At 62.9% G+C, this 57,671-nt stretch carries 49 protein-coding genes (1 of these 49 running past the window's edge); 33 read left to right on the top strand and 16 right to left on the bottom strand.

The window, feature by feature from the left end:
* The 3 genes in view from ACIQCS_RS00245 to ACIQCS_RS00235 are tightly spaced (each overlapping or abutting the next) and all read right to left on the bottom strand, a layout consistent with a single transcriptional unit that may run on beyond the window.
* Positions 1 to 320, bottom strand: the 5' portion of a protein-coding gene (locus ACIQCS_RS00245) for a cytochrome P450 (RefSeq protein WP_345850336.1). The gene continues 916 nt to the left of window position 1, outside the view; the window shows 320 of its 1,236 coding nt (coding positions 1-320); the start codon lies at positions 318 to 320; its stop codon lies off the left edge, out of view.
* Positions 317 to 1,903, bottom strand: a complete 1,587-nt coding sequence (locus tag ACIQCS_RS00240; RefSeq protein WP_345850335.1) for a hypothetical protein — start codon at positions 1,901 to 1,903, stop codon at positions 317 to 319. Before ACIQCS_RS00240 ends, ACIQCS_RS00245 begins: the two co-directional genes overlap by 4 nt.
* Complete coding sequence (locus tag ACIQCS_RS00235; protein ID WP_345850334.1) at positions 1,885 to 3,519, bottom strand: hypothetical protein; 1,635 nt, start codon at positions 3,517 to 3,519, stop codon at positions 1,885 to 1,887. The genes ACIQCS_RS00240 and ACIQCS_RS00235 overlap by 19 nt, the downstream gene beginning before the upstream one ends.
* Before the next feature lie 184 nt (positions 3,520 to 3,703).
* Here ACIQCS_RS00235 and ACIQCS_RS00230 point away from each other — a divergent pair, with 184 nt between their 5' ends.
* On the top strand, positions 3,704 to 5,314 hold the full coding sequence (locus tag ACIQCS_RS00230) for a family 43 glycosylhydrolase (protein ID WP_345850331.1): 1,611 nt from the start codon (positions 3,704 to 3,706) through the stop codon (positions 5,312 to 5,314).
* A gap of 31 nt (positions 5,315 to 5,345) precedes the next feature.
* Here the strand turns inward: ACIQCS_RS00230 and ACIQCS_RS00225 are convergent, their stop codons facing one another.
* Positions 5,346 to 6,002 (bottom strand): TRIC cation channel family protein, encoded by a 657-nt coding sequence (locus ACIQCS_RS00225; protein ID WP_345850330.1) that lies wholly within the window; start codon positions 6,000 to 6,002, stop codon positions 5,346 to 5,348.
* A 250-nt stretch (positions 6,003 to 6,252) separates the two neighbouring features.
* Here ACIQCS_RS00225 and ACIQCS_RS00220 point away from each other — a divergent pair, with 250 nt between their 5' ends.
* Entirely contained in the window at positions 6,253 to 7,776 is a 1,524-nt protein-coding gene (locus ACIQCS_RS00220; RefSeq protein ID WP_345850329.1) for a tryptophan halogenase family protein, read from the top strand.
* 45 nt (positions 7,777 to 7,821) lie between these two features.
* On the opposite strand, the gene ACIQCS_RS00215 is transcribed toward ACIQCS_RS00220, so the two are convergent.
* Positions 7,822 to 9,030: a hypothetical protein gene (locus tag ACIQCS_RS00215; protein WP_345850328.1), complete on the bottom strand. Its 1,209-nt coding sequence runs from the start codon at positions 9,028 to 9,030 to the stop codon at positions 7,822 to 7,824.
* 58 nt (positions 9,031 to 9,088) lie between these two features.
* Positions 9,089 to 10,456 (bottom strand): cation:proton antiporter, encoded by a 1,368-nt coding sequence (locus ACIQCS_RS00210; RefSeq protein ID WP_345850327.1) that lies wholly within the window; start codon positions 10,454 to 10,456, stop codon positions 9,089 to 9,091.
* Between the two features lie 208 nt (positions 10,457 to 10,664).
* Here ACIQCS_RS00210 and ACIQCS_RS00205 point away from each other — a divergent pair, with 208 nt between their 5' ends.
* Both ACIQCS_RS00205 and ACIQCS_RS00200 read left to right on the top strand, forming a co-directional pair.
* Positions 10,665 to 10,889 carry a type II toxin-antitoxin system Phd/YefM family antitoxin gene (locus tag ACIQCS_RS00205; protein WP_345850326.1) on the top strand — a complete coding sequence of 75 codons (225 nt, stop codon included), beginning with the start codon at positions 10,665 to 10,667 and terminating at the stop codon, positions 10,887 to 10,889.
* A complete protein-coding gene (locus tag ACIQCS_RS00200; protein WP_345850325.1) occupies positions 10,889 to 11,386 on the top strand; it encodes a PIN domain-containing protein in 498 nt (165 codons plus the stop codon). The genes ACIQCS_RS00205 and ACIQCS_RS00200 overlap by 1 nt, the downstream gene beginning before the upstream one ends.
* Positions 11,387 to 11,488: 102 nt before the next feature.
* Here ACIQCS_RS00200 and ACIQCS_RS00195 read toward each other — a convergent pair whose 3' ends face one another.
* A complete protein-coding gene (locus ACIQCS_RS00195) occupies positions 11,489 to 11,881 on the bottom strand; it encodes a response regulator (RefSeq protein ID WP_345850324.1) in 393 nt (130 codons plus the stop codon).
* Positions 11,882 to 12,177: 296 nt separating this feature from the next.
* On the opposite strand from ACIQCS_RS00195, the gene ACIQCS_RS00190 reads away from it, so the two are divergent.
* The 3 genes from ACIQCS_RS00190 to ACIQCS_RS00180 all read left to right on the top strand — a co-directional run bounded on the left by ACIQCS_RS00190 (position 12,178) and on the right by ACIQCS_RS00180 (position 15,536).
* Positions 12,178 to 13,353, top strand: coding sequence for an acetyl-CoA C-acetyltransferase (locus tag ACIQCS_RS00190; RefSeq protein ID WP_345850323.1), 1,176 nt, complete (start codon positions 12,178 to 12,180; stop codon positions 13,351 to 13,353).
* A gap of 19 nt (positions 13,354 to 13,372) precedes the next feature.
* Positions 13,373 to 14,155 carry an SDR family NAD(P)-dependent oxidoreductase gene (locus tag ACIQCS_RS00185; RefSeq protein WP_345850321.1) on the top strand — a complete coding sequence of 261 codons (783 nt, stop codon included), beginning with the start codon at positions 13,373 to 13,375 and terminating at the stop codon, positions 14,153 to 14,155.
* A 337-nt stretch (positions 14,156 to 14,492) separates the two neighbouring features.
* Positions 14,493 to 15,536 (top strand): CaiB/BaiF CoA-transferase family protein, encoded by a 1,044-nt coding sequence (locus tag ACIQCS_RS00180; RefSeq protein ID WP_345850319.1) that lies wholly within the window; start codon positions 14,493 to 14,495, stop codon positions 15,534 to 15,536.
* On the opposite strand, the gene ACIQCS_RS00175 is transcribed toward ACIQCS_RS00180, so the two are convergent.
* A complete protein-coding gene (locus ACIQCS_RS00175; protein WP_345852061.1) occupies positions 15,500 to 15,754 on the bottom strand; it encodes a hypothetical protein in 255 nt (84 codons plus the stop codon). The genes ACIQCS_RS00180 and ACIQCS_RS00175 overlap by 37 nt on opposite strands.
* Positions 15,755 to 15,829: 75 nt before the next feature.
* Between ACIQCS_RS00175 and msrB the strand changes: the two genes are divergently transcribed.
* Together msrB and ACIQCS_RS00165 are read left to right on the top strand one after the other, a co-directional pair.
* Positions 15,830 to 16,273 (top strand): peptide-methionine (R)-S-oxide reductase MsrB, encoded by a 444-nt coding sequence (gene msrB, locus ACIQCS_RS00170; protein WP_345850317.1) that lies wholly within the window; start codon positions 15,830 to 15,832, stop codon positions 16,271 to 16,273.
* Between the two features lie 134 nt (positions 16,274 to 16,407).
* Positions 16,408 to 16,809 (top strand): tryptophan 7-halogenase, encoded by a 402-nt coding sequence (locus tag ACIQCS_RS00165; RefSeq protein WP_345850316.1) that lies wholly within the window; start codon positions 16,408 to 16,410, stop codon positions 16,807 to 16,809.
* A 152-nt stretch (positions 16,810 to 16,961) separates the two neighbouring features.
* Here ACIQCS_RS00165 and ACIQCS_RS00160 read toward each other — a convergent pair whose 3' ends face one another.
* Together ACIQCS_RS00160 and ACIQCS_RS00155 are read right to left on the bottom strand one after the other, a co-directional pair.
* Positions 16,962 to 17,978: an LLM class flavin-dependent oxidoreductase gene (locus tag ACIQCS_RS00160; protein ID WP_345850314.1), complete on the bottom strand. Its 1,017-nt coding sequence runs from the start codon at positions 17,976 to 17,978 to the stop codon at positions 16,962 to 16,964.
* A 280-nt stretch (positions 17,979 to 18,258) separates the two neighbouring features.
* Entirely contained in the window at positions 18,259 to 19,194 is a 936-nt protein-coding gene (locus tag ACIQCS_RS00155) for a LysR substrate-binding domain-containing protein (protein ID WP_345850313.1), read from the bottom strand.
* 105 nt (positions 19,195 to 19,299) lie between these two features.
* Here ACIQCS_RS00155 and ACIQCS_RS00150 point away from each other — a divergent pair, with 105 nt between their 5' ends.
* The 22 genes from ACIQCS_RS00150 to ACIQCS_RS00045 all read left to right on the top strand — a co-directional run bounded on the left by ACIQCS_RS00150 (position 19,300) and on the right by ACIQCS_RS00045 (position 47,813).
* The gene (locus tag ACIQCS_RS00150; protein WP_345850312.1) at positions 19,300 to 19,494 is read left to right on the top strand and encodes a hypothetical protein; all 195 of its coding nucleotides are present in this window, start codon (positions 19,300 to 19,302) and stop codon (positions 19,492 to 19,494) included.
* Positions 19,495 to 19,990: 496 nt separating this feature from the next.
* The gene (locus ACIQCS_RS00145) at positions 19,991 to 20,638 is read left to right on the top strand and encodes a DUF4433 domain-containing protein (RefSeq protein ID WP_345850311.1); all 648 of its coding nucleotides are present in this window, start codon (positions 19,991 to 19,993) and stop codon (positions 20,636 to 20,638) included.
* Complete coding sequence (locus tag ACIQCS_RS00140) at positions 20,635 to 21,714, top strand: macro domain-containing protein (protein WP_086130938.1); 1,080 nt, start codon at positions 20,635 to 20,637, stop codon at positions 21,712 to 21,714. The genes ACIQCS_RS00145 and ACIQCS_RS00140 overlap by 4 nt, the downstream gene beginning before the upstream one ends.
* Before the next feature lie 25 nt (positions 21,715 to 21,739).
* Entirely contained in the window at positions 21,740 to 24,772 is a 3,033-nt protein-coding gene (locus ACIQCS_RS00135; protein ID WP_345850310.1) for an N-6 DNA methylase, read from the top strand.
* 32 nt (positions 24,773 to 24,804) lie between these two features.
* Positions 24,805 to 25,512 (top strand): hypothetical protein, encoded by a 708-nt coding sequence (locus ACIQCS_RS00130; protein WP_345850309.1) that lies wholly within the window; start codon positions 24,805 to 24,807, stop codon positions 25,510 to 25,512.
* 157 nt (positions 25,513 to 25,669) lie between these two features.
* Positions 25,670 to 26,077 carry a hypothetical protein gene (locus ACIQCS_RS00125; RefSeq protein ID WP_156032045.1) on the top strand — a complete coding sequence of 136 codons (408 nt, stop codon included), beginning with the start codon at positions 25,670 to 25,672 and terminating at the stop codon, positions 26,075 to 26,077.
* A gap of 776 nt (positions 26,078 to 26,853) precedes the next feature.
* Complete coding sequence (locus ACIQCS_RS00120) at positions 26,854 to 29,862, top strand: BPTD_3080 family restriction endonuclease (protein WP_401529744.1); 3,009 nt, start codon at positions 26,854 to 26,856, stop codon at positions 29,860 to 29,862.
* A 157-nt stretch (positions 29,863 to 30,019) separates the two neighbouring features.
* Entirely contained in the window at positions 30,020 to 30,817 is a 798-nt protein-coding gene (locus ACIQCS_RS00115; RefSeq protein ID WP_345850306.1) for an NYN domain-containing protein, read from the top strand.
* Positions 30,817 to 33,615: a site-specific DNA-methyltransferase gene (locus ACIQCS_RS00110; protein WP_345850305.1), complete on the top strand. Its 2,799-nt coding sequence runs from the start codon at positions 30,817 to 30,819 to the stop codon at positions 33,613 to 33,615. Before ACIQCS_RS00115 ends, ACIQCS_RS00110 begins: the two co-directional genes overlap by 1 nt.
* Positions 33,616 to 34,161: a GIY-YIG nuclease family protein gene (locus tag ACIQCS_RS00105; RefSeq protein ID WP_144034424.1), complete on the top strand. Its 546-nt coding sequence runs from the start codon at positions 33,616 to 33,618 to the stop codon at positions 34,159 to 34,161.
* Positions 34,158 to 36,191, top strand: coding sequence for a 3'-5' exonuclease (locus tag ACIQCS_RS00100; RefSeq protein WP_345850301.1), 2,034 nt, complete (start codon positions 34,158 to 34,160; stop codon positions 36,189 to 36,191). Before ACIQCS_RS00105 ends, ACIQCS_RS00100 begins: the two co-directional genes overlap by 4 nt.
* Before the next feature lie 75 nt (positions 36,192 to 36,266).
* Positions 36,267 to 36,992, top strand: coding sequence for a hypothetical protein (locus ACIQCS_RS00095; protein ID WP_345850300.1), 726 nt, complete (start codon positions 36,267 to 36,269; stop codon positions 36,990 to 36,992).
* A gap of 2 nt (positions 36,993 to 36,994) precedes the next feature.
* The gene (locus ACIQCS_RS00090) at positions 36,995 to 37,480 is read left to right on the top strand and encodes a metallophosphoesterase family protein (RefSeq protein ID WP_345850299.1); all 486 of its coding nucleotides are present in this window, start codon (positions 36,995 to 36,997) and stop codon (positions 37,478 to 37,480) included.
* Entirely contained in the window at positions 37,480 to 40,392 is a 2,913-nt protein-coding gene (locus tag ACIQCS_RS00085) for an AAA family ATPase (protein WP_345850298.1), read from the top strand. Before ACIQCS_RS00090 ends, ACIQCS_RS00085 begins: the two co-directional genes overlap by 1 nt.
* Positions 40,389 to 41,663: a 5-methylcytosine restriction system specificity protein McrC gene (locus tag ACIQCS_RS00080; protein WP_345850297.1), complete on the top strand. Its 1,275-nt coding sequence runs from the start codon at positions 40,389 to 40,391 to the stop codon at positions 41,661 to 41,663. Before ACIQCS_RS00085 ends, ACIQCS_RS00080 begins: the two co-directional genes overlap by 4 nt.
* A gap of 442 nt (positions 41,664 to 42,105) precedes the next feature.
* Positions 42,106 to 42,945: a hypothetical protein gene (locus tag ACIQCS_RS00075; RefSeq protein ID WP_345850295.1), complete on the top strand. Its 840-nt coding sequence runs from the start codon at positions 42,106 to 42,108 to the stop codon at positions 42,943 to 42,945.
* Between the two features lie 531 nt (positions 42,946 to 43,476).
* Positions 43,477 to 43,785: a hypothetical protein gene (locus ACIQCS_RS00070; RefSeq protein WP_345850294.1), complete on the top strand. Its 309-nt coding sequence runs from the start codon at positions 43,477 to 43,479 to the stop codon at positions 43,783 to 43,785.
* A gap of 77 nt (positions 43,786 to 43,862) precedes the next feature.
* Positions 43,863 to 44,303: a hypothetical protein gene (locus ACIQCS_RS00065; protein ID WP_345850293.1), complete on the top strand. Its 441-nt coding sequence runs from the start codon at positions 43,863 to 43,865 to the stop codon at positions 44,301 to 44,303.
* A 115-nt stretch (positions 44,304 to 44,418) separates the two neighbouring features.
* Positions 44,419 to 44,568: a helix-turn-helix domain-containing protein gene (locus ACIQCS_RS00060; protein ID WP_345850292.1), complete on the top strand. Its 150-nt coding sequence runs from the start codon at positions 44,419 to 44,421 to the stop codon at positions 44,566 to 44,568.
* A 26-nt stretch (positions 44,569 to 44,594) separates the two neighbouring features.
* On the top strand, positions 44,595 to 45,773 hold the full coding sequence (locus tag ACIQCS_RS00055) for an integrase arm-type DNA-binding domain-containing protein (RefSeq protein ID WP_345850291.1): 1,179 nt from the start codon (positions 44,595 to 44,597) through the stop codon (positions 45,771 to 45,773).
* A gap of 367 nt (positions 45,774 to 46,140) precedes the next feature.
* Positions 46,141 to 46,530: a plasmid mobilization relaxosome protein MobC gene (mobC, locus tag ACIQCS_RS00050; protein WP_345850289.1), complete on the top strand. Its 390-nt coding sequence runs from the start codon at positions 46,141 to 46,143 to the stop codon at positions 46,528 to 46,530.
* The gene (locus ACIQCS_RS00045; RefSeq protein WP_345850287.1) at positions 46,527 to 47,813 is read left to right on the top strand and encodes a relaxase/mobilization nuclease domain-containing protein; all 1,287 of its coding nucleotides are present in this window, start codon (positions 46,527 to 46,529) and stop codon (positions 47,811 to 47,813) included. The genes mobC and ACIQCS_RS00045 overlap by 4 nt, the downstream gene beginning before the upstream one ends.
* Positions 47,814 to 47,820: 7 nt before the next feature.
* Here ACIQCS_RS00045 and ACIQCS_RS00040 read toward each other — a convergent pair whose 3' ends face one another.
* The 5 genes from ACIQCS_RS00040 to ACIQCS_RS00020 form a co-directional block, all read right to left on the bottom strand.
* Positions 47,821 to 48,480 (bottom strand): DNA methyltransferase, encoded by a 660-nt coding sequence (locus ACIQCS_RS00040; RefSeq protein WP_345850286.1) that lies wholly within the window; start codon positions 48,478 to 48,480, stop codon positions 47,821 to 47,823.
* 448 nt (positions 48,481 to 48,928) lie between these two features.
* A protein-coding gene (locus ACIQCS_RS00035) for an IS630 family transposase (RefSeq protein ID WP_345850285.1) occupies positions 48,929 to 49,875 on the bottom strand; the annotation gives its coding sequence in 2 pieces (ribosomal slippage) (positions 48,929 to 49,539 and positions 49,539 to 49,875; 948 coding nt in all).
* Positions 49,876 to 49,915: 40 nt separating this feature from the next.
* Complete coding sequence (locus ACIQCS_RS00030; RefSeq protein ID WP_345850283.1) at positions 49,916 to 51,136, bottom strand: reverse transcriptase domain-containing protein; 1,221 nt, start codon at positions 51,134 to 51,136, stop codon at positions 49,916 to 49,918.
* Positions 51,137 to 51,822: 686 nt separating this feature from the next.
* Entirely contained in the window at positions 51,823 to 52,581 is a 759-nt protein-coding gene (locus tag ACIQCS_RS00025) for a hypothetical protein (RefSeq protein ID WP_345850282.1), read from the bottom strand.
* Positions 52,582 to 53,015: 434 nt separating this feature from the next.
* On the bottom strand, positions 53,016 to 53,588 hold the full coding sequence (locus ACIQCS_RS00020; RefSeq protein WP_345850280.1) for a hypothetical protein: 573 nt from the start codon (positions 53,586 to 53,588) through the stop codon (positions 53,016 to 53,018).
* Between the two features lie 102 nt (positions 53,589 to 53,690).
* Between ACIQCS_RS00020 and ACIQCS_RS00015 the strand changes: the two genes are divergently transcribed.
* Positions 53,691 to 54,485 carry a hypothetical protein gene (locus tag ACIQCS_RS00015; RefSeq protein ID WP_401529736.1) on the top strand — a complete coding sequence of 265 codons (795 nt, stop codon included), beginning with the start codon at positions 53,691 to 53,693 and terminating at the stop codon, positions 54,483 to 54,485.
* Between the two features lie 2 nt (positions 54,486 to 54,487).
* Positions 54,488 to 56,200, top strand: coding sequence for a type IV secretory system conjugative DNA transfer family protein (locus ACIQCS_RS00010; protein ID WP_345850276.1), 1,713 nt, complete (start codon positions 54,488 to 54,490; stop codon positions 56,198 to 56,200).
* Positions 56,201 to 56,233: 33 nt separating this feature from the next.
* Here the strand turns inward: ACIQCS_RS00010 and ACIQCS_RS00005 are convergent, their stop codons facing one another.
* A complete protein-coding gene (locus tag ACIQCS_RS00005; protein WP_345850274.1) occupies positions 56,234 to 57,049 on the bottom strand; it encodes a hypothetical protein in 816 nt (271 codons plus the stop codon).
* Positions 57,050 to 57,671: the final 622 nt, after the last annotated feature.

Here is a 57,671-nt window from a genome sequence, read left to right as displayed (position 1 = left end):
GGGCGCACCACGGTGCGCATCGCATCGGTGTCGCGGTGATAAAGCGGCGTGTCGGCCATGCCGAGGAAGAAGGGCTCGCCGCCCATGATCACGTCGAGCTTGGGCGCATAGGGCACGCCGAACACGGGATCGCTGGCGAACACCTCGCGCACATCGTCATGGCGCGAGGTCAGCACCATGCCGCCGAGCTTCGCCACCGGCTTCCAGCGCCGCAGAAAAGCGAAGGCATAGGGCATGAGCGCGAACACTCGCCCCTCGATCCAGCGCGCGATCCCTTTCTTGCCGGGGCGCAGCACCGCGCGCGAAGCCAGCGCGTTCACAGCGCGCCCAGATAATCGAGCGCCGGCATGCTCGGCAGGAAGAAATATTCCCCGCCCGCCATCTGCACGAAAGTCTCGACGTCGATGATCCGCCGCAGCGGGTCCTCGGGGATCGTCATCGTGCCCTTGGGGCCGATCAGCGGATCGGTCTCGTCATAGAGCGTCGCGAAGTTCGGGTTGAGTACCCAGGTCTGCTGCACGAACTCGAACTGGCGGGTGATGTCGGTGTTGAGGCAGATGAACAACAGCCCGCGATCGACATCGTCGGGCGTCGGCGGCACGCTGATCGTCCTGCCATATTTACGGCCCCGGCGAAGGATGCGGTGATTGTTCGCCGCGTCGAGCAGGGTCTGCTTGTCCGCCTCGGTCGGCGCCAGGCCGTCACGGGGATTGGCGCGGCGGACATGGCTGCCCAGCGGGCATCCCATCCCATGGGGATCGCGGTCCCAGAAGCCGAAGTCATTGTCCGCCACCGGGATCGTCCCGCCCAGCGGACAGAGCAGATTGCCGTGCGTGTCACGCCCCACCACCCGCTCGGCGAGCCAGGTGGTGGTGACGTGCGCCGCCCCCTCGGGATCGCGCTCGCGGATGTGCCGGGCGGCGGCGCGCATCGATTCCCAAAAGGCGTAGACGTCCTGCTTGAGCTCGCGCACCACCATATAGCTGCCGTTGCGCCCCAGGTCGCGAAAGCCCACGCCCTTGGGATGCGGCGGCAGCCCGGCGGTGTCGCCGATCCCGTCCGCGACCACCGGCCCCTGCGCGATCTCGTTATGCCCGTTGCGATGGCCCATCAGCACTTCGCCCAGCGGCACGCCATTCCAGTAATCCTTCGGCACATCGCTGCCGTCCCGATAGACGACCGTGCCCGCCTCGAACGGGATCGGCTGCGAGATGCCGTCCGCGAAGCCGAAATGCTCGCGCGCGATGCCCTGGGGATCAAGCCGCAGGTCGAGCGGCAGATGATGGACCACCCGCACCTCGAAGGGCTCGAGCGTCTTGCTTACCCGTTCGCACCAGTCCTCGGCCGCCTCGTCATGCTCGCAATAGAGCAGCAGCAGCGCATGGACGGTCAGCGGCGTCTTCACCCGCTGCTCCGGATCTTCCTGCCGGTCGTCAAAGGCGCGCGCCTCGTCGTCCACCGCGGCGCCGTCGAGCGGCGTGTTGCCGCTCCACCTGGGCCCGCCCGGGATCACCGTGCCCTGCCAGGCATCGCCGCGCCGATCGCCCAGCCGCCGCAGGCGGTCCTCCTGGAACATGCCTTCCTTGAAGGGGCGATCGAACGAGGCGAGCGCATTGGCGTTCAGCCCCATCTTCTGGAGCCCCGACCAGGTGAAGCCCATCGCCGCTGCGCGCGGATCTGGCCTTTCGGCGTCGCTCACCTGCGCCACCTTGCGCAGCGCTTCCAGCCAGGCGCCGCCGCCCTTCTTCTTCATGCCCTTCCAGCCGAACTCGAGGAACAGCGCCCGGCCGGTGGGCAACGCGGCGAAGCCACTCACCACCAGCCCCTGGGTCTGCGCATTGTCCGGCGCGGCGAGATGCCAGCTCGGGGTGCGGCCGCCCTCGCTCACAGGTCGTTGATCCACGCCGCGGCCTCCTTCTCGCTGAGCTGCTTCTTCCTCAGGCCGCAGGCGATGCGGTAATTCCGCTCCACCTGCTCCGCGGTGAGATCCTTATAGGCCGAATACCAGAAGCGGCTGACCGCCATCGAATGGCGCGCCCATTCCTTGAACTGGCGGCCATGGCTGGCGCCGTCCTTCACCAGGAAGCGCGTCGGCGGGAAGCCCACCCCGCAGCTCCAGGCGAGCGTGAGCCCGGCATGCGCCTTCTCGATGAAATCGTCGAGATAGCTCTCCCAGGTCTGGTCGAAGTTCGAGAAGAACATCAGCCGGCTGTTGTTGTTCACACGCGCCCAGTGCGCGAAATGGATCGTCCGCATCGAGCCGAGATAGCCCTGGCGCGTCCTGGGCAGGACGCGCAGCAGCAGATGGAGGCCGCGATGCCCCAGGCGGATGATCACGGTGCGCAGCACGCCCGGCTTGATCAGCACCACCGAGCCCATGTGGTTCTGCGGAATCCAGTCCTCCCGCCGCGCCATCTCGCGCAGCATCCGGGGATCCACCGGCGGCGCGTCCTGCGAGGCGTCGCGCCGCTCGAGCCAGCGCAGCCAGACGAGCAGGCCCGCCACCGTCACCGCGACGCTGCCCGCGCTCCACCCGGCCCAGATCGCCATGTCCCGCCACGCCGCCCAGAAGGGCCGGTGCGCGATCGCCGACCAGAAGGGCGCCGCGAGGAAGGCGGCGACCACGACATAGGCCGCAGCGGCGAGCACCACCGGCACCAGCAGCTTCTTCAGGAAGAAGCCGAGAAAGCTGAATCGCGTCGGCGTCGCCGTGCCGGGCAGCGCCTTGCCCATCCGGTAGAGCATGCCGGTGAACAGCGCGAACAGCGCAAGGCAGAGCAGCACATAATGCGGCCAGGCGAGCTGGCTCTTGAGGATCAGCCCGGGGACCGACAGCGCGAACACCAGCGCCAATGCGAACAGCGCGAGCCGGGCATAATCGCCGATGCCCTGCGCCAGCGGGATGCGCGCCGGCGCCTTCTGGCCCAGCCAGCCGAATTGCGGGAGCAGCGCCGCGCGCAACCGGGCATGAATCTCCGCGGGCGTGAGCTTGCGATAGGGGCTGGGCCCGCCATCGTTGCTGTTCGCCAGTTCGGCGCGCGTGGCGAGGAACAGCTTGCCCTCGGCGAGGATGCGGTCACGCGTCATCCCGCGATTGCCGTGGTGGAACACGGTGGGGGTGAGCGTCCGCGCCTCGAGATAGGGAGCGATCGGTGCCCGGCTGTCCGGCACGGTCACGGCGTCGAACAACGGGCCGGTGTGATCGAGCGGGCACTTGCAGCAGCGCAGGAAGCTCCGGAGATCGGGCCCGATCGCGGCTTCCAGCTGCGCCCAGAAGGGGCCGGGGGCGCCGTCGAAATTGGCCTCGATCACGAAGAGCGGATCATAGTCGAAGCCCGGGAACACGCTGAGCGACAGGAAATGCACCGCCGGCACCGTCGTCAGGAAATCGGCATAGGGGCCCTTGCCCCCCGACGGATCCTGGCTGCGCCGGTCGCGCAACGCGTCGAGCAGGCCCGACAGATGGTCGAAGCTCTCCGGCTTCACCTCGAGTGCCACCGATAGCGTGGTCTGCCGCATCCGCGTCCGCTCCCCCCAAACGTGTGACGTTTGTAGCCACGGCATTTCCAACAAGAATAGGAAATATTCGACTTCCCGCCAAAGTGGACACAACGGACACCAAAGGCGGCGGCATCAGCGCCGATACCGCCCCTTCCTTCCGGATGACATCGGTGTCATAAGTTTCGGAAAGGAGAGGCACGGTATGGACATCAGTCGGCGCGCGGCATTTGGGGCGGCTCTGGCGGGAGGCGCGGCGGCGCTGCTGCGGCCGGGCGCGGGGGAAGCAACACCGAATCCGATGCTTCCGGATGCCACCGCCCTCGACTGGAAGCGCGGCTTCGACAACCAGCGCGTCTGCGATCTGGGCGACGGGCGCTTCCTCAACCCGCTCCTCGCCGGCGACCATCCCGATCCCGCCATCCTGAAGGACGGCGCGGACTATTACATGACCTTCTCGAGCTTCGATTCCTATCCCGGCCTGACCATCTGGCACAGCCGCGACCTGGTGAACTGGCAACCGCGCGGCGCGGCGCTCACGAAGAACATCGGCGCGGTCTGGGCAGTGAGCCTGGAAAAGCACGCGGGCCGCTACTTCCTCTACATCCCGGTAAAGGCCAGCCCCAACTCGATCTTCGTGATCTGGGCCGACCATATCGACGGGCCGTGGAGCGAGCCCATCGACCTGGGCCTGCACGACCATATCGATCCCTGCCACGCCGTGGGCGAGGACGGCTCGCGCTGGCTGTTCCTGTCGGGCGGCGACCGGGTGCGGCTTGCGGAGGACGGGCTGTCCACCGTCGACAAGGTCGAGCATGTCTACGACCCCTGGCACTATCCCGAGGAATGGGACGTCGAGAGCTTCTCGCCCGAGGGGCCGAAGATCCACCGCCACAATGGCTGGTTCTACATGATCACCGCGGTGGGCGGCACCGCCGGCCCGCCGACCGGGCACATGGTGATCGCGGCGCGCGCGCGCTCGATCCACGGGCCCTGGGAGCAATGCCCCGCCAACCCGCTCGTCCGCACCGTCCGCAACGACGAGGCCTGGTGGTCGCGCGGCCATGCCTCGCTGGTCGAGGCGCCGGACGGCAGCTGGTGGTCGGTCTATCACGGCTTCGAGAACGGCTATTGGACGCTGGGGCGCCAGGCGCTGCTCGATCCCGTGGAATGGACGGCGGACGGCTGGTTCCGGATGACCGGCGGCGACCTGTCGAAGCCGATCCGCAAGCCCGGCGGCGGTGCGCAGGTGCCGCACGGCCAGGCGCTGTCGGACGATTTCTCCGGGCCGCTGGCGCTCGGGCGCAAGTGGAACTTCTTCAAGCCGGGTCCGGGAGAAGCGGGCCGCGCACGCACCGAAGCCGGCGCGCTGGTGCTCCAGGCATCGGGCAAGGCGCCGGTGGATTCGTCGCCGCTGCTGCTGATCGCCGGCGACACCGGATACGCTTTCGAATGCGACATCGAGATCGCACCGGGCGGCACGGCGGGGCTGGTGCTCTTCTATGACGAGAAGCTCTATTGCGGACTCGGCTTCGACGAGAAGCGCTTCGTGACGCACCAGTACGGCATGGAGCGCGGGCGGCCGGCCAACCCTTATGGCCGGCGGCTGCGCATGCGGGTGACCAACCGGCAGCACATCATCTCCTTCCACCTCTCGGGCGATGGCGGCAGGACGTGGAAGCGCTTCGACCGGGGGATGGAAGTGTCCGGCTATCACCACAATGTGCGCGGCGGTTTCCTGATGCTGCGCCCGGGGCTTTACTCGGCGGGCGCGGGCGCGGCGAAGTTCCGGGATTTCCGGTTCCGGGCGCTGTAGGTCGTCCTCCCCTCTATTCCAGGGAGGGAAATTAGCGCAGATGCGGCAGCCGCCATGCGCCGAGGAGCGCGGCGGTGCGCAGCGCGAAGATGGCGAGGCCGCCGATCGCCCCCGCCAGGTCCGGGCGCACCCCGCACCGCCGGACCAGCAGGACGAGCAACGTCGCGCCGGCAATGGCGGCGGTGGCGTAGAAATCCTCGTGCAGGACCCTGGGGACCCGCGCGATCAGCACGTCGCGCAACATGCCGCCGCCGCATCCATTGACCGTGGCGATGATCACGACCGAGGCGCTGTTGAGCCCGTAGTCCAGGCATTTGCGGGCACCGGCGACCGCGGCGAGCGCGAGGCCCCCGCCTTCGAAGATGTCGACAAGGAGCGGCGGCGTGAAGTTCGCGATCCGGCCGAGGAGAAACGACGCGAGGATGACGGCGGAAGTCGCCGCCAGCGCCAGCGCCGCATAGCGCCAGTCGCGGAACGGCGCGGGAGGATGCTCGCCGAGCAGCAGGTCGCGGATGACCGCGCCGCCGACCGAACCGACAAAGGACAGCACCAGGATGCCGAACAGATCGAAATCCGCCCGGACCGCGGTCAACGCGCATTCCGTCGCCAGGACGAAGGTCGCGGCGAGATCGACGGCATCCAGCATCCGGTCGCGGATGCGGCTCGCGGCCTTGTCGTCGAGCTTCATGGAGAGATCCTCCCTGGGGCTTCGAGTCCGGAATGGGGCAGGTTGGAAGATGATATGCAGCCGGATGGCCCAGCATCCAAATCCTCCTCCTCCTCCTCCTCCTCCTCCTCCTCCTCCTCCTCCTCCTCCTCCTCCTCCTCCTCCTCCTCCTCCTCCTCCTCCTCCTCCTCCTCCTCCGGGGGAGGATTGAGGGGATTGCGGAAATGAGGCGCTGGCCCTTCCCCTACCCCAAGGCTAAGCTCCGCACCGCATGGGCAAGAGGCGTATCCTGATCGTCGGCGGGGGCACCGCGGGGTGGCTTGCGGCCGCCTATCTCGCGCGTTTCCTCGATCTCGCCGACCAGGCCCAGATCGAGATCACCCTGCTCGAATCGCCCGAGCTCGGCATCATCGGCGTGGGCGAAGGGACCTTCCCCACCATCCGGTCGACGCTGAAGTTCCTCGGCATCGACGAGACCCGCTTCATCCGCGCCACCTCGGCCACGTTCAAGCAGGGCATCCGCTTCAACGACTGGCTGCACGCGCCGCTGCCCGACGGCACCCGCCACCATTATCTCCATCCGTTCGAAGCGCCCTTCTACACCGAGGGGACCAGCCTGGTGCCCTATTGGCTGCTCCAGGACGAAGCGACGCGGCCGCCCTTCGCGCAAGCCGTAACGATCCAGAACCGAGTCGCCGAGAGCCGCCGCGCGCCCAAGAAACAGGGCGAGGGCGAGTTCTCCGGCCCGCTCAACTATGCCTATCATTTCGATGCCGTCCGGCTTGCACGCATCCTGCGGGAGCGCGCCGAGGAGCTGGGCGTGCGCCACCTCACCGGGCTGCTCACCGATGTCGAGCTGGGCGAGGACGGCGCGATCGCCCGCATCGTCACTCGCGAGCAGGGCGCGCTGGCGGCGGACCTCTATGTCGACTGCTCGGGCTTCCGCGCCGAGCTGATCGGCAAGGCGCTGGGCGCCCGCTTCAAGTCGGTGCGCGACATATTGTTCACCGACCGGGCGCTCGCCTGCAAGATCCCCTATGCCGAACCCGACGCCCCGATCGAGAGCTTCACCATCGCCGCCGCCCATGCGGCGGGCTGGACCTGGGACATCGGGCTGGAAGGCGCGCGCGGCATCGGCACCGTCTATTCCTCCGCCCACATGTCCGACGACGAAGCGGCACGCGTGCTGCGCGCCTATGTCGGGCATGGCGACTATCAGGCGCGCATCATCCCGTTCGAGCCCGGCTATCGCGAGGCGCAATGGGTGAAGAACTGCGTCGCGGTCGGGCTGTCGGGCGGCTTTCTCGAGCCGCTGGAATCGACCGGGGTGGTGCTGATCGAGGCGGCGGTGGGGATGATCGCCGAGCTGTTCCCGCACAACGGCCCCGTGGACGCGCCGGCCCGGCGCTTCAACGAGCTGATCGTCGGGCGCTACGAGCGGATCATCGCCTTCCTCAAGCTGCATTATTGCCTGAGCCGGCGCGAGGAGCCCTTCTGGCGCGACAATGCCGACTCGGCCTCGATCCCGGAAGGGCTGCAGGAGCTGCTGCGCCAGTGGCGCCACCGCCCGCCGGGGCGCTTCGACTTCCTGCTCGACCTCGAGAGCTTCGCCTTCTTCAACTATCAGTACATTCTCTACGGGATGGATTTCCGCACGGACCTGTCGGGCGGGCGCGGCGATTTCCCCAATGTCGAGGCGGCGGAGAAGCTCTTTGCGCGGATCCGGAATTTCAGCGAGCGCGCGACCGAGGACCTGCCGACGCACCGCGAGCTGATCCGCGCGATCAACGGCTGATCGGCCCCTCCCCCTCCCCGGAAGGGAATTCGAGCCCGAGAATTCCTACAGCGCCCAGTCCAGCTGGAGCCAGAACTTGTCGGTATCCGTCGCGAACCTGTCCGCCTTGTAGTGCGCATAGCGGGCCGAGAGCGCATAATGGCCGCGCTTCACCCCGGCGATCAGGTCGAGCTCGTCGCCATAATGCTGGTCGAGCCGGTCGCTCCCGAACCGGTGCCAGGTGGCGCCCAGGTTGATCGCGTCGAGCGGCCCAACCTTCTTCCAGCCATAGCTCAGCATCCCATAGAGGTCGCGCAGGCCGCCCGGCGGCGTGGTGCCGAACTTGCCGGCCCAGCCGTTGAACTTGAAGTAGGAGGCCAGCGGCGTCTGCACGCTGGTCAGCGCCACGCCCTGGTCCGCGCCCAGCACTTCCCGGCCCGCGGTCAGGCTCAGCCCCTTCGCGGTCAGGTTCAGCTCGCCCAGCCAATAGTCCGCGGCATAGCGATTGGGGTTGCGGTGCCAGTCGCTCTGCCGCGCCCAGCTGGCGACATAGCCGAGCGAGACGTCCCTGCCCAAAGCCTGCCTGCCGGCGAAGCGCACGCCATAGGTCTGGCTCGACAGGCGATAGCCCTGCAGCGCCGCCAGGTCCTGGTCGACCAGATAGGCGAAGCCGCTCAACGTGCCGGCCCCGGTGCCATAGCCGACCACCGCGAAGACATTGTCGCCGCCGACCGACACCGGCCGCGCGCCCGCACCGTTGCGGCCGTTTATCGTGCGCACGTCCCAGCTATAGGCAAGGTCGAGATTGAGCCCGAGCGGCTTGCCATATTGGACGCGCACCGCGTCGAAGGTCTGCTCGCTCTGGCGCCAGGGGGCATTGCCGACGAAGCGGTCGTCAACGAAGTTCAGCCGCTGCCGGCCGGCGGTGACGGCCAGCCCGTCCTTGCCGGCATAGCGGAGCTGCGCGCGGTTGAGCTCGATATTCTCCGGATCGACGACCAGCGGATAGCGCGTCCTGCCGTTGGTGCCGTCATTATAGCCGCCTGCGAGCGCGACCACGCCCTCGCCCTCCACCAATGCCGACCAACCCTGCCAGCCGGCGGCTAGGCCCGGGCGGACGCGCAGCGTCACTGCGTCGGCGTCCCTGGGCAGTCCGTCCTGGCCGACATGCTCGTAGCGCAGCCGCACCTCGGCGGTGGGCGTCAGCTTCACGTCCTGGGCATGCGCGGCACCGGCGGCGAGCAGCCCCGTGGCGCACAGAAGCGCTCGTTTCATCATGCTTCTTTCGGAAAGCCCCGTCCCGCAGGGGTGTTGCGGGACGGGGAGGAGGACCTCAGGCGGCAGCCGCCAGCTTCGGGTCGAGCGCTTCCAGCTCGCCGCTCTCGCGGGCCTTGCGGCCATAGACCGCTTCGAACAGGGGCGTGGCCATCACGGTGGTGACGATCGCCATCAGCACCAGCATCGAGAACAGCGTGGGGCCGATGATGCCCTTTTGCAGGCCGATGTTGATGATGATCAGCTCCATCAGCCCGCGCGAGTTCATCAGCGCGCCGATGCCGAGGGCAGTGCGGTTGTCCTCGCCGGCGAGGCGGGCGGCGGCCCAGCAGGCGCCGAACTTGGCAAGGACCGACACTGCCAGCACGCCCAGCGCGATCAGCAGCAGCTCGACCGAGTTGACCATGTCCATCCGGGTGTTGAGGCCCGAATAGGTGAAGAACATCGGCAGCAGCAGGACGACGGCGAGCGGCTCGACCTTGCGCTTCAGCTCCTCGACGAACAGGCCGCGCGGCATGCACACGCCCATCAGGAAGCCGCCGAAGATCGCATGGATGCCGATCGCGTCCATGATGAAGGCCGAAGTGCAGAACAGCATCATGGTGACGGCGAGCATCGCGGTGCTCATCTCGCCCTTCGCCTCGACGATGCGGCCGAGCGGAGCGAGCAGCTTGCGCCCGAACAGGAGCATGAACGCAGTGTAGAGCACGGCGCCCCCGATCGCGAGCACCGCCACGCCCGGCCCGGCGCCGAAGGTGGCGAGCACCAGGGCGAGGACGCACCACGATGCCGCGTCGTCGAACGCGCCGGCGGTGAGCGAGAGCGTGCCGAGCGAGGAATTGGCCAGACCGCGCTCGTTGATGATGCGCGCGAGCATCGGGAAGGCAGTGAGCGCGATGCAGGCGCCCATGAACAGCGTGGCGTTCGCCTGGCTGATGCCGGGGGTGAACAGGCCGGGCACGGTGAGCAGGAACGGAGTGATCAGCGCGGCGAGCAGGAACGGCGCGACGATGCCCGCGGCCGAGACGCCGGCGGCGCTCTTCGCCTTGGACTGGAAATGATCGAGCCGCAGCGTCAGGCCGACCATGAACATGTAGAGGCCGACGCCCAGCTGCGCGCCGGTATAGAGCACGTTGCGCGTCTCCTTGGGGAAGATCGCGAGCTGGAGATCGGGGAAGAACAGGCCGAACAGCGACGGGCCGAGCACCACGCCGGCAATCATCTCGCCCACCACCTGGGGCTGCTTGAGCAGCTTCTGGCCGAGCCAGCCGACCACGCGGCAGGCCAGGATGATGATGGCCAGCTGCAGGAAGAAATGGATGCTGTAGTCGCCGGGCGCATAGCTCTTCGCGGCGTTCACCGCGGGCCCGTGCGGGCTGAGCACATCGGTCAATGCGTGCCAGGCACTGTTCAGCAGATCGAGCATGGTAACCTCCCCCCAATTCCCGGCGCGGTGCGTTGCCCGCCCGTCGCGCGGCTTCGGGAAAGGGAGCGCACGGCAAAGCCTGCACGCAACTGCAAATCGCCGCACCCCCTTATTTTTCCGCTTCGGCCGGGCTTTGTGTTGCAAGGAGCGCACATAGTAGTAACGTACCTACATGACAACGCGGACAATATAGGTACGTAGGCACGAAATGAAGGTGATCACCAGCCGCGAATTCAACCAGGACGTCAGCGCGGCCAAGCGATTCGCCCGGGCCGAGCCGGTGTTCGTCACCGATCGCGGGCGCCCCACCCATGTGCTGATGAGCATCGACCTGTTCCGCCGGCTGAACGGCGAGCGCGAGAGCATCGTCGACTTGCTCGCCCTGCCCACCGGCACCCCCGACGCCGCGCTCGCGCCACCGGAGCGCTGGTGATGTTCCTGCTCGACACGCCGATCGTCTTCGAACTGCGCAAGGCGCGGGCGGGCGGAGCCGAGGCGGGGCTCACCGCCTGGGCCGCGGGCGTGGCGCGCGAGCGGCTGTTCCTCTCGGCGATCTCGCTGATGGAGCTGGAGGTCGCCGCCACCGAGGCGGCGCGGCGCGACAAGGCGGCGGGCGCAGTGCTGCGCGGCTGGATCGACGCGCAGCTCGTCCCCGCCTTCGAAGGGCATGTCCTGCCGCTCGACGCCGCGATCGCCCGCCGCCGCGGCCAGCTTGCGCTCGCCGAGACTCGCGATGCGCTGTTCGCCGCCACCGCGCTCGAGCACGGCCTTACCCTGGTGACGCGCAACGCCGCCGCCTATCGCGGCGCGCGAGTGAAGCTGTTCGACCCCCGGGACTACACCGCCGATACGGCCGAGGACGAAGGCGACTGGCGCGACGCCGCCCGCACCGGCCCGCTCTGGCTCAAGAACCTGTTCGTCCGCGCCTGAGCGCATGCAGCGACGGACCCGGGACGGGTCAACATGCAATTCCCGCTCCTGCAAGGGAGGGGAGCCGGAGAAGCCGGCATTTGCCTGGACAATGCCCCAACCCTAAGCGCCCGCTTCGCCCTGCAGGCTCGCGTCATCCAGCATCTCGGCCACGCGCCGCACCAGCAGCTCGGGCGCGAACGGCTTCACCAGACAGGCATTGGCCCCCGCGGCCATCGCCTCGTCCATTTCCGCCTCGCCGCCCCTGGCCGACAGCATCAGGATCGGCGTGCGGCAAAGCGCCGGCAGCCGCCGCAGTGCCCGCAATATGTCCAGGCCCCGCGCGCCCGGCAGCGACTGGTCGAGGATCACCAGGTCAGGCTTGTTGAAGGCGATCGTGTCGAAGGCGAGCATGCCATGATCGATCAGGCCCACCACATGCCCTGCCTCGCGCAGCGCCTGCTGCACTCCGGCCCCGACCTGCTCGTCGTCCTCGACATAGATGATCCGGGCCATTCCACCTCGCATTTCGGGAGCGGACCGGTGCCGCCCCATCTGGATTATCACGTGCGGATGACAGTTGGTTGCGCACCCGTTTCCATATCTGTGGCGATCATGCCTTTCCGTCGTTTTGCAGAAACGCGCCGAACCGGGCGTTAAGGCTTTTTCCGTAAAATCATCGCGATGCACGGGATAGCTATGTGCCGCGCCCACCCGGATGGCGCGATGGTCGCGCAACGGCTGCGCGACGCTCGCATATCGCGCTACCCTCGGCCGATAACGCCGATTCGGAAAAGAACGGGAGCAGGATCATGGGAGCAGCCACCGCCTATATCGTCGATTCCGTGCGGACCGCCGGGGGGCGGCGCGGCGGCAAGCTCGCCGGATGGCACCCGGTGGACATGGCGGCCGAAATGCTCGACGCCATCGTCGCGCGCAGCGGCATCGATCCCGCCGCGATCGAGGATGTCATCATGGGCTGTGTCGGCCAGGGCGGCGAGCAGGGCTTCCAGGTTGGCCGGGGCGCCGTGCTCGCCTCGCGCCTGCCCGAAAGCGTGCCCGCGGTGACGATCGACCGCCAGTGCGGCAGCTCGCAACAGGCGATCCAGTTCGCCGCCCAGGCCGTGCTTTCGGGCACGCAGGACGTGGTGATCGCGGCCGGCGTGGAGAGCATGACGCGGGTGCCGATGGGCGCCACCGTCGCGCTCTTCGCCCAGGCCGGGCTCGGCGGACCCAAATCGCCGCGCCAGGAGGCACGCTATCCGGGCGTGCAGTTCAGCCAGTTCATGGGTGCCGAGATGATGGCGCGCAAGCACGGCCTCGACCGCGCCGAGCTCGACGCCTATGCGCTGGAGAGCCATCGCCGCGCCGCCGCCGCGACCGAGCGCGGCGATTTCGAAGCCGAGATCGTGCCGCTCGCGATCGAGACGCCGGAGGGGCCGGCGATCCACGTCCGCGACGAGGGCATCCGCTTCGACGCGACGGCCGAGAGCATCGGATCGGTCATGCTGCTCGCCGAGGGCGGCGTGATCAGCGCGGCCAATGCCAGCCAGATCTGCGACGGCGCCAGCGCCGTGCTGATCGTCTCGGAAGCGGCGCTCAAGGCGCATGGCCTGACCCCGCTCGCCCGCATCCACGCCCTCACCGTCACTGCGGGCGATCCGGTGATCATGCTCGAGGAGCCCCTGTTCGCCACCGACCGGGCGCTGCGCCGCGCGGGCATGACCATCGACGAGATCGACCTGTTCGAAGTCAACGAGGCCTTTGCCTCGGTCCCGCTCGCCTGGCTGCGGCATACGGGCGTCGATCCCGAGCGGCTCAACGTCAATGGCGGCGCGATCGCGCTCGGCCATCCGCTCGGTGCGTCGGGCACCAAGCTGATGGCGACGCTGGTCCATGCGCTCCACAAAAGGGGCAAGCGCTACGGCCTGCAGACGATGTGCGAGGGTGGCGGCATCGCCAACGTCACCATCGTCGAGCGTCTGTGACAAGCGAAGGGAGAAGAGGATGAAGCTTGACGACAGCATCGCCGCGGTGGTGACCGGCGGCGCCTCCGGCCTCGGCGCCGCGACCGCGCGGGCGCTCGCGGCCCGGGGCGTGAAGGTGGCGATCTTCGACCTGCAGAAGGAAAAGGGCGAAGCAATCGCGGCCGAGATTGGCGGCCTGTTCTGCGAAGTGAACGTGACGTCGGACGATAGCGTCGACACCGGCTTCGCCCGGGCGCGCGCCGCGCATGGCCAGGAGCGGATCCTGGTCAATTGCGCCGGCACCGGCAACGCCGTGAAGACCGCCAGCCGCGCGAAGGAAGACGGCACGATCCGGCATTTCCCGCTCGAGGCGTTCAACTGGGTGATTCAGATCAACCTGGTCGGCACCTTTCGCTGCATCGCCAAATCGGCGGCGGGCATGCTGGCGCTCGATCCCCTGGAAGACGGCGAGCGCGGCGCGATCGTCAACACCGCCAGCGTCGCCGCCGAGGACGGGCAGATCGGTCAGGCGGCCTATTCGGCGTCGAAGGGCGGCGTGGTCGGCATGACGCTGCCGATCGCGCGCGACCTGATGGGCGAGGGCATCCGAGTGAACACGATCCTGCCCGGCATCTTCGACACGCCGCTGCTCGCCGCCGCGCCGCCGAACGTGAAGGAGGCGCTCGCCGCATCGGTTCCCTTCCCCAAGCGGCTCGGCCGGCCGGAGGAATATGCGAAGCTCGCGCTCTGCATGATCGAGACCGGCTATTTCAACGGCGAGCATGTCCGCCTGGACGGCGGTATCCGCATGGCGCCGCGGTGAGGCGATCATCCCGGGAGGGGTTGAGGCAAGGACCCGATCAAGCCCTTGATTTCTTCCGTCATCCCCGCGCAGGCGAGGATCCAGTGCCAAGGGCGGCGTGCACGCGGTCAAGCCCCATGCTCTCCGGAGAGCGCTCGCGTGATGGCGGCGCTGTCCTGCGCTAGCCTGGATCCCCGCCTGCGCGGGGATGACGGATATGGGTGTCCGAAGCGCCTGAATGTCGGTACCTCCCGGGAATGGGGCGCAGCCCTACGATACTGCGATCGAATGGCTGACCTCGCCTATGACGCGCACCCCCAGCCCCTCCCTTCCGGGAAAAGCAGAAGAAGGAAGAAGAATGGGCCCCCTTGCCGGCATCCGGATCGTCGAACTCGCCGCGATCGGCCCCACGCCCTTTTGCGGGATGATGCTGGCCGATCATGGCGCCGAAGTGCTGTACGTCCATCGGCCGGGCGCCTCACCCGATCCGCGCGACCCGCTGCTGCGCGGGCGCGTGCCGGTGGAAGCCGATCTCAAATCGTCCGGCGGCGTCGCCCAAGTCCGCGCCCTGGCGGCGGGCGCGGACGGGCTGATCGAAGGCTTCCGCCCCGGCGTGATGGAGCGGCTGGGCCTCGGGCCGGCCGAACTCCACATCCTCAATCCGCGCCTGGTCTATGGCCGGATGACCGGCTGGGGACAGACCGGCCCGCTCGCCCAGGCCGCCGGGCATGACATCAACTATATCGCCCTGGCCGGCGCGCTCCACGCCTTCGGCCGCGCCGGCGGCAAGCCGACTCCGCCGGTGAACGCCGTCGGCGATTTCGGCGGCGGCGGCATGCTGCTCGCCTTCGCGATGGCGGCGGGGCTGCTCCAGGCGAGGACCGGCGGGCGCGGAACGGTGATCGACTGCGCGATGAGCGAAGGCGCGGCGCTGCTGATGTCGATGGTCTGGGGCTTTCGCGAGACGCTCGGCTGGCGCGACGCGCGCGGCGTGAACATCCTCGACGGCGGCGCACATTTCTACGACAGCTACGAGACCGCCGACGGCAAATATGTCGCGATCGGAGCGATCGAGCCGCAATTCTACGCCCAGCTACGCGCCGCGACCGGCCTGGCCGACGATCCCGACTTCGACGCGCAGATGGATCCCGCCGCATGGCCGGCGCTGAAGGACCGGCTCGCCGCGATCTTCCGCACCCGGACGCGCGACGCATGGTGCGCGCTGCTGGAAGGCACCGACGCCTGCTTCGCCCCCGTGCTCGCGATGGCGGAAGCCCCCACGCATCCGCACAATGTCGCGCGCGGCGCCTTTATCGAGCGGGCGGGTGTGGTCCAGCCGGCCCCCGCCCCGCGCTTCTCCGTGCCTCAGGATTCCACCAGCGGCACCACTTCGAAGTCATAGCGTTCCCAGCCGCGCTGCTTCGCCGCCTCGGCGAGTGCGGCCTGCTTGCCCGTCGCTTCCTTGAGCGACTTGACGTGCCCCCAGAATACCTCGGTCCGGCCGCCGCCGAGATGCGCGACGATCCGCCAATAATGCGTGAAGGGCACCGCGGTCGGCCCGATCGTCTTCACATAGCCATCGGCCATGGTCGCGGTGAGAATGCGCTTCTTCTTCGCCATGCCCGGACGATAGCGCGCGCCCTTGGCGTTGGCACGCCGGCGTCCCCACATGACGGGGCGAAACGGAGATTCCGCATGACCGACTATCGCAAGACCCCCGAGGCCGTCGCCGCGCTTTCCCCCGAACAATATCGCGTGACCCAGCAGAACGGCACCGAGCGCCCCGGCACCGGCGCGCTGCTGCACAACAAGGCGCCCGGCATCTATGTCGACATCGTCTCGGGCGAGCCGCTGTTCGCCTCGACCGACAAATATGAGTCGGGCTGCGGCTGGCCGAGCTTCACCCGGCCGATCGCGAACGTCGCCGAACTGCGCGACACCAGCCACGGCATGATCCGCACCGAAGTGCGCTCCGCCCAGGGCGACAGCCATCTCGGCCATGTGTTCGACGACGGCCCGCGCGATCGCGGCGGCCTGCGCTACTGCATCAACTCGGCCGCGCTGCGCTTCGTGCCGCGCGCGGAAATGGCAGCCCAGGGCTATGGCGCCTGGCTCGACCAGGTCGAGGACCCCGCCTGAACCCGCCGGGCACGCGACCCCGACTCGTCGCACGCCCATGGCACCGATCGGGACCGAAAATCCCCGGCAGTCCGCAACTTGCCGACTGCCGGAAGGCGATATCGCGCCACATTCTGTCGCAGTAATGCAACAGTTTGCATCAATCCGTAATTGGAAGCGGTTCCAATCATTCCAGCCTGATCGAGCGGATCCGCGATTTCATCATCCTCCATTATCACCTGAACCAGCGCGGGGACGGCGGCTTCTGGGACCGGTGCCGGACGCTGGCGATCCCCGACAGCCTGGCCGAGCGGATCGCCGCCTTTCGCGATGGCGCGATCGCGTGGCAGGCTTCGGACGATCTGTTCCGGGTCGACAGCTGGGTGCAGGTGATGCTGGGCCAGCGGCTGGTGCCGGCGCGCCATCATCACATGGGCCGGATGATCGTCGACGGCGAGTTGCGGAGCGCGCTGGGCGAACTCAGATCGGGCATCGCCGGCGCGGTGGCGCGGATGCCGGCGCACCAGCACTTCCTGGAACGCTACATCGCCGCCTGACGCCGTTGGCGACCAAGGGGGCGCTGTTTCACAATCCGGTTCATCCAGACCAGATCAGCTCCCCTGCGCTCCCCTCCTACGCGCCCGAGAGTCCGCGCCGCCAGGCTTCGCCCCTCCGGCCGGACGCCGACCGCCCGGCCTGCCCGATGCGCTCAGCGCCAGCCCAGCGCCGGCGCCACATGGGTGAGGAGCGCCTCCAGAACATGGGCGTTATAGTCCACGCCCAGCTGGTTCGGCACCGTCAGCAACAGCGTGTCGGCCTCGGCGATCGCCTCGTCCGCCCGTAGCTGCTCGATCAGCTTGTCCGGCTCCGCCGCATAGGAGCGCCCGAACACGGCGCGCATATTGTCGATCTCGCCGATCTGGTCGCTGTCGTCGCCGCGGCCGAAATAGTCGCGATCCTGGTCGTTCATCAGCGCGAAGATCGAGCGCGACACCGAGGCGCGGGGCTGCCAGCCATGCCCGGCCTGTCGCCACGCCTCGCGGTACAACCGGATCTGCCGCGCCTGCTGGACATGGAAAGGCTCTCCGCTCTCGTCCGCCTTCAGGGTCGAGCTCTGCAGGTTCATGCCCTGCTGCGCGGCCCAGACCGCGGTTGCGTCGGACGCCGACCCCCACCAGATGCGTCGCCGGAGCCCCTCGGAATGCGGCTCGAGCCGGAGCAGGCCGGGCGGATTCGGGAACATCGGCCGGGGATTGGGCCGCGCAAAGCCCTCACCCCTCAGCAGATCGAGAAAGACCTGGGCATGGCGGCGGCCCATATCGGCATCGCCTTCGCCCTCGGCCGGCGCATAGCCGAAATGACGCCAGCCCTCGACGACCTGCTCGGGCGATCCCCGGCTGATGCCGAGCTGCAATCGTCCGCCGCCGATCAGGTCGGCGGCGCCGGCATCCTCGGCCATGTAGAAGGGATTCTCATAGCGCATGTCGATGACGCCGGTACCGATCTCGATCCGGCTGGTCTTCGCGCCCACCGCCGCGAGCAACGGAAAGGGCGACGCCAGTTGCCGGGCGAAATGATGCACCCGGAAATAGGCCCCATCCGCACCGAGCTGCTCGGCCGCGACTGCGAGATCGATCGACTGGAGCAGCACGTCGGAGGCCGAGCGGGTCGCCGAATAGGGCGCGTTCGACCAATGCCCGAACGAGAGAAAGCCGATCTTCTTCATGCGAAATCCCCGATCTCCAATCCGGAGCCCGTGCCCGGATCACCCGCACCGACATGGGCTTCGCACGGAACGATCGCACCCCCTGCCCCGGGCCCGGAATCGAAACACAGCGTTTCCGGCCGCGAAGCCTGGAGCCGCACGCATCGAATGGCGGGGGACCGCGGGGCACGCCTGCTTCCCATGCGGGCAGGTTTTGCCGCGGTCTCTTCCCCGCCACGGCATGCGCGACGCCCGATCCGGACAAGGCAGTCGTTCGCGGCGGAGCCCCAGCCGGTGGCGGCTATGCAATGCATCCCGGCTTGTGATCGGCCTGACTCATCTGGAAAGAGTCGGCCGCGGCGCGAAACGCCGGAACGACCCAATCGCGGAATCGGGCGACCTTGCGGCTGCGCCTCTGGTTTTCGGCATAGACGAACCAGTAGGCGGTGCCTTCATCGGCCACCTGGGCAAAGGGACGCACGAGGAGACCGCTCGCGAGCTCCGAACTCCAGAGCATCGGGGTCATCAACGCAAGACCATGCCCCGCGATCGCCGCCTGGCCTTCGCTTGCCTGCGAGTCCATGCGAATCCCGCCGCGCTTGGGCTCGTTCATGTCATCCACCCCGGCACTCCGGAACCATATCGGCCACCATCGATCCTGCGGGCTGATCCTTTGCATCTCCCGGGCTTCCCGGGCGTCCAGCGGCAGAGAGCGCCCCTCGAGTAGCGCGGGACTGCACATCGGGGTGAAGAACACCGTCGCCAGATGCTCGGCCTTCAGGGCCGGCCAGTCCCCGCGGCCGGTCCGTATGGCGACATCGATGCGGGATTCCGCGAAGTCGATCACCGCGCTGCTGACTTCAAGCTCGATCTCGATATCCGGATGGACGGCGTGAAAGGCGCCGATATTCCGCGCGAGCCAGTTGTTCGCGATGCTTGCGGTCGTGGCGATGCGCAATACCGTTTCGCTCTCGCCGGTCAGCTCGTCGAACGCCATCTCGATCTCATCGAAAGCGCTCGCCAACCGCGCGGCGACGCGAGCACCGCCGGCCGTCAGCTCGGCGCGCCTTCCCCGCCGGAAGAAAAGCGGCTCGCCGACCCGCTCCTCGAGTATCTTGATCTGATAGCTGATGGCGGCCTGGGTCATCCCCAATTCCGACGCCGCCGCCGTAAAGGTGCCGTTGCGCGCAACCGCTTCAAACGCCCGGACTGCAGGAAGCGGTGGTAGCCGTCGCATGCCGCTTGATAAAGCCTCTTGATAAGGCGAGTCGATCCTTTTGTTGGAAGCAGTCGCCAAAGATCCGCATCTCCCTCCCACTCGCTTCAAAGCCAGGAGGCAGCCATGATCGACGAGATGTATGATCGCGCTTGGGTTGGGCATCGCGAACGCTTCGGCCAGGACGTGCAGCTTCTGTTCCAAAGGGCCAGGGCAATGTTGAGGCCCCTCCTCAAGCCCGGACGGCAGTCGGCGGAGGGACGTTTCACTGCGTCTGTCGGTGGACGGGAACCGGAAGGAAGCGCGGGCCCGGATGCGTGATCCGGCCCGTCGATCCGGTATGTCCCATTCTCCGGACGGGCGGAGCCTGCAGGGTTTCGTCCCGGGCCTGGGGTTCCGGATCGAGCATGCGGTAAGGGCCATGGGCGAGCCCACCCGAACCATGTCGGACAAGATATCGGGGAAAGGCCTTTGGCACCAGCCACTTACGCGACGCTGATGGACGTCACCGGACTGGGAAAATGGTGCCAGAAGAGCATCGGCGCATTGCACTTACGTAACTAATTTCACAGTAAATTTTTCTGCGCTGAGCTTTGTCGGCCCCCGGATTGGCCCCACCTCTGTTCCAATAGCGGTTCTTGGGCCGGTCCCGGTCTGACTGCTTTCAGTGGCCGGCTCGCGAAGTCGGACATGATGAGCTCGACCAGCCGCGAAACTGTTGTCTTAAGGATGTTTCGGCGTGCCGGCCGCCAGTTCCGCGGATCTCATAGGCTTACGGGGAGGTTCACGATGGCGCCCGATCTGTTACACCAACGCAATGTCTGCTGATCTGATCAACCGGGAAAAAGCACTCATCTTCCGGATTACCCACCGGGCCAATGTTCCCTGGCTCACAGCGAACGGCATTCACTGCGCCACATCTCCGATGCAGGATCCGGCGTTCCGGCCTATCGGCAATGCGGAATTGATTGGAAAACGCCGGCACCGTGCGCTTCCGCCCGCTTATGGAGGCGTCCTCAGCGACTATGTCCCTTTCTACTTCACGCCGTACTCACCGATGATGTATAACATTCATACGGGCTATGGGGGGATCGAGAAGCAGCACAATGAGGATATCGTGATCCTCGTCTCCTCGATCTCTCGCTTGGGCGAGCTCGGCCTCCCGTTTGTATTCTCCGATCGTCATGCCTATCTCCAGGCGGCTCAGTTCAGCGCCAATCCCGACGATTTGGGTTGGATCGACTGGGGAATGCTTGCGGCACGCAACTTCAAGCGCGACCCCAATGACCCGTCGAAGTTCGAGCGCTACGAGGCGGAGGCACTCGTCCGCACGCATGTACCGGTCGAAACGTTGATCGGAATCGGCTGCTACAGCGATAAGGTCACCGCATCCGTCGCAGCCGAGTTGACGGCGGGCGGAACAGAAGTGAAGGCACGCACCCGTCCCGGATGGTATTTCCCATGATTCGTTACACCACAGGCAATCTGCTCGACGCGCCCGCTGATGCGCTAGTAAATACCGTGAACACGGTGGGCGTGATGGGCAAGGGCATCGCACTGATGTTCAAGGAGAGGTATCCGGAGAATGCGAAGCTCTACGAGCGCGCTTGCGCGGACGACGCGCTGGAGCCCGGCTCGATCTTCGTCACCCAGAACAGCGACATGTTTGGTCCGCGCTGGATCGTGAACTTCTCGACTAAAAAGCATTGGCGCCACCCGTCGCGGATCGAATGGATCCGCTCGGGGCTCTCGGAGCTGCACCGGTTCATCACCACCAACCATGTACGCTCGATCGCGATTCCGCCGCTCGGCGCGGGCAATGGCGGGCTCGAATGGGATCAGGTTAGGCCCGAGATCGAGCGTGCTTTTACAGATCTGTCGGATGTCGAGATTATCGTCTTCGAGCCAACGTCCAAATATCAGAATGTCGCCAAGCGCGCCGGGGTGGAGAAGCTCACCCCCGCGCGTGCATTGGTCGCGGAGATTGTGCGCCGCTATTGGGTGCTCGGCATCGAATGCACGCTTCTCGAGGTCCAGAAGCTCGCATGGTTCCTCGAATCCGCGACCAAGCGGCTTGCCGAGAAAGACCCGCTCGACCTGCACTTCGCGGCCAATCGCTATGGCCCCTATGCCGATGACCTGCGCCATCTTCTGAACTCGCTCGATGGCAGCTATCTGGCCTGCGACAAGCGCATCAACGATGCAGGCCCTTTCGACGTCATCCGTTTCAATGACGAGAAGAAGGACAAGCTGCAGGCCTACTTCACCACGGACGAAGCGAAGCCCTATAGGGCAGCGCTCGAGGCCACGGCGCAGCTGATCGACGGGTTCGAGTCACCGCTCGGCATGGAATTGCTGGCGACGATCGACTGGTTGATCGCGGTCGAGGGTGTCGAGGCGACGCTGCCGGCAATCCGCCAAGGCATCAAGGCCTGGCCGGGCGGCCCGGATGCCGCACGCCGTAAGGAAGCAATCTTCGAGGATCGTCTGATCGACCTGGCACTGCGGCGACTGTCGCCTCCGGCCGCAGTCGCCCACTGAACCGCCCCTTGACAAGTTTGATCCTATGGCGGCCCTAGATCAGATATTGCGCCGATACGGCGGCGAACCGGATTCGCTGATTCCGATCGATTGCGATGGCCCCGCGCTGCTGCCCTATGCGACGATAACCGCAGCGCGCTCGGCCGAGGATTCAGATCTGGCTCCGCTGATTGGTGTCTACGAGTGGCATGATCGTCCGCTATTCTTTCTCGTCGATGGCGCTTCCGTCGCGATCAATGCCGACCAGCTGGCGCGCATTCGCCGAGTGCTCGCTATGCGAGGCGACACGCCCTATCTCGTCGTTGTTGATGCCGGAAGGCTCACCGTCTACGACATCGCACTCGATGGCCCGGCCGAAAGCGCGCGACTGGCTCTCGGCGACCTCGGGATCGACGAACAGATCGTCATTCCCCATCTTGGCAACATTCGTCCGAGATTGTCAGCGAGCCGCCGCTGGATCGGCGAGGTCGTCCTGCGGCTTCTCACGGGAGCGCTGGATGATCTCGACAGGCTGGGCGTCGCGGGCGGCGACGCGATCTCACTCGTCGGGCGGGCGCTCTTTCTCCGCTTCCTCGCGGACCGGGAGATGTTGCCTCTTGCGGTCACCGCGCTGGCAAATGGCGATGCGGCAGCCCTTTTCGACGAACCGGCAAGCGCGGTGGCAGCCTCAGCCTGGCTCGACGCAACCTTCAACGGCGATTTTCTTCCCCTCGCTTCTGAGACGATCGGCTCGCTCCCATCCGACGCGTTCCGGATTCTTGGGAGCATCTTGCGACGGGCGACTGGTAATCAGCTCCATATCGGATGGCACGAGAAATGGGACCAGCTCGACTTCGCCCATATTCCAGTAGGCGTTCTCAGCCAGGCCTATGAGCGATATCTCAGCCATCGCGATCCCGAGACCCAGCGCAACGAAGGCGGCTATTACACGCCTCGCCATATAGCGGACCTCATGGTGCGTGCGGCGTTTGGCGCGCTGGCTCGCGAAGGCGAAACGCATGGCGTGAAAGTGCTCGATCCGTCGGCCGGCGCCGGGGTGTTCTTGCTGACCGCGTTCCGGCAACTCGTTGCCGAGCGTTGGCGCAGTGACGGCTCACGTCCCGACACGAAGATATTACGCGAGATCCTGTACGGTCAGATCACCGGGTTCGATATCAACGAAGCGGCGCTTCGTTTTGCTGCACTTGGCCTGTATCTGATCTCGATCGAGCTTGATCCCAATCCCGAACCGATCGAAAAATTACGGTTCGACGATCTGCGGCCAAATGTGCTTCGCAATGTCGGTTCACTGACCGCCGGCCCGGACGACGACCCGGAACAACCCAAGGGGCTCGGTAGCCTCGGCGATACCGTCGGGGCCGAACATGAAGGCCGGTACGATCTCGTCATCGGCAACCCGCCGTGGGCAACGGCGACGCGCCTCGCGAACTGGTCGAATCTTCAGGAAAGAGTTCGGCGACTCGCTCGTCAGCGCTCGGGCGAACCGGCACTCGCCGCTCCGATACCGAATGAGGTTCTGGATCTTCCCTTCGTCTGGCGCGCGATGGAATGGGCGCGCCCCGGCGGCCAGATCGCTTTCGCCCTCCACGCCCGCCTGTTATTCCAGCGCGGCGAGACCATGCCCGACGCGCGCAATGCGCTGCTCGCATCCCTTGATGTTACGGGCATCGTGAATGGCACCGAACTGAGGCGTACCCGCGTCTGGCCTGAAATCACCGCTCCATTCTGCATACTCTTCGCCCGTAATACAGCCCCTCCGCCCGGAGCGGGTTTCCGCTTCACAAGCCCCCATCTCGAGGGCCCGCTCAATGCCAGCGGAGACTGGCGCGTCGATGCAGCGAATGCCGAGGTGCTGCCCAATCGCGATGTCAGGGCCCGCCCCGAGCTTCTCAAGATTCTGTTTCGCGGATCCAGGCTCGACCTCGAGTTGTACGATCGCATCGCCAGCAAGGGCCTGCCCACGCTTCGCGATTACTGGGCAGAACTGTTTGGCGCCGAGAAGGGGCGCCCGCGCAACATGGGCAATGGCTACCAGCGCCTCAGGAAAAGTAGCCGCATCCGCAAGGGCGAGGAGGAGCCGGGAGCATCCGCCGCCTACCTCCATCACCTGCCCGAGCTTCCGAAGGGCGCCGACCTCAGCCTCCTTCTCGACGTTTCGCCTTTTGACCGGTTCTCCGCGAACCGGATTCACGACCCGCGTCCGATTTCGCTATTCACTGGACCGCTATTGCTGGTCGCAGAATCTCCTCCCGTCCGGCACGGGCGGATCAAGGCTACGATCTCACTCGGCGACGTCGTCTTCAACCAGAGCTTTCACGGCTACAGCACCCATAATCATCCAGACGATAGCGACCTAGCCAAATATCTTTCCCTGATCCTCTGCAGCCGCATTGCATTGTGGCACGCTCTGATCACGAGCGGGCGCTTCGGTTTCGAACGCGAGGTAGTGGAGAAATTCGTTCTCGACGAGATCCCTCTGCCCAGGTTCGAATGCCTCGGATCCCAGGATAGGCTCCACCTATCTCGATTGTTCGACACTCTTGCGCAACGCGAGACGGACGCAGGATGGGCGGCGGTCGATCTCTGGGTGGCCAAACTTTATGGTCTCGATGCGGATGATCTGGCTGTCATCGAGGACACGCTTCGCTTCCGGCTCCCGTTCGCCGCGAATGTGAAAGCCGCGCAGGAACCGGCGACGCACCTAGAACTTGGCGGGTTCGTCGATCGGCTGGCCCGCGACCTCGGGCCGTGGGGCATACGCTACGGCCGTGAGTTCACCGTGAAGATACTGGAAACTCCGCTCTTGTCTCCCTGGCGCTTCGTAGCATTGGAACTGGCTGGTTCGCTTCAGTCGGGGAACCTAGCCTGGACGGAGGTGATCGCGGCCGCTGATCAGCTATCGGCGACCGAGATCATTTATGCATCGCAAGACGCGAACCGACTCGTCGTCGGCCGCCTCAACCAGGCGCGCTACTGGTCGGAGAGCCAAGCGCGCCTTGTCGCGCGGCGGCTCGTCTGGGATCATATGCCCTTTCTGTCCGGAACGACGCCCCGGTGACGGGTACCGTACTCAGCCCCCGCCCGGACCTCGTGACCGAACTGACCGCGGGCCAAAAACTGCCGCTTGCCGCCGTCGGGGCAGAACAACTCGATATCATTCTCGAGACCGTGACCCGCGTCTGGCTCGACCTGATGCGAGACCAGCCGACGTCGCTGGATCTCGATGAGGCCGAAATCAACATGATGCTCGCCGCGAGACTCAACAATCTGCGATCTAGTGATCCACTCTGGACCCAGTTGGTATCAACGGTAGCGAGAGGGGTGGAAAGCATCAGCTTCGACGGCGCCCATCTCGAGCGGCGCCCTGATCTTTCCATATTTCTCACAGGCCGCCATCCTTCCTTCCCCATCGTCGTGGAATGCAAGCTCATCGACCGGTCCACCTCCAAAGGCGCCGACCTATATTGCAGGAATGGACTCGCCCGTTTCGTCGAGGGGCAGTATGCTTGGGCCAATCGCGAGGCGGTGATGATCGCCTATGTCCGTGACGATTCCACGCTAGAAGCCCACCTGACGCCGTTGCTGGAACGGTCGATGTCCGGCATCACAGATCCTTGGCACACGCGCGAGCTGCCGATTGCGAGCCCGGGAGCCTCGCTTCCAACCGCCTCCTCCAGCCATGGACGGCCTTTTTTCTACCCGAGCGAAATCGGTGGCAGCACCCCGGGCGACATCGCGATCTGGCATCTCTGGCTTCGCGGAAACTCTCCAGAAACCGGAGACATCGGCCAAGAGTGAGATCACGACTACAAGGTAGTTGAGTGCGAGGTACCTTTGGTAGTCGACCCGCAGCTCACTGGCACGTAGTTTGACGGCCATTGCCGGAGCGTCGTGAAATCGAAAGAAACGACTTAGACTGAGGCGCATCAAGGGTTTCTAGGTGAGGAGTGCCTCTTTGCGTGATCGACTGTCTAGTTCTCCAATCAGCGAATTCCTTACCCTGAGCGAGAACCTAGAAATATATGAGTGTGAAAATTTCTTACTCGATGGCGTAGTCGAAAAGCATGGCCTCGCTTATTGGGCGGCACACACGCTTCATTTCCATCTGGAGCTAGATGGAAAGAAACCTTACACGGCTGAAGAGCATTTTCCTGCTGCGAGAGACCTCATCGCGAGCGGCCTCAAGGTCGCAGACTTCGTTCGTCAAGGAGGAGATGTCAAGGCGTGTAGTGATGAATTAGCGATGAACGCTTGTCTCATTGGCCAATACACCGAGGAGTGTAGCCTTTATTATCAGGTCAACGCGCTCTTACGCAAAGGCCATCATGGCGAAGATGTGAGTGCACATCCTTTGGTTCCGTGAATTGCGCATCTCAATGCCATCATTCGAAATGAGCCAGAGCATCTCGGCGTCACCTTCCGAGGTGCAGCTTTCGTTATTGAGACGATAGAAAAATATATACCCGGGCAGCAATTCGTCTGGGCAAGCTTTACATCGGTCTCGACGCGTATCGATGCCTGCCTTGATGGAAACGTCATTTTCCGCATTCAACCAAAAAGCGGGATTTCAATGCACGGAAAACGCGCCCCACGCTTGATAGCGCGCTACTCTCAGTTTCCAGAAGAGGACGAAGCAATCTTACCGCTGGGGTGCGCATTTCGGGTCATCCGCAATGAGAAGGTCGGTCCGCACCATGAGATCGATCTCGACCTTTATGATCATTGGTAACGAGCGATTGCTAATCTCGTGATACTCGCGTTGCTGGGCAACGGCCTGAAATAACGTCGGCTTTGATGCGATGAACCGCCATCGCCGAACGACCAGAATTGGGGCGCTTTGCTGACACAGAGAGCACCGGCGCCATTCAAGCAACGCCTTCAATATTAATATTTTTATTACGGGACCGATCGAGTCCGCCCCCAAAACGGCCCCCGTGCAGGCTCCATCCGCCGCGATAGGCATCGCCGGAGGGCTGCCGGCCATCTAGCGCCCGCCCGCTCGCGCCGTAATGGATCATAAAGCAGAACTTCCGCCAACACTTATCATCGCGTCGCGCTTGACGGACTTGGGTTACAAGAACCATTCAGGAACGCGCTGAGGCGGCCGGGAGAGGGTCGGGGTGCGGGGGCGATATTCGAATGAGTGAAGCTTTTTTTCAGTCGCCAATCTTGAACTCTCCGTATGAAGAGCCGGGTCGTCATTGGGAGCTTGATGGAAATGGCCAGCCGACGAGCGTAATCGTGTCTCGTCGTAGGCCCAGTGCACTTGTGTCGCCTATTCCCAAGGCGCGAAAGGTCCGCGGTAAGGCGATGCAGGCGGACCTGTTAGCCGACGACACGGGCCAGGAGTATAATCCGACGGAAGTCGTCAATGGCATTAGGTCCGCGGTCGAGAGCTGGCGGACACTGCCCGAAAGCCAATGGCAAGTAACCGCGACTACCGCGCGATTGCTTCGTCACTGGCGCACCCACAAGTTCGCCAACCAGAAGCCGTTTTTCTGCCAGGTCGAAGCAGTTGAGACAGTGATCTGGCTGACCGAGGTAGCTCCGCGGTCTTCTTCGCAAGGCAAGCGCTTCTGGACGCATCTCGAAGCCGCCAATGCCGCGTCGAACCCAGAACTCATGCGCATGGCGCTAAAGCTGGCAACTGGCGCAGGTAAGACGACCGTCATGGCGATGTTGATCGCATGGCAAACGCTGAATGCGGTGCGACACCCTAGCGCGAAACGCTTCTCCAAGGGCTTCCTGATTGTCGCCCCTGGGATCACCATCAAGGACAGACTGCGGGTCCTCCAGCCGAACGATCCAGAGAGCTATTATAAGGGCCGTGAGATCGTACCCGAGGACATGCTGCTCGATCTTGGTCGCGCAAAAATCGTCATCACAAATTATCATGCCTTCAAGAAGAAGGACGAGGTGCCGCTGAACAAGGTGCAGCAGGCCGCGCTTCGCACCACTCCGAAGCCGGAGAGCGATGGAGCGATGATCCGTCGCGTGGCGGGCGAGCTCATGGGCCTCAAGAACATCGTCGTTCTCAATGACGAAGCCCATCATTGCTACCGGGAACGCCCGCCGCTGCCCGGCGAGGAACTGAAGGGCGACGAACTGGCCGAGGCCCGGGAGAACAATGAGGCTGCGCGGCTTTGGATTTCCGGCATCGAAGCGGTGAAGCGCGAGCTGGGCGTCTCTATGGTTTACGACCTGTCAGCGACACCCTTCTTTCTGCGAGGCTCCGGCTACCGGGAAGGCTCGCTGTTCGGATGGGTGATGAGCGACTTCAGCCTGATGGATGCGATCGAGTGCGGCATCGTGAAGCTGCCGCGCGTGCCGGTGATGGACAATGTGCCAGGCGGCGACACACCGATGTTCCGCAACCTGTGGGATCATGTCGGTAAGCATTTGCCGAAAAAGGGCCGAGGCAATGCGAAGGGGCTTGACCCCCAGAAGCTGCCCAACGAGCTGCTGACCGCGATCGACGCGCTCTATGGACACTATGAGAAGACGCACGCGCTTTGGCGCGAGGCGGGCGTTGGCGTGGATCCGGTGTTCATCGTCGTGTGTAACAACACAGCCACATCGAAACTCGTCCACGACTATATCGCCGGCTACGAAATGCAGGATGCGAACGGCAATGTGACGCCGGTGACAGGCAAATGCCTGCTGTTCCGCAATTTCGATCCCGATGGATCCGCACTCCCGCGAATGCGCACTTTGCTGATCGACAGCCATCAGCTTGAGAGCGGCGAAGCGATCAGTACCGACTTTCGCGATGCTGCGTCCGACGAGATCGCACGCTTCAAGGATGAGCTGATCCAACGCACCGGTGATCGCGCTGCGGCCGAGAAGATCGACGATGCTGCGATCCTGCGCGAGGTGATGAATACCGTTGGGCGCAAGGGGCAACTCGGCGAGGGCATTCGTTGCGTTGTATCGGTCTCGATGCTGACCGAAGGCTGGGATGCCAATACCGTTACGCACGTCCTCGGTATCCGCGCATTCGGTACCCAGCTATTGTGTGAGCAGGTGATCGGTCGTGCCTTGCGGCGCCAATCGTATCAGCTTCAGGCTGATGGTCATTTCGCTGTGGAATATGCCGACGTGCTGGGCATCCCATTCGACTTCACTGCACAGCCCGTCGTTGCGCCGCCAAAACCGCCCGAAAACATGGTCCGCGTCCATGCAATCAGCCCGGCGCGTGATACGTCCGAGATCCGCTATCCGCGCGTCGAGGGCTATCGCACCGAGCTGCCGAGCGAACGGCTCACCGCGACCTTTTCGAACGACTCGACGCTCGAGCTAACGCCCGAACTGGTTGGCGCGACTGAGACAGTGAACTCTGGCATCATTGGCGAAACGGCCGATCTGACCATCGAGCATCTCGCCGACACGCGCGCAGCTACGATCCACCTCAAACTCGCCGAATGGATCGTGAAGCGGAAAATGACGAACACGGGAGACCGACCCAATGTCGGGCTCATCATCCAGGCGAAGTCGATCGTGCGCCAATGGATGGCCGATCATCTCGTGCTGGCCGGAGGTACGCAGCCGGCGCAGCTCCTCTACTACAACATCGCCGATCGTGTGGCCGACCGGATCATGGCGGCGATCACCCGTGGGCAGGAAGGCGGTGGGCGCGTGCTCGCGATGCTGGATCCCTATAACCGCGAAGGCAGCACCCGACACGTCAGCTTCATGACGAGCAGGGACCGCTACGAAACGGGCGAGCGCTGCCACATAAACTACGCCGTGATCGATAGCGACTGGGAGGCTGAGTTCTGTCGCGTTGCGGACAAGCATCCGCGCGTCCTCGCCTGGGTTAAGAACCATAATCTTGGCTTCGAAGTGCCTTATAGTGCCGGAGGGGAAGCGAAGCGCTATCGCCCGGACTTCATCCTACGCATCGATGACGGCCATGGCCCCGACGATCCGCTCAATCTCGTGGTCGAGATTAAGGGCGCGCGTGACGAAGACGACAAAGACAAAGCTGAAACTATGCGCACCCTGTGGGTGCCGGGGGTAAACGCGCTCAGCGAGCATGGCCGTTGGGGCTTTGCCGAGTTCACCGATGTCTGGACCATCGCTACGGAGTTCGCCGCTAAGGTAGAGGCATGGCTGGACGAGGTTGCTTTGGGGGAGGCAGTCGCGTGAGTGATACACATTCTGTGTATAAATTTAATTGCAAAGTAGGATTTGCACGCCTACATAGCGCCTACATCCGCCCCTTGAGAGTAGGTTCGCTCGAACATCCAGAGCGTTACCGAAATCTTGGGGCCTTTTCGTTTCTGCGCCTCGCGGGAGCGAACGGATGAGCCGCGAAATCGCAATCCTTATCGATGGCGGCTTCCTGACGAAGCGCCTGACCCGCTTGGTAGCGAACCCCGAAAAGCTGACGCCCAAAAAGGTAGTCGCGATCGTCCGTGCGATGTGCAAGGAGCATGTGCAGCGCCTGACGGATGACGACAGCTCCAACTGGCATCAGCACGTCTATCGCATTTTCTACTATGACGCGCCCCCTTTCGAGGGACAGGCGCACCATCCGCTGAGTCGCAAGCAGATAAATTATGCCAAGAGTGACCAGGCGGCTTTTCAGCGTGAGCTATTCGATCTCATGCGCAAGCAACGCAACGTAGCGTTGCGACTAGGCACACTTAGCAAGCTAAGCGGCTGGACACTTCAAAGCGAACAACTGACCAAGCTTCTGCGCACCAAGCCGCTAATCGAGACACTCGCTGCAATACCGCCGCTTGCGGACGGATCGATCAACGTCAGCGCCGCAGACGTGGCTGAACTGGCGGCCCAGGCGAAGCACTGGAACGCGCTTCAGGATTGGATGATCCGGCTCGATCTACGCCAGAAGGGGGTGGATATGCGCATCGGCCTGGACATCGCTTCGATCACCCTCAAGCGCCTGGCTTCAACGATCATCCTGGTAGCGGGGGACGCCGATTTCGTACCCGCCGCCAAGCTCGCGCGGCGCGAAGGCTTGCAGTTCATTCTCGATCCGCTTTGGCAGTCAGTGTCGGATGATCTTTTCGAGCACATTGACGGGCTGAAAACCGCGCTGAAGCGCCCGGCCAGCCTGAAGAACAAGGACAAAGCCTGATGGCTAAGAAGCCGCTTACCGTTGAAACTCTGACGCACGACGAGGCGACGCGCCTGAACGCGCCCACGGCGGAGCTGGAAGCGTTCGTGCCGCCGGAAGTGAAGACGCCGATCCGCGCGGCGTACGAGCGTCGCAACCCCGATCTGGACCCGCAACTCGTCTGGCGCGGCAAGGATATGGCCGATTGGTCCGATCTGATCGTCGAGGCGCCGCCGCTCTACATTCAGGAGAAGATCCACCCCAAAGCGCTGGTCGAAGATCTGAAGCGCGCCAGCGCGCGACGCCAGGAGCCGGAGGCCGCGCCGGATCTGTTCGCCGATTTCAACGGGATCGAGCCAGACCAGCGCACCGAGTTCTACGAGCACGACCAGCACTGGTCGAACCGCATGATCCTGGGCGACGGCTTGAAGGTGATGGCGAGCCTGGCCGAGCGCGAGGGGCTGAAGGGTCAGGTACAGTGCATCTATATCGACCCGCCTTATGGCATCAAATTCAACTCCAACTTTCAGTGGAGCACCACCAGCCGCGACGTGAAGGACGGCAAGGCCGACCATTTCAGCCGCGAGCCCGAGCAGGTGAAGGCGTTCCGCGACACCTGGGCGGACGGCATCCACAGCTACCTCACCTATCTGCGCGATCGGCTGACCGTGGCGCGCGATCTGCTGACCGAGAGCGGGTCGGTGTTCGTGCAGATCGGTGATGAGAATGTCCATCGCGTGCGTGCGCTGATGGATGAGGTGTTTGGGGATGAGAATTGCGTCGCCACGATCACCATCACCAAGACAGCCGGTCAGACCGCAGAACTTTTGCCCGGAGTGGCCGACTTCGTTCTTTGGTTCGCCAAGGACAAGGGTAAAGCAAAATTCCGCCGGCCGTTGAGAGATAAAAATCTTAGCGATGACAACTCGGGCGTATATCGCTGCGTTTTCGGCCCGGACATGAACGTGCGGAGGCTTGGCGATCAGGAGCTGTCGGATTTCGCGGCGGCAAATGGCGATGCACAAGTTTTCTGCCTCGATAATTTCACTTCTCAACGCCCGCCCGGCAGCTTTCCAATTAGCTTCAAAGGGAAGGCGTTCACGCCGGGCAAAGGGTACTGGAAAACCGGTGAGACTGGTGCTGAGAGGCTGACGAAAGCCAACCGGGTTTTCGCGGCTTCAAATTCGCTCAGGTATATACGCTTCATCGGTGATTACCGGGCGGCGGAAATAGGCAACGTCTGGACCGATATGGGGACGGGCAGTTTCACGGATGAAAAAGTTTATGTTGTCCAAACAGGCAGCAAAACCGTCCAACGCTGCATCCTGATGACCACCGACCCCGGCGACCTCGTCCTCGATCCCACCTGCGGATCGGGCACCACCGCCTATGTCGCAGAGCAATGGGGCCGGCGATGGATCACGATGGATACCAGCCGGGTCGCGCTGGCGCTGGCCCGCGCGCGAATCATGGGCGCGCGCTATCCCTGGTATCTGCTCGCCGACAGCCGCGAGGGGCAGTTGGAGGAAGGCAAGGTCACGCGCACCGTCCCTGCCGACACGCCCACCTATGGCCGCATTCGCCAGGGCTTCGTCTACAAGCGCGTGCCGCACATCACGCTCAAGTCGATCGCCAATAATGCTGAGATCGACACGATCTGGGAGACCTATCAGGCGAAACTGGAGCCGCTGCGCCAGGCGATCAACGCCACGCTCGGCGCCGACTGGCAGGAATGGGAAATCCCGCGCGAACTCACCGCGCAGCAATCCGCCGCGGCCGAGCCCCATGCCGCCTGGTGGCAGGCGCGCATCGCACGCCAGAAGGAGATCGATGCCTCGATCGCCGCCAAGGCGGAGACGGAGTATCTCTACGACCAGCCCTATGAGGACAAGGGCCGCGTCCGCGTTGCCGGCCCGTTCACGGTCGAGAGCCTCTCGCCGCACCGCGTCCCCGCGATGGACGTGGACGACAGCCTGTTCGACGAGCTGGAGGCAGCCGAAGGCCGGCGCCAGGCCGGCGCTGCGTCCGAGAGCGCCGATTTTGCCGAGATGGTGCTGGAAAACCTGAAGCGCTCGGGCGTGCAGCAGGCCCACAAGGCCGATCGCCTGGTGTTCTCTTCGCTCAAGCCTTGGCCCGGCCGCTTCATTTGTGCCGAAGGCGCGGTGCGGCAGGCGTCCGAGGGCGAAAGCGACACGCTATCAGACAGCCCCACGCGCCGCGCCGCGATCCTGATCGGGCCAGAATATGGCACCGTTTCCCGCGCCGACCTGACCGCAGCCGCCCGCGAGGCGATGGAGGCGGGCTTCGACCTGCTGATCGCCGCCTCGTTCAACTTCGACGCCCATGCCTCCGAGTTTGATCGGATGGGTGCACTCACCGTGCTCCAGGCGCGGATCAACCCGGACCTGCATATGCCGGACCTCGCCAGCACGGGCGCCGGCAACCTGTTCACCGTCTTCGGCGAGCCGGACATTCAGGTGCACGATGAGGGTGACGGCTGCATCAGCATCGAGGTGGCAGGCATCGATATGTACAAGGGCGGCGAGATCGTCGCCAGCGACGCCGACGACATTGCCGTCTGGTTCATCGACACGGACTACAACTACGAGAGCTTCTTCGTCCGCCACGCTTACTTCCCCGGCGCGAACGATCCCTACAAGGCGCTCAAGACCACGCTGAAGGCGGAAATCGACGCCGACGCCTGGGAAAGCTTGAAACGCACCCGCTCGCGCCCCTTCCCCAAGCCGAAGGGCGGCCGGGTGGCGGTGAAGGTCATCAACCACCTTGGCGATGAGGTGATGAAGGTGGTGGGGGTGTAGATGCTGTTCCAGAATTATGGACTATTCTGGCACGCCGACAGGATCACCTGGGGAAGCCCCGGTAAAGGCAACCAGGGGAAATTGCTCGGGCGCCAAAGGGTAAAGGAAGACCCAATCGACTTCCGATACCAGCGTGGCGTCTACGCTCTGTATGACGAAAACTTCAAAATTCTCTATGTCGGTCAAGCCGGCTACGGAAATAAGCGCCTCTATGACCGACTCGACAATCACATGACCGATCACCTTGGAGAGCGCTGGCAGCGTTTTTCCTGGTTCGGAATAGATCCAGTCGTCGGCAAGGCCGGCAAACGATATGTTGAAGAGCGCGATCCCTCGGCACCACCTGTCGACGCGGTACTGAACCACCTAGAAGCTATCCTGATCGCGGCCGCCGAGCCCGCGCTCAATCGCCAAGGCGGCAAATTTGGTGAAGCAGAGCAATTCTTTCAGTCTTGGGAGGAAGATGACGAAGACGAAGTTCTCGAGGCAATCGGCACGCTGAGTAAACGGCTCGACGAAATTGAGCGACGTCTCAAGCGGCAATGACGCTCCTCTACGCCTCGACCTTCACTAAGGCGCTCGACCGCCTAACCTCTGCTGAACAGAAGCAGGTGAAGATCACTGCCTTCGACTTGGCTCAGGACGAGAGCGGCAATGGGCTGTCGCTCCACCGCGTCGAGGCGGCGCCCGGTTTCTGGACCGTGCGAGTCAACCAGGACATTCGCATCGTCCTGCATAAAGACGGGGACCACACGTTGTTGGCGTGGGTGGGGCATCATAACGAAGCATATCGGTGGGCCGAACGGCGCCGGCTTGTGCCACATGAGCGGACCGGTGCGATGCAACTCGTCGAGGTCGTTGAGCGAACCGAAGAGCGTCTCGTTTACACCGAGAGAGTTCATGGAACTGCGCCAGAACCGGTAGCGACGCACCGGCCGTTCGCGACGCTATCTGATGATGCACTGCTGGATGTCGGCGTTCCGCGTGACTGGCTCGAGGCTGTTCGCTCCGCCGACGAGGCGAGCGTCGATGGTCTTTTTGCCTCGCTTCCGGATGAAGCGGCCGAGGCGTTGCTTGATTTCGCTACCGGCGGGCGGATCGAGGATCATATCGCAACTCCGGCAGAGCCTGGCACCGATCCCTTTTCGCATCCAGATGCGCAACGTCGCTTCCGCGCGGTGGAGGGCCTGGAAGAGCTTAGGGCAGCGCTCGATGCCCCGTTTGCACAGTGGGCAGTATTCCTGCATCCTGCGCAACGCGGACCTGTCACCCGCGACTGGAAGGGCCCTGCGCGCATTTCCGGGTCAGCCGGCACAGGCAAGACGATTGTTGCGCTGCATCGCGCGGTTCACCTAGCCCGCCGCCCGGACTCACGGGTACTACTGACGACTTTCTCCAAGCCGCTCGCCGCCAGCCTCGACGGCAAGGCGATCCTGATGACCGATGCGTCTCCCGAAGTGCGCGAAAGACTGAAAGTACGCGCGATCGACCAGGCTGCTCACGAACTCTACGCGCAGGCGTTCGGCCAGCCGAACTTGGCGACGACCGCTCAGATCAGCGCGGCGATCGGGGTTGCGGTTGAAGCCGGCCTCGGCACCGGCCACAGCCCCGCCTTTCTTCTTGAGGAGTGGGAGGAGCTAGTCGATGCTTGGGGACTTCACGACGCGGAAGCCTATGCTCAGGTGCCCCGTATTGGGCGGCGCACGCGGCTGGGCCTGAAACAGCGTGAGAGCGCGTGGGCGGTGTTCGCCTTTGTTCGCCAGGAGCTCGCAGCTCGCGGTGCAGTGACGCTTGCCGATGTGTACGGACGTCTTACGCGCTGGATCGACGATGGTGGGCGGCTCCCGTTCACCCATGTGGTTGTCGACGAAGCGCAGGACCTTTCTGTAGCGCAAGTGCGGTTCCTCGCTGCAGCCGGACGCACTGGAACCAGAGATGCACTGTTCTTCACAGGTGATCTTGGGCAGCGCATCTTCCACCTGCCCTTCTCTTGGGCGAAGCTCGGGCTCAATGTGCGCGGCCGCGCTCAGGTCCTCAAGGTCTGCTATCGAACCTCGCATCAAATCCGCCATGCGGCCGATCGCCTACTGGCGCCTGAGATTTTCGACCAGGACGGGATTGAGGAAAGTCGGCGCGGAACGGTTTCTGTTTTCGATGGCCCGGAACCGATCGTGCAGCTGTTCCACGACGAAGACGCGGAGATCGCCGGGGTAGCGGCATGGCTTCACGCGCGAATGGACGAGCAGACCGCCGCATACGAGCTGGCGATCCTGATCCGGGGCGAGGCACAATTGGCACGTGCTCGTGCGGTCGTGAAGACGACGGACGACTTAATTGCAGTTGTCACCATGCATGACGCAAAAGGGTTGGAGTTCCGCGCTGTGGCCGTGATGGCGTTGGACGAAGACGTCCTTCCAGATCCTGAGCGGCTTTCAGGCATCGGCGATATGGCCGATTTGGAAGCCGTACAGAACACCGAACGCCACCTCCTCTACGTTGCTGCAACCCGCGCGAGAGACAGGTTAATGCTCTCGGGCGTCTCCCCCGGCTCGGAGTTCATCGATGATCTATTTTGAGCTGGACCATCGCAGCCCGAACCTACCATCTGTGGCGAAGTCGTGCCGCATGTCCCGATTGACGGGTCCACGAGCGTGGTGTTCGTGCTCAGCCGCGCCCAAGCCGAAGCGCGGACGCAAGGGGAAAACGGAAGCCTAGGGATGACGGGGTGGACGGTCGCCAGCCTGAACGATTTCGGCCGCACACGACTGTCGCAGCATTTCTACATGCGCGACTTCCTGTTTTCGGACATCGCGGCGGTGCATGGCCTGGTCAATGCGCCGGACGATCCGGAACTGGCTGTCGCGGCCGGAACGCAGCTGTGCGAGCAGTTGCTTGAGCCGCTGCAGCGCCTGTTCGGCCGCGTCGCGATCCGCTCCGCCTATCGCTCATGCGCCGTGAACCAGCTCGGGAACGAGAGGGGACATAACTGCGCAAGCAACGCCAAGAACTATGCCGCGCATATATGGGACCGGCGAGATGCCGCCGGCCATATGGGCGCGATGGCCTGCATCGTCCTGGCCGAATTTGTCGATGCCTTCCCCGGCGACGGCGATTGGACCCGGCTCGCCTGGTGGATCCACGATCACCTGCCTTACGCAACGCTCGAGTTCTTTCCGACGAACTGGGCCGTCAACATCGGCTGGCACGAACAGCCGGCACGCTCGATCTACAGCTACGCCAAATGGCAGGCCGACGCGGGATGGAAGCGAAACGGCTACCTGACCCGGCCCGGCATGGCGAACCACGCGACCGGGCATCGGACGGAATGGGAAGCGCTGGCGGAGCGCTTTCCTCTGGCAACTGGCGGGCAGAACTGAAGATGCCGACGTGGTTCATTGCGGACACCCATTTCGGCAAGCAGCCCGGCGGGCGCTGCAAATGGTCCGGCATGTCCGCTGGGGAGCTGGACACCCTGATCGAAGCCAATTGGCGCGATCGTGTCGCTGAAAACGATGTCATCTGGCACCTGGGCGACATCGGCCCGGACTGGCGCCGCCTCGCAACGCTACCGGGCGTCAAGCACCTGATCCTCGGCAATGACGACAAGAAGGACAAGGAAGAGAGGGCGGAAATCGAGGCCAGTCGGATCTTCGAGACGGTGCGCAATCGTCACCGGCTGGAGGTGGATGGCGGATCGCTGTTCCTGATCCACATCCCAGCCGAAGCGAAGCGCAAGCCCGCGCACGAGGTGATCCATGGCCACCTCCACCACTTGCCCTCCGTGCCCGGCCACCGTTCGGTGTCCGTGGATCGAACCGGCTGGGCGCCGCAACGCCTCGAAGAACTTCTGACACGGAGAAGCTGATGCGTGACGCTGAGTTCCGCGCTTGGCTGGGTCGGCGTACCTATCAAGGCCAAAGCCTCACCCAAAAGGGCGTGAATAATCGCGTGCGGAAGGCGCCGCGTATCGAGCGCGCGTTGGGCGAACTCGGCTTTGCCGAGCCAGACCTCGAAACACTGCATGCGAATGGCCGCTGGCCCGAACTTGTGAAAGCAGTCCGCGGGGTCGCGGCAGATTGGCGCTCGAATGAAGCCGCCGCGCGGAAGATGGCGCCACAGGCCACCGATCCCACGCGACAGCTCACCAATCTGATCAACGTCGCGCGGCAGTACGGGCACTTCGTTGAGGGTAAGGATCCGAACTACGATAGCGAGGGGGACGAACCGGAGGCCGAAGAAATCGATGAGGCGGCGCTGGAAGCGCTTAGGGAGCGCTTCCTTGCGGCGCACGACGATTTCGAAAGCGGAGGCGGTTTCACGGGACGGAGCGGCTATCACGAGCAGGAAGATGATTATAAGCGTACGCTGATCGCGGCGGTTGAGGCGCTGCTGGCCGAAAACCCGAATAGCGCTGCGCTCGGCAGATCCTTGCTGGCGGCCGTGCTGGACGACCCCAAAATGAATCTTATCGGCGATCGTCGCCGGAAGGACCATTTGCGCATCGTGCGCGATCGGTCGGATGGAGCCTTCGAGACCGCGGTAGGCACTCTTACCTTATCGAAGGACGAACCGCCGCAGGCAGCAGCGGCGTTCGTCGATACCGCTTGGCCGCTAGTGCTCGAAGGCAGTGAGCACAGCAAACCGTATGGCGACATTCGCGTGCTGGCCACGCTGTTCCAGGCACTAGCGCGCCCGACCGAGGCGATCGCAGTCAGCTACACGCGCTTCTACAATCTCGGCATGGCGCTGTGGGGTCGCTCCCTCTTCGGCAACAACCCGCTCACGGCGGCCGAATATGAGCATGTCCTCGCACTCTCCGCCGAGCTGTTCACCGCCATGCGGGATTGGGGCTGGCATCCGCGCGATTTGTGGGATGTGCAGGGTTTTATCTGGGTCACCTGCGGAGAGAAGCTGGAGATGGACGGAAGCAGCCAGACGAACGGCACGGGGCAGAGCGATCGCATCCGCCAATATGCGCTCGAACACTATGTTCAGCCCGCGCGTGCGCGAGGTGAGCGGAGTCTGTCGATCCGGGTGGGTGAGCTGCACAACGCACTCGGGCTGAAGCAGGCACATCCGAACGTCTGCTCGACACTTCGCGGGCAGAAATTCCTGGCGATGGCGAACCTTCGCGCGCCCACGCATAGTGGCCCCGACACCAGTTCCACCACGGTGCTGATCTTCAATCTTGGCGCGGAGACGCATGCCACTTCTCCCGACGCCGGACCGGTAAACCTGATCCTCTACGGCCCGCCTGGCACCGGCAAGACCTATGCCACGGCCGCCGAAGCCGTCAGGCTATGCGGTGAAGCAGTGCCGCACGAGCGGGAGGCGCTGATGGCGCTCTATCGCTCGCTGCACCAGAAAGGGCGCATCGCCTTCGTCACCTTCCACCAGAATTTCAGTTACGAGGATTTCGTCGAGGGCCTGCGCCCCGTCACTGCGACGCAGGAGGAGGGCACCGGAGCAAGCGCAGGCTTCAGCCTCCAGCCGCAGGACGGCATCTTCAAGTTGGTCGCCGATCTCGCGGCGAACAATCGCGGCAAGGCTGCCGGCGGTGGCACCCCGGTGATCGATCGCAACCGCAAGATCTTCAAGATGTCGCTCGGGCGCAGCTGGGCATCCGAAGACGACGCAATCTATCAGGACGCCATCCGCGGCGGCTATGTGGTGCTCGGCTGGGGCGGCGAGATCGATTGGTCGGGCACGCACTATGACGCATGGGACTCGATCAAGGAACGCTGGCGGCAGGATCATCCCGATGCAAGCGGCAACGATCCCAACTTGTCGCAGATGTTCGCCTTTCGCATCAACATGCAGATTGGCTCGCTGGTCGTTATCTCGGACGGGAACCGCAAATTCCGCGCGGTCGGCGAGATCACCGGTCCGTATCAATTCGTCCCGGGTCCGAACGGGGAATATAACCATCGCCGTACGGTGCGCTGGCTATGGCACAGCGACGAAAGCCTGCCGCGCGAACTCATCTACGACAAGGAACTGAGCCAAGTTTCGGTGTATCAGATGAACGGCCGCCACGTGAACTGGGACGGGCTGGAGCAAATCGTCGCGGGGGGCGACGCGACGACCACGACCGGGGCGCCGGAGCCCTTCGTGCTGATCATCGACGAGATCAACCGCGCCAACATCTCGAAGGTGTTTGGTGAGCTGATCACGCTTCTCGAACCGGACAAGCGCCTCGGCCAGGAAAATGCGCTCACCGTCCGGCTGCCCTATTCCAAGCAGGAGTTCGGCGTTCCCGCCAACCTCCATATTATTGGCACGATGAATACGGCCGACCGCTCGATCGCGCTGCTCGACACCGCGTTGCGCCGACGCTTCGTGTTCCGTGAGCTGGCACCTGATCCCTCGCTTCTGCCTGAAAGCGTCGACGCCGTGCCCCTGCGCAAGGTGCTGGGGATCGTCAACGACCGCATCGAATATCTGATCGATCGCGAGCACCGTATCGGCCACGCCTTTTTCATCGCGTGTCGGAGCCGGGCGGATGTCGATGCCGCGATGCGCAACAAGGTCATTCCCCTGCTCCAGGAGTATTTCTTCGAGGACTGGGGCCGCGTAGCCGCGGTGCTCGGCGAGCCTGTAGGCAAGGGCGGCGGCTTCCTGGATTGCCGCAAGCTCAAGGACCCGACCGGGCAAGGCGGCGAGGAGCGCCATAGCTGGAGTGTGCGGGAGACGTTCGCGGAGGATGCGTATGATCGGCTAGTGGGCAGGTTCCCTCCCGCGACGATCCTCGACGTCGCGGATGAGGCCACGGAGTGACGCATCTCACGGTCCATGAGTGGGGCCGTGTTGCAGTTGGCGACGATGGCTTCTCACGGGAGCAGGCCGATGCGTTGCTCGCCGCGGCTCGGGGACATGCACTCGGTGGTGCCGATGGCACTGACATTCTGTGCGATCATCACCGGTTCCTGCGCGCTCGCCAGGTAGTCGGGGTGGTAGCCGGACGCGGGTGCAGCCTCGAAATCCTGCCCAAGGTCGATCCCGACAGCGTTGAGGAAGGGACCGCGACGGTGCGCAGCCGGCTTGTCCATATGCTCGACGTCGCACTGGGTCTCGATCTCTCGACCGGAGAGGCGACGGCGATGGCGCATCGTGCGGACTCGCTGCTCGAGTTGTTCATTACGCTTTTTGTCGACCGTCTGTTGGCGGAGGTACGTCGAGGCCTGCCCCGCCTCTATCGGTCGCGAGAGGAAGATCTGCGCGCGCTTCGGGGTCAGTTGCATGTAGGAAGGCAGTTTACCGTCAATGCTGTGCGACCGGACCGGCTCGCTTGCCGTTTCGATGAACTTGGCGCCGATGTCCCGCTGATGCAGATCATGAAGGCATGCGTGCTGCTGCTCACGTGGCATGCGCGAGCCGCTGATACGCAGCGCAAGCTGTCAGAACTCCGCTTTCTGTTCGCTGACATAAGTGATGTCCCGTCCGGCGCCTTGCCGTGGCGGGAGGTTCGGATCGATCGGTCGAGCCGGCGCTGGCGCACGCTGCTTGAACTGGCGCGATTGCTACTCGGCACGCGGTGGCAGGAAACTCGTGCCGATGCTCGCGCGCCGGAGGGCGTAACGCTTCTCTTCCCGATGAATGAGCTGTTTGAGCATTACATCGCTGTGCAGCTACGCCACGCTCTCGCCGACACCGAACTCGACGTCGTGGCGCAAGGAGGCTTCGCTTATTGCCTCGGGCCCTGGAGAGACGGCACTACCGTGGTCGCGGACAGTCACCCCACACGCCCAGACATTCTCGTCAAGCGTGGTAACCGCGTCGTCGCCGTGCTCGATACTAAGTGGAAGCATCCCGAGAAGGGCATCTCGCACGCTGACATCTATCAAATGATGGCTTACGCGCGCCTGTACGACTGTCAGCGCCTGACACTGCTCTATCCCGCGCTCCCGGGGGAAGAGGCTCTGCGCACCCACTCTCGCGGCATCGCGCGGGGTGCGGAGCGCCTCGACGTTGCAACAATTTCACTTGAACAACTGCCTACTGATGTACGAGCCGCGCTTCGTCATCTGGTGGCGAACGCACTTACCTGAATTTCCAAAAATTTTCTGCGCGAGCAATCGACCATAGTTAGCCGAAAACGACCCCCACCCTGTCTTCATAAGGGTGGTACCCTTACGGTTAGGGTTCAAATCGACCCTAGGAAGGGCGCCTTCGGACAATTCAAATTTTGGCCGGAGCGAGCGCTGCAATATCGCACAAAGCGCACTCCTCGGTCGCTCGCGGCTCTCGCGCTTCATCGACCTTATCTGTCGGGGGACCTAGTCGAACCATCCAGCTGCGCGCTGAACGACCAAGGTCTCAGTTACCAACTCACGCGGCATTCGGAAAACACTATCGGAACTAGGCTACCATAGCGAACTCACCACACTCGTCTAACGATGATCGCTATCTGCCCGTCTAGGCAAAGACTGGAGATCGCGCGTGTATTTTCATTGTGGGCTTCTCAATCCGATGGACGCTCCGGAGAAGCTGATGGAATTCAGGCGGTCCAATTGGCACACGCTGCCCGACGATATGCGTCGCGAACTCCGCATCTGGCTCGCCATGCCTGGGTTCAGCATCCGCTATCACGTTGAGGCGCTCGGGCATGAGCCACGATTGGTGAAGCAGTTCATGGGAGCATATGAAGAGCTGAAAGACGAGGTGCTCGAAAACTGGGCTTCGGCTACCAAGGAAGACTGCATCAAGCTCGGCTATCTTCGCCCAGAAAAGGGCGATCTCCCCCTGATTACGAAACTGGAAATCCGCCGGGAGTACATGCGTGGCAGCCGCCAAAACGCAATCGCTGAGGAGTTCGGCGTCGCGCCGGCAACGGTGAACAAGCTGTGCTGGAGCCTGCCTGATGAGGTCGATCACCTGCCATCAGATCTCTATCGAGTCCTCGCCGACGATCGATACTTGAATGCGATGTCAAAGATGGATGCCGGACGGTTTCGTTTACCTCGTATCGGCGAGCATACGATCTGGCCCGAGAGCGCGGTTCCGCCTGAGATGCAGGCGCGCCTCGCGGAGATGATGGCGCGGGTGCCAGCTTACGAGGACCAGAAAGAACAGCAACCGGTCCCGTCAAATCTCGATCCGATCGATGAGGCAAAGTTGCTCGCGATGGTCGGGCGACTCCGCCCGACCATCGAGCCTTCCCGCGGCCGCACGCCAGTCCCGGAGATCGCGTCCGAGGAAATGGCGCGAATTATCGAACGGATGGTCCGGCTGCCGGTCTACGAGAGCGAGAAGACGCCGCAAACAACCCAGTCGCGCCACGACCCGGACGACCAGACAAGGGCGCTCGAGATCTTCGAGCGAGTTCGCTAACGTGCCAGCGTTCCCGAGACCGCTGACTTGCGTCAGAGCTCTCGCCCCAGGCGATAGCGATTTATTAAGGGGATGGCCGGGGGCCATACGGATGCGCGCGAAATGGAGCCGCCTCCAACTCTGCCCGCGTCAACAGTGCAAGCAGATCACTCTGCGGATCTCGCGAAAGAAGATCGCGTTGGACTATAATATAAGCCCCGCCAAATCGCCTCTATGTACAACAAAAGATTTAAATAAGACTTATATAACCTAGCCACGATCTCTTAGTAAAAATTCTTCATCTGTATAGTAGAATGAGCGAAAGAACAGCTGGGCGCTACGGCCTTCATAAAATTGACGGGCGACAACCCAATGGCAGCGGCGGCCGGTCCGAATGCATTTTTTTGGCTGATAACTAGGTTATCCGTGTTTCTTCGAAGTGGCGCGGTTGACGCTGGACTCCAGGACTCTTACGTCACCCTTACGGACCGACCCGGCGCGCCAACGCCGAGCCGGTCCTGACCACCAACCGTCTTTACAGGAGACGACCGAATGGCTGCAGCAGCCCATAGCGCGCCCGATGGCGCGTGGAATACCCAATTCCAGAACTATCTGAACCTGATCCAACAGCTGGAGCATGCCGAGCCGCGTCAGCATGAACGGCTAGAGCGCGCTCGGGCGGAGGTGCAAGACGCCCTGCTGGACATGCCGGCGCCTACACTTACCGCAGTGTTGCAGAAGCTCGCGATCCTGTTCGAGGGCGAGCTTCACGGCCTCGATCAGGCGTCCGAGGAGCGCCGCCTGATCCTCGAGGACCTTGAGGGCCTGATCCAGGCCCAGAGCGCTCTGCTGGGCGCCTGATCCCCCGAATATCGCCACCTCGGCCGCCTGCTGCTTGCCAGCGGGGCGGTCGAGGTGCGAGTCCAGAAGGAACGATAATGCTCCCCACCTACATCGCGCAGGAGCTCGTGCGGCGCCTGTCGCCGGAGCGCATGCGCTCGCTCACCCGCGCCATCGGCCTTGACCCCGAACAGCAACTACCTGACCTGCAACCTCGCTTTCATATTGAGCGGGAGCTGACTGGCACCATCGATTTCAACATGACGATCAGCATCCTCGGTGAGTGCCTGTCCGTCCCGTGTCGCTTGAGTTTCACCGCAGACCTCGCGGACGATACCGACCATCAGACCGGCGCACCAATCCGCGTGCTGGGTGCCATGCAGCAGCAGTTGCACGCACTGTGCGCAACCGGGGAAGATGAACCGGTCTTCGAATGGCGGCCGTTCGACCAGCGGCTCCTCCCTCCTTCGGCGCTCTCCACGCTCGACGAGCGGGTGGAGGACCTGGCTCGAGCCATGGAGGCCGGCCGGCCCGAATAGAAACGCGAAACCTAGCTTCGGTGCCCGCGCGCTCTGGTTGAGCCTTGGCGCGTGGGTAAATGGCGAACTTCCCTGAACAGAAGAGGAAGTAGTTTTGGAACGTAAGTCTTACCGAGTGAACGAAGTTGTGCGATCTACCGGCCTCGGTCGCTCGACCATCTACAAGCTGATGGAGGAAGGAAAGCTCAGCCGGATCAAGGTCGGCTCGGTCACGCTTATTCCCGCCGCCGACGTCGATGCGCTCCTGCAGCGCTGCGCCGCGTAACGGGGAGCGACATCATGGCGCTCTCAGTGAAGCAGATCGACGCCGCGCGCGTCGGCGACAAGGACTATAAGCTGTACGACGAGAAGGGTCTCTACCTTCTCGTCGCGAAGGCGGGCTCGAAGCGTTGGTACATGAAGTACCGCCATCTCGGGCCCGAGAAGAAGCTCAGCTTCGGTGCCTATCCCGAGGTCAGCCTGAAGGTCGCTCGCGCGAAGCGCGATGAGGCACGGGCCCTGCTGGTTGACGGCAAGGACCCGCAGCGGGAAAAGCAGGCGAGCAAGCTCGCAGCGCAGATGGAGGCAGCGAGCACCTTCAGCGCCGTCGCCAAGGAATATATCGACATGCGAGAAGCAGAGGGTCTCGCCATCACCACCGTCGAGAAGACGCGGTGGCTGCTGTCTCTTCTTCCCTCAAGCTTTCGACAGCTCCCGGTCAGTGATGTCACAGCACCGATCCTGCTAACTGCCGTGCGGGAAATCCACGGATCAGGCCGGCGGGAGACTGCGCGGCGCCTGCGCTCGTTCGTCGGGCGGGTTCTCCAGTACGCCATCTTGACCGGACGGGCCCAGATCAATCCCGCCCCGATGCTGACCCGCGTGCTGGCTGCCCCGAAGGAGAAGCACCATCCGGCAATCGTCGATGATAGAAAGCTGAGCGCCCTGTTGAGGGCAATTGACGACTACCAGGGATACCCCTCGACGAGTGCAGCATTGAAGCTGTCGCCGCACGTGTTCCAGCGCCCGGGAGAGATCCGGACAATGCGGTGGGCCGACCTCGATTTCGACCGGGCGCGCTGGAATATTCCTGCCGCCACCATGAAGATGCGAAGGGACCACAATGTCCCGCTGTCGCGCCAGGCGCTCGAGATCATCCGGTCGATGAAAGCGATCTCGGGCGGCACCGAGTTCGTGTTCCCCGCCTTCCACTCGTTCAGGCAGCCTATCTCGGAGAACACCGTGAACCAAGCGCTCCGTCGGCTCGGATATGGCGGGGTGATGACCGCCCACGGCTTCCGGTCAACGGCCAGCACCTTGCTCAATGAGAGCAGGCGCTGGCGCCCCGACGTGATCGAACGCGCCCTGGCGCATGAGGAAAGGAACGCCGTCCGGGCGGCTTACAACCGCACTGACTACTGGGACGAGCGTGTTGAGATGATGCAGTGGTGGTCGGACCGTCTGGATGCGCTTAAAGCATCAGCGAAGTGAGCCAAAACCAGTTGGGGCCAGCCGATTTCAGCGCCCCCAAATTGGCCCCCAACGCCTCGCGGTTAGAGCCAAATTCGGACGAACGGCCGCGGATGGCCATTTCGAGTTTTCTGTTGTTTTTCTAGAGCTTAACCCCATCCGCGAATATCGCAGGATGGGGTAATGGTGCGCCTTACAGGTGAGGCCGCAAACCAAATCTTTCGGGATTTGGAGGACTGGAACCGGATTTTAGCCGGGTCGTCCCTTTCGCCGCCATCGCCTTAGCGCCCAGCGATACTAGCCCGATTCTCTCATCTTCAACAATCACAACCTTGCCGCCTCGTATCCCCCCGGGATGCGGGGCGTTGCTTATTAGCGCCGTTTCAACATGCCCGACCGTCCACCATCCGCGCCCGCCAAGGCCGCGCCGTTTTCGTTGCGCCTTGCACCCGAGGACCGCGCGCGCCTTGAGCGTGACGCCGCTGGCATGTCGCTGGGTGCCTATATCCGCTGGCGGCTGTTCGATGCGAACAACCCGCCGCCGCGCAGCCGGGGCAAGTTTCCGGTGCGGGACCATCAGGCGCTTTCGGGACTGCTCGGCAAGCTCGGCAACTCCCGCATGGCCGCCAATCTCAACCAGCTGGCCAAGGCCGCAAATAGCGGCTCATTGGCTCTCGACCCCGAGATTGAGGCAGAGCTGCGCCAGGCGCTTGCCGATATCGCCGATATGCGCCGGATGCTGATTGAGGCGCTGGGCCTCTCTGCGGGTGCCGAATGATATTGAAGGCATCCCAGCGCGGCGGCGCGGCCCAGCTTGGCGCGCATCTGCTCAAGGCAGAGAACGAACATGTCGAACTGCATGAAGTCCGGGGCTTCATGGCCGGTGACGTGAAGGGCGCGATGAAAGAGGCGCAGGCCGTCGCCCAAGGGACGCGCTGCAAGCAGTTCCTGTTTTCGGTGTCACTCAACCCGCCGGAACAAGAACCGGTGTCCGTCGAAACCTTCGAACGGGCCATCGAGAAAATCGAAGAACGCACCGGCCTCAAGGGTCAGCCGCGCATCGTCATCTTCCACGAAAAGGAAGGACGGCGGCATTGCCATGCCGTGTGGTCGCGCATCGACGCGGACACCATGACCGCGCGACCGCTGCCGTTCTTTAAAACCAAGCTCCGCGAGATTTCGAAAGGCCTGTATCTCGAACACGGCTGGCAGATGCCGCGTGGGTTGATGGATTCGCAAGCCCGGAACCCGCGCAATTTCAGCCTCGCCGAATGGCAGCAGGCAAAGCGCATGGGCCAAAATCCCGCACAGCTGAAAGCGACGATACAGGACTGCTGGGCGGCATCGGACAGCGCCGCATCGTTCGCCAAGGCTCTGGAGGAGCGTGGTCTCTATCTCGCCCGTGGCGACCGGCGCGCGCATGTCGCCGTCACCTATGAGGGCGAAGCGCTGTCGATTGCCCGCGCCGTGGGCAATCGGGCCAAGGACGTGACGGCGAGACTCGGCAGTCCCGAACAGGCGCGCAGCGTCGCGGAAACGCGCGAGCATATCGCGCGCGTCATCGCGCCCAAGCTGGAAGGCTTCATCCGCGAGGCGGGCTTAGCCAGAGACAAGGCGCTGGAGCCGCTTAATGCCCAGCGCCTTGTCATGCGCGACGGCCAACGGCAGGAGCGGCAGCGCCTCGACGAGGGCCATCGCGTGCGAGCCACCGCCGAAGCGAAGGAACGGAACGCACGGCTGCGCAGCGGCGTCATGGGCCTGTGGGACCGTCTGACGGGGAAATACGGCAAAGTCCGAACGCAGAATGAAGCGGAAGCCGCCGCGTGCGTGCGGCGCGACCGCGCGGAGCGGCATGGCCTGGTTACGGGACAGCTCGCGCAGCGTCGCGACCTTCAACGCGACATCCGCGCCGTGCGTGACCACCTTGCCTCACAGGTTCAGGAACTGCACCGCGACCTGTCGCGCCAGCGCGAGGGCCCTCAGCAATCCCGCGTGTCGCTGCGCCGGACGGAACATCCGCGCGGAATGTCGCGCGGACGCGGGCCGGAACTTGGCCGGTAAAGGCGGCTTACGCCGCCTCCTTCCGATAGCGCGCTACGCCATCCAGCCGCTTGCGCGCCGTCGCGCAATATTTCTGCTCAACGTCGATGCCGATAGAGCTGCGGCCTTCCAAAGCTGCTGCAACGCATGTGCTGCCCGAACCCGCGAAGGGGTCCAGCACGATGCCCCCTATCGGCGAGTATGCCCGGACAAGCGGCGTTAGGATGCTGACGGCCTTCTCAGTCGGGTGCAGCCTGTTGCCTGTGTATTCCCACTTCATCACGTCCGGCACTGGCACTTTCGGCCATACCGGTTTGCCCTTCGCCAGCAGATAGGCGGATTCATGCCGGTACTCGGTATGCGCCGCGCGTGACGCATAATTTTTCTCCCAGACGATATGGCCCACCGTCCGGAATCCCGCTTGCGCCCATGCCTGGCTGAACTGCGCTATCTCCACCCATCCGCAGAACACGACGCAATAGGTGTTGTCCTTCAGAACGCGGAACATCTCCGGGAAAGCCGGGAGCACATTCTGCGCATCGTCGTCATTGGCGATGGTCCGGCCCATCCTGTCCCGATAGTTCACCAAATACGGCATATCGGTTAGGACCATATCCACGCTGCCGCTCGGCAGGCGCTTCAATTCCTCGGTCGCGTCTCCGCAGATGATTTGATTGGTAAGTGTCATTTTCTTCTCTCCTTTGGGTTTGGGTTGCAGCTGCTGCTGAACCCTTGCCCTTCGGCGAGAATGGGGGTGCAAGCGGAGTAAGAGCCTTCGCGGGGAACCGGCTGCACGAAAGGCACTGGAGGAAGCTGGGCGGAAGGACTCTTCGCAGCGCGCCAGGGGCAAAGCCCCAAGCCTTCATGCGTTAGCGATCGTCACCGCATGGCCGAGACTACAGGCTCGGTGAGCGGACGCGAGTAGAGCGCGGCCCGGAGGGAAACGCGGTTAGTCCTGAAATGCTATCGGCCGCCAGTCAGTCACGCTGCTTCGGATATGAGAATGGCTCACGCGGAATATGTCGCAACTCCGAAACACCGAGCATTCGTTGATGACTGGCTTCCGGGGTGCTCCCACGTATGGCGGTATATTCTCCGATATACCTACCCACCAGCTTCCCTAGAGCGGTTTCCATTCATTCTGGTTCATAGCCGCAGGATCTGAAGTAGTTTGCGCACTCGTTGGGCTTGAACAGATCGACCAGCTTGCCGATCAGGTCCCACAGTCCGCCGACGGTGCGCTCGCCTGCTTTTCGGAGCATGGCCTTGAGGCGCGAGAAGGTCTTCTCGATCGGATTGAAGTCGGGGCTGTAGGGCGGCAGGAAGCGTAGCGATGCGCCGGCCGCCTCGATGAGCATCTGCACCGATGCGCGCTTGTGGCTCGACAGGTTGTCCATGATGACGATGTCGCCGGGCCGCAGTTCCGGCACCAGCACCTGGGCGACATAGGCTTCGAACCAGTCGCCGTTGATTGGCCCGTCCAGCACCATCGGCGCGACCATGCCGGTCATGCGCAGGCCCGCAACCAGCGTGGTGGTCTTGCGATGGCCGTGGGGATATCCCATCCGCAAGCGCTCGCCCTTGGCACAACGGCCATGGCTGCGCGTCATGTTTGTCGCGGTCCAGGTCTCGTCGATGAAGACGAGGCGTTGCGGATCGAGATCGAGCTGACCGTCGAACCAGCGCTGACGCTGCCTCAGGACGTCGGGGCGACCTTGCTCGATCGCGTGCCCGGTCTTTTTTTCCGCGTGATCCCGTGACGTGTGAAGAAGCGATGCAACGTGCCGATGCCAACCGAAGCGCCGCGCTCGATCAGACGCGCCTGTATCTCAATGAGGGTCATGTCGGCCTGCTCGGTCAACAAGTCGCGGATAAATGCCCCGTGCGCCTCGATCTTGGCTGAGTGCCGGTCTCCGCCGCGGGGCTTGGCAATCGCCTGTCCATGCTCCAGCGCCAGTCGCCGCCACCGGATCGCACTCGACACACTGACACCAAAACGACCTGCCGCTACTCGGCAGCTCAGCCCGCCATCAATCGCGGCAATTACCCTGTCCCGAAGATCCTGTGAAAGCGATCGAGCCATCCATGCCGGCCTCCTTCGCCAGCAGACAGCGTGAATCACATCAGCCCCCCAATGGGAATCCCCTGCGATTCAATTCGTGTGGAAACCGCTCTAGCTTGCGATCCAGATTTTCAAATGCCTGGCGATCATTGCAGAACCAATAATGCTTACCCCATCCGTCGATCATACCGTCGACGCGCTTCAAGGTACTCGCGAACGAGTAGGGTCTCTCGAATTGTTGCCCGTGCTGAACGCCTCGCATTGCCTTCAGGCTTTCATCAAAAGCCGTCTTCACTGAATTACAGATTTTTGCTTGCGCTTTGGAGCCAGGCCGCACGGCACCGGGGCATATATTGATGCCAAGGAAATCGAAGCCCTCTTCTATTGGAGCGCCGCCTACGGAACTCTTTTCGGGAGACAACTCCATCCCCAGTGTGGCGAGTATCTCCTTCGCTTTGCGCAGCCGGGCATTCGCGGCCTTCTTTGAGGGAGCTAGGATGATAAAATCATCGATATAGCGTATACAGCGACAGTCCCCCTCATTCAGCACACGGTCAAATTCTGCAAGAATGATATTGCCGAGCAGAGGAGAGAGCGAGTTTCCTTGAGCTACACCGATATCCTCTATCGGGAAATCAGTAGCTTTGTCTCTGAGCTGCGCCATGTTCGAAAGCTCAACATCGATGGCGCTGCGGAAGAGCGATATCAGCTCGTCATCTTTGACTGCCTCTGCAATAATCTTTGTAACCGCGTCTTTGGAGATACGAGTGAAGAATGATTTGATGTCCGCGCTGGCAACGTAACGGGCACCGTCGCCAATCTCGGAGAGCACTGCCTTTATAGCGGCGGGCACAGCAGAAACCGCTTCGCTGCGTTCCCTCTTTATCCGCTCGGACGCTCGTTCACCTCTGATGCCACCGAAGCTGAAAGGGGTTTTGATGAAGGGTTGAAGACCCGAGACGTCCATCAGAACATTTAGGATTGCTCGCTGTACGATACGGCTCTCGACCGGGGCCAGGACGATTGGTCTAAACTTCCCTGTCTTTTTTCCCTGAGCGTCGGTCTTCGGGATTGGCACTCCCTTTGCCGGTTCAAATTTGAACGTGTTATGCCCGAGCCTGCTCTTGATCGAGCGCAGGTTGCTTGGTGCATCTTCAGCGAACGTCTCTAGCTCAAGCCGGACTTCTTCTGATTTCGAAGTGCGGCCATTCCTCTGAATCACGCTCCATGCGCGTTCGAGATTCCTCTGGTTCCTAACAGCTTTGATGAGTTCTGATGCCAAGCGTCTTTGGGGTCCTGTCGATTCACCTCACCCGCCTGACGGAGCGCTGACATCCGCAGCGGAACCTTTCGGCCCTTGCCGCACAATCGGGGCGACGACTTGCGCCATCGCCTCGCCGTAGCAGGTCCGCTCGCTCTCGACGGTCATCCCGCCTGCCGCGCTGCCCGCTAGAGCCAGTCCGACCAGAATTGCCGCAAAGCGCCTCCGGCCGACCCGTGCCGGGTTGGCACGTTTTTGCATGGTTCGCGCATTATGGTCTCCTCCCTGAAAGCGTAACGTTTTTAAGGCGTTAGGCAAGAGGCGAAATGCCGCGCGGCCCTCCCACCTCCCGGTGAAACTAAAGCGAGTAGCCGTCCGACAGGTACCCCTTACGGTAAAGGTTGCGGCTATCTTAGTCTCGTCAGGCAAGCGGGTGCTGACATCCGCAGCGGAACCTTTCGGCCCTTGCCGCACAATCGGGGCGACGACTTGCGCCATCGCCTCGCCGTAGCAGGTCCGCTCGCTCTCGACGGTCATCCCGCCTGCCGCGCTGCCCGCTAGAGCCAGCGCGAACATGTTAGGAACATCAACGGGACCGCGTCAAGCGCGAACCAGTACTATCCACAGCTTCCGCATCAGCGGCCGAGGCGGGAGGCTGGCTAATGTCATCGAAAGCGCCTCCCGGAGTATATTAACGGCGCAACTTTTCACCCTAACCGGCGCAGCTGCTCGAGCGCATGTGGTGTAGTGAATCGTGAAGCGAATCTATGCCCGCGACGCCTAGCAATTTGCTCCAGTTCCCGCTTTCGATGCCGCGCGAGATAAGTAAGGGCTTCACCCGAATTGATCGAATCAAATGCCCTAATCTTTGCGTCCAGAACGCTATCATATTCAGCCTTGCCGCGCGCACCATCCATGACGATGATGAACTTGGACTCGTCTGCGCAGATGGAAACTTCAATGCCCTTCTGACGGATATAGAGGTCGCCATTGGGTAGGGCCTTCCACCTTTTGGAACTGACGAAGCGTTTCCGCATATCCACGGTCTTAAGGTAACGTTCGTGATATTCACTGGCGTCGGTTGTTTCGGTCAGTCGATCGCAGCAATCGGTACCAACGGCCATCGAGCCCCAATTGGGATGCCTGATTGCATAAACATACCGAATGTCTTGGCCGCATAATTCGCAGTTTTCCATGACATCGCCGAGGTCATCGGTTGCGATCCACTCCCAGCCGCTTTGAGGCATAATCTTCCCATGCTCTTCGGCATGACAGCCCTTACAAAGCGCTTCACATTCCGTATGGCCGTACTCCCACGGCTTCCGGCCCGGTGCATAGCTCTTATGATGAACCTGAAGAACGACGCCGTCGTCACGCGACCGATTGCACCGTGCGCATCGCCCGCCATGTAGCTTGATGACTTCGTTCCTGAACTTCACCCATTCTGCGTGGCGATAGTGGTTCATACCGGCTCCACTTAGGTCAGATGCTAACGAACGGTCGCCGAGTACCTCAACGAGCGTAGGGACGCATATCCCACATACTAGTTGCCAGTTGGATTGGTCACGGCAGAAGCGCGTTTCCCACAACTTTATTCGACATGCTCATTTAGGCGCTGAGCGACAGGCACGCCCCTGGGTCATGGGTTCAAAGGGAGCGGACGGGCTCCCTTGCGGCATCCAATCCGCGCAGGGTTGGTCGATGGGGTTTGGGGAGAGCGGAAGTCTCCCCATTGGCGTTTCACCGGCTCGACGCCGGTGAAACGCCAGGCCTGGAGGGTGCACGGGAGGCGAGGCAGCGGCCTCCCTGCCAAGATAGCGTTGTAGTACAACGCACATCTTGCGCGCAGCGTTATCTATGACTTTGTCGTGGGCTTAGGGTTTCAGGATAAAGTTCGAACCTAGCCGTCCGACTCCTGCACCATCGTTGTTACGGCATCACAGTAAGTTGAAATATGCCAGTAAGCACGACCGAAATCTTCTAGTTCCACCTTCGAGTTTACGAAGGGTTCGTTGGCTTTATCGTTTGGATAGCGGAACCGCATTCCATCCGGGTCCAGGGTATGAAGCTCAGCGATGATTTTAGAACAATGCGCGGTCCACTCGTCGAGAGTTGAATATTCGGCCAGTCGTAGCTGTCTAAGCAATTCCTCCCAGCGTTCGCTAAGCGAGTGACCGAGAAATTTTACCAGCTCGCCGGTGTGCCAGGAGAGCCTATCGGCTGCATCCTTCATTGCCAGCTCCAAGGCATGACGCCCCGTGAATATGACCGGCTCGACGAGATAGTCCCGGCGAGGCCAGGCTTGCCATGCTGTTTCGAACAATTCGCGAAACGCGGCGTCATAGCCATAAGCATAGCGGGACCAGGTGCGATCTCCATCGTGGGAGCCGGGCGGAATGAGAAAAGATGCGAACGGGCCGACAGCCAAGTCTATCTCTTCTTCGTCGAGAATCTCCATAAACGTCTTGGTCATTTGGACTCCAATTCAACCACCATTCTATCCCCCCGGCGGAAGTTTGCACACGGCTAAGCGCGAGTTCGGGCAGTTCTTGCCCAGAATCCGAAAGGCCGTGCCATGCAAAACCAGCCTCAATCCTTACCCGAGTTGCCGCCGATGAAGGCGGCGGAAAATCCGCCAATCCCATCCATGCCGCCGATGAATCACGGGCCGGAACCGGGGCGCGGGTTTGCCGCGCCAAGCGGCGCGCGTGCGGTCGGGTCGCGGCGGCTGCGGCAGGCCGTGACGACGCTGGCCGGCGGCGGGTTCGCGCTGGTCCTGCTGGTCGGCGGGCTTGAACTCGTGGCGAGGCCCGGCCTGCGTCCGTCTGACCTCATGGCGACCATCGAGGCGCGGACTGAACTCGGCATCATGAACCAGAAGCTCGGCGGTGAGCCGGGCGTCATGAACATCACCGAGGCCGATTATCAGGAAGCCATCGCCAAGGCGCAGCGGGAGGGACAGGCGCAAGCGGAGCTTGCGTTTCAGCGCGAACTTGCCGGCGTTCAGGCCGACAAGGAGCGCGTCGTCGCGGCATACCAGACGCTGTACAGCCGCGCGAACATGATTGCGCAGGCGGCGCTTCAGCTCGAGACCATGGCGCAGCAGATGCGCGCGCAGCTCTTGCAAGCGTCCAATGGCGGGCGGAACATGGTCATCATGTTCAAGGATATCTTCTGCGGTCTTGGCGACCCCGACGCCTGCCAGTCCGCCCGCGCCGACCGGGGGACGATGATTGCGGAAGCCGACGAGCTGTCGCGCGGCGATGTGGGCAAGCGCGTCCGCGAACTGCTGGCCGGAACCGAAGACCCGGCCAGCCTCATCACGCGCGAAGACCGGCGGAACAATGGCACACCATCCATCGAGCGGTGATGATGGACTTTCCGTTCAACGACTTTCCCCGAGGGGTGCCGGGGCGTGACGAGCGCGCGGCACCCCTTGGCACCGCCAGATGGAGCTTCACTGGCCCGGTGTACAAGCCCGGCGACATCTTCCTCGGGCGGGACAGCGAGAACCGGGAAGTCGGCTATGGCGACGACCGGCATGCGATTACGATTGCAGGCAGCCGCGCGGGCAAGGGCCGCTCCTGCATCATTCCCAACCTGTTGCGCTGGCCGGGAAGCTGCGTCGTCATCGACCCGAAGGGCGAGAACGCGAGCGTCACCGCAGCCAAGCGCGCAGCGCTGCCCGGTCATCATGTCGCCGTGCTCGACCCGCATCATGCTGCTGACGTGCCGGAAGATTGCCGCGTCACGTTCAACCCGCTCGATTTGATTGATGCTGGCGACGACGACGCCATCGATTTGGCCGCCGCGATTTCCGACGCGATTATGATTGGCAGCGGCGACGGTAAGGACATTCACTGGAACGAGTCAGCCAGACAAATCCTGGAGGGCATATTGCTGCATGTCGCCGCGACGGAAACGGGGCCGCGCCGTTCCCTCGTGCGGGTGCGGCAACTGCTGACGCTCGGCGATACGCACGCCGCGAAGCGGTTGAACGCCGCTCTGCCCGATAGCGAACAGGAGTTCGGCCCGTTCGATGCGCTGTGGCATGAGATGGCGAACAGCGAAGCGCCGAATGAGGCGGTGCGCGATGTTATCGCGGGTGCCGCGCATTCCATCACCGAGATGGGCGACAACGAGCGCGGCAGTGTCCTTTCCACGGCGCGGCGCAATACGAAGTTCATCGAGAGTCCGTGGATGCGGAGGTGTCTGGAGGGCAACGGCGCAACGCTAAATATCGACCGGCTGAAGGACGACGCGGGCGGGCTTTCCGTCTATGTCTGCCTGCCAGCCAGATTCATTCCGACGCATGCGCGGTTCCTGCGCCTTGTGCTGAACCTGACGCTCTACCGGATGGAAGCGCAGGGGCTGGCGAGAGCATCCTGCGGGCATCCGGTATTGTTCGTGATGGATGAATTCGCCGCGCTGGGCCGTCTTGAATCTATCGAAAAGGCTGCTGGCCTGATGGCCGGGTTTGGCGTCAAGCTGTGGACCATCCTTCAGGATCTCGGCCAGCTCAAGCGGCACTATAAGGAGTCTTGGGAAACTTTCCTCGGCAATGCCGGGCTGCTCCAGTTTTTCGCCAATGCCGATATGACGACGCTCGAATGGCTGTCGAAGCGGCTGGGCGAATTGGAGCTTGTCCGCGAGACGCGCTCAAGCTCCAGCAGCACAACATCCAGCTTAAGCAAAAGCCAGGGCCGGACGGAGCAGAGTGGCTGGTCGCGCGGGTCGAGCATCAGCGAGGGCCTGTCCGACATGGCGGAGTTGCAGCGTGTCGCCGCGCGCGACGGCGGGTCGGGCCTCGTGCCGTTTCTCGCCCGCGCGGGTGCCAGCGGCACCGGCAGCAGCCAGGGACATTCCAGCCAGGACGGGGTTTCAGGCGGTGAGAGCGTCCAGCAGGGCGATAGCAGTTCGGCGGGGACAAGCGCGTCCGATGCGACCAGCGAGGGGATTCACCGCACGGCGCTCATCACGCCGGACGAACTGGCCCGGCTATTCGACCGCGCAACAATGCTGCAGGTAGTGATTATAAATGGTAGCAGTTTGGCTATGAACCGGACAAATTTTATAACCAAATAATAGCAACTGAACTGATACATTAGCTCAAAATCATCAAAGCCTAACTGTAGTACTCATGTTAAGTCTCCATGGCCCGAATGTTTGATCAGAATATGCCTCTATCATAAAAAAAGTTATATCGAGATTCAATATCTCACCCAACTGGATATCTCTATTGCATCTAAATGCAAAATCTAATGTAATAGAATCTCCCTGCGAGATAAGTGGACCGGTTTTTATGCGATATTTAGGATCTGCGTCGCTGTAAATAGGAATTGAGAATGATCTCTCGCGTAGAAATTCACAATTTAGGTTTGGTCCTGAAAGATGAGCAATATCTAGACCTGATTTATATAAAGCGACATGTACTTCCTTAGAAGTGGATAAGGAGACTTGAAAAGATACTTCATTTGCAATTTTGCCATTTACGAATATTGGCCTAGCTTTCGCATTTCGGGTAATTTCTAAAGTTGGATTGTTATTTGCCGGACTTTGGCTTGGTACCGCTGCGAGATTGTCCGGAGCTTTGTCCTCAGAAATCTTTTGTGCAGGCGTTCCCTTGGGGGCCAGGGCCTGAACAGGTTCACCCCTGACAGAGATGCGCCGCGTTTCGCCCGCAGAGGCGTCTATACTTTCCGGACGCGAGGTTGGCGGCACGTTAGGTTGCGGACTGCTAGGCGTTGAGGATTTGGCGGGAGGATTGCCTGTTTCAGAACGCCGCTCTCCAAATCCCAGAAAATTAGTAGCATAGGCGGCCAAGAGCGTTCCCAACGTACTTACAATTATTGCGCCACCCATCTTTTGGGAGTTACTAAGATTTTCTTTAATACCTCTTATAAACTTCAATATATTTGACAGAATAACTTTCATGTGATAAGTTCCTGTCATGAGTTATTCATTATTAAAAGACGCTTGGTACATTGCGAGCAGCTACGCATTCACATTTCCCGCAGCAATGGTGGGAGAGACTATATATCACTTCTCCACAGCGGGAGAAATATCTACCCCGACTCCTACTCTAAATAGCTTTGCTTGTGCTACCGCCGTAACCGCGCTTAGATTCTTAAATCGTAGGACAAGTATGCAATCACCACAACTCTAACGCATTGGGCCTGCTCAGGCACGATGTCACGAAGCATCAGAGCGCTAGAAATGGCATCCTCATCCATACTCCGACGATATCGGTTAGGGTGAACTATCCCCCCCGCTTCCAGAATATCAGGTGCTAGCGAAAACCCCTTTCCAGCATCAGGGGCTTGGCATGGGCAGCGATACAACAGGTTATGAGACAGGCGAGATTATCGCATGGAGCGCAGGCCCTGACGGAGAAGCTGAGATAACGGCCGCCGTGACGCTGCCGGTGTCACAGTGGGACCGCGTGACCGACTGGATTAACGGTAAGCGCCAAAACCTCCCCACATTCCGGAGCTGATCGGTATCGGCGATAACGCCCGCGCGGTTAGCGAGGGTAAGATAGATGCTTGATGACGAA

Origin of the sequence: Sphingomonas sp. NPDC092440 (assembly GCF_044754985.1) — a bacterium.
Classification (GTDB): Bacteria; Pseudomonadota; Alphaproteobacteria; order Sphingomonadales; family Sphingomonadaceae; genus Sphingomonas.
Note: the sequence above shows the minus strand (reverse complement) of the source record. Positions and strands in the feature narration are given on the sequence as shown.

Bases quoted from the DNA above. Each gene is read 5' to 3' on its own strand.
- ACIQCS_RS00075 (WP_345850295.1), top strand. From the start codon at position 42,106: ATGGAATTCAGGCGGTCCAATTGGCACACGCTGCCCGACGATATGCGT.
- ACIQCS_RS00105 (WP_144034424.1), top strand. From the start codon at position 33,616: ATGCTGTTCCAGAATTATGGACTATTCTGGCACGCCGACAGGATCACC.
- ACIQCS_RS00200 (WP_345850325.1), top strand. From the start codon at position 10,889: ATGTTCCTGCTCGACACGCCGATCGTCTTCGAACTGCGCAAGGCGCGG.
- ACIQCS_RS00210 (WP_345850327.1), bottom strand. From the start codon at position 10,456: ATGCTCGATCTGCTGAACAGTGCCTGGCACGCATTGACCGATGTGCTC.
- ACIQCS_RS00005 (WP_345850274.1), bottom strand. From the start codon at position 57,049: ATGAAAGTTATTCTGTCAAATATATTGAAGTTTATAAGAGGTATTAAA.
- mobC (WP_345850289.1), top strand. From the start codon at position 46,141: ATGCCCGACCGTCCACCATCCGCGCCCGCCAAGGCCGCGCCGTTTTCG.
- ACIQCS_RS00115 (WP_345850306.1), top strand. From the start codon at position 30,020: ATGAGCCGCGAAATCGCAATCCTTATCGATGGCGGCTTCCTGACGAAG.
- ACIQCS_RS00010 (WP_345850276.1), top strand. From the start codon at position 54,488: ATGGACTTTCCGTTCAACGACTTTCCCCGAGGGGTGCCGGGGCGTGAC.
- ACIQCS_RS00195 (WP_345850324.1), bottom strand. From the start codon at position 11,881: ATGGCCCGGATCATCTATGTCGAGGACGACGAGCAGGTCGGGGCCGGA.
- ACIQCS_RS00160 (WP_345850314.1), bottom strand. From the start codon at position 17,978: ATGAAGAAGATCGGCTTTCTCTCGTTCGGGCATTGGTCGAACGCGCCC.
- ACIQCS_RS00020 (WP_345850280.1), bottom strand. From the start codon at position 53,588: ATGACCAAGACGTTTATGGAGATTCTCGACGAAGAAGAGATAGACTTG.
- ACIQCS_RS00225 (WP_345850330.1), bottom strand. From the start codon at position 6,002: ATGAAGCTCGACGACAAGGCCGCGAGCCGCATCCGCGACCGGATGCTG.
- ACIQCS_RS00015 (WP_401529736.1), top strand. From the start codon at position 53,691: ATGCAAAACCAGCCTCAATCCTTACCCGAGTTGCCGCCGATGAAGGCG.
- ACIQCS_RS00040 (WP_345850286.1), bottom strand. From the start codon at position 48,480: ATGACACTTACCAATCAAATCATCTGCGGAGACGCGACCGAGGAATTG.
- ACIQCS_RS00090 (WP_345850299.1), top strand. From the start codon at position 36,995: ATGCCGACGTGGTTCATTGCGGACACCCATTTCGGCAAGCAGCCCGGC.
- ACIQCS_RS00185 (WP_345850321.1), top strand. From the start codon at position 13,373: ATGAAGCTTGACGACAGCATCGCCGCGGTGGTGACCGGCGGCGCCTCC.
- ACIQCS_RS00215 (WP_345850328.1), bottom strand. From the start codon at position 9,030: ATGAAACGAGCGCTTCTGTGCGCCACGGGGCTGCTCGCCGCCGGTGCC.
- ACIQCS_RS00235 (WP_345850334.1), bottom strand. From the start codon at position 3,519: ATGCGGCAGACCACGCTATCGGTGGCACTCGAGGTGAAGCCGGAGAGC.
- ACIQCS_RS00145 (WP_345850311.1), top strand. From the start codon at position 19,991: ATGTCTGCTGATCTGATCAACCGGGAAAAAGCACTCATCTTCCGGATT.
- ACIQCS_RS00025 (WP_345850282.1), bottom strand. From the start codon at position 52,581: ATGAACCACTATCGCCACGCAGAATGGGTGAAGTTCAGGAACGAAGTC.
- ACIQCS_RS00190 (WP_345850323.1), top strand. From the start codon at position 12,178: ATGGGAGCAGCCACCGCCTATATCGTCGATTCCGTGCGGACCGCCGGG.
- ACIQCS_RS00045 (WP_345850287.1), top strand. From the start codon at position 46,527: ATGATATTGAAGGCATCCCAGCGCGGCGGCGCGGCCCAGCTTGGCGCG.
- ACIQCS_RS00155 (WP_345850313.1), bottom strand. From the start codon at position 19,194: ATGCGACGGCTACCACCGCTTCCTGCAGTCCGGGCGTTTGAAGCGGTT.
- ACIQCS_RS00140 (WP_086130938.1), top strand. From the start codon at position 20,635: ATGATTCGTTACACCACAGGCAATCTGCTCGACGCGCCCGCTGATGCG.
- ACIQCS_RS00065 (WP_345850293.1), top strand. From the start codon at position 43,863: ATGCTCCCCACCTACATCGCGCAGGAGCTCGTGCGGCGCCTGTCGCCG.
- ACIQCS_RS00085 (WP_345850298.1), top strand. From the start codon at position 37,480: ATGCGTGACGCTGAGTTCCGCGCTTGGCTGGGTCGGCGTACCTATCAA.
- ACIQCS_RS00100 (WP_345850301.1), top strand. From the start codon at position 34,158: ATGACGCTCCTCTACGCCTCGACCTTCACTAAGGCGCTCGACCGCCTA.
- ACIQCS_RS00180 (WP_345850319.1), top strand. From the start codon at position 14,493: ATGGGCCCCCTTGCCGGCATCCGGATCGTCGAACTCGCCGCGATCGGC.
- ACIQCS_RS00220 (WP_345850329.1), top strand. From the start codon at position 6,253: ATGGGCAAGAGGCGTATCCTGATCGTCGGCGGGGGCACCGCGGGGTGG.
- ACIQCS_RS00110 (WP_345850305.1), top strand. From the start codon at position 30,817: ATGGCTAAGAAGCCGCTTACCGTTGAAACTCTGACGCACGACGAGGCG.
- ACIQCS_RS00070 (WP_345850294.1), top strand. From the start codon at position 43,477: ATGGCTGCAGCAGCCCATAGCGCGCCCGATGGCGCGTGGAATACCCAA.
- ACIQCS_RS00120 (WP_401529744.1), top strand. From the start codon at position 26,854: ATGAGTGAAGCTTTTTTTCAGTCGCCAATCTTGAACTCTCCGTATGAA.
- ACIQCS_RS00175 (WP_345852061.1), bottom strand. From the start codon at position 15,754: ATGGCGAAGAAGAAGCGCATTCTCACCGCGACCATGGCCGATGGCTAT.
- ACIQCS_RS00150 (WP_345850312.1), top strand. From the start codon at position 19,300: ATGATCGACGAGATGTATGATCGCGCTTGGGTTGGGCATCGCGAACGC.
- ACIQCS_RS00205 (WP_345850326.1), top strand. From the start codon at position 10,665: ATGAAGGTGATCACCAGCCGCGAATTCAACCAGGACGTCAGCGCGGCC.
- msrB (WP_345850317.1), top strand. From the start codon at position 15,830: ATGACCGACTATCGCAAGACCCCCGAGGCCGTCGCCGCGCTTTCCCCC.
- ACIQCS_RS00135 (WP_345850310.1), top strand. From the start codon at position 21,740: ATGGCGGCCCTAGATCAGATATTGCGCCGATACGGCGGCGAACCGGAT.
- ACIQCS_RS00230 (WP_345850331.1), top strand. From the start codon at position 3,704: ATGGACATCAGTCGGCGCGCGGCATTTGGGGCGGCTCTGGCGGGAGGC.